Genomic DNA, 56,866 nt, shown 5'->3' with positions numbered 1-56,866 from the left:
ACATCAGGACGATAATTCTATATATCCAGGTATCGGTTTCTTTGGGATTTTTTACTTCAATACTATTGACAGCCTGAATAGGATTATCCCTAAATTCCTGCTGTAGTTTATTGTTGTTGCTTAGTGTCTGTTTGAAATCTTCAAAACTGTTGTTAATTGTAGTTTTCATGATGGTGAATTTTACTCTATCAAATTTCTCACTAAAAGAGATTAAAGTCAATTACACAAAAGGGTGATTATGTAATTCGCATGATGGTTAGATCTCTATTGTAAAAATCACAGCAGTTCCATCTTCTTTGGAAACAATTTCAAATTCTCCATTTAGTTCCTTCATCCTGCGTTTCATATTTCGAAGACCATTCCCTTCATTTTTTCCTTCAATCATCCCTATTCCATCATCCGAAATCTCCATACTAAATTCACGATCCCTTTGTGAAAACGAAATTGATATTTTATTTGCCTTGCTATGTTTATAGGCATTATTCAATGATTCTTTTAAGCACAAAAACATATTTCTTCTAATTTCAGCGGAAACCGGCATATTCTGAATGATCCCCCGATCTGTCACAATAAAATTGATGGATGTTTTTTTCAGGAAGCTTTCAGTATACATTTTTGAGTAACTTGTAAAGCTTCCAATCGTATCGTTTCCTGTATTCAAATTCCAAAGCATTTCCCTCATCGAAATATTCATTTCTTCAGATGTTTTTAGCAGCTCGTCAATATCATTTGTTAGATCACTATTCTCTGCTTTTTGTTTTAAAAATTCTGCCTGAAGTTTAAGAGCTGAAATTCCCGCTCCCAGATCATCGTGCATATCATGTGAGATCCGTTCCCGCTCCTGCTCAATCAGTTTTTGTTTTTCGAGCTCTTTTTGTAACAATTGATTTTGGTATTCTGCTTCTTTAAGTTGTTTTTCTTTTACAAACAAAAGCTGCTTCCTATTGTACATTAATACTACAAAGATGATAAATACCACAAAGAACAGCATAACAACTGTAATGATTGCATAGGTTAATTTTAGTTCATTAAGAGAAGTCATTATGTTTTTTTGTGTATTTGGATAAAGAAATTAAAAAAAGGAAATAAAAAATGATATTAACAATGAAAAAAAATGACTGTGACGCAATTAATACTTTATCATCAATTTTATCAAAAACGTACCGCGGTATAATTCTTAAAACAAAAAATACTCCCCAAAATAATAAACCACAGGAAATCCAGAACTTTGGATCCTGCATGATGCTCTTGGTATTTGGACGCTTTAATTTTCCATAGAACCAAATCAGACTGTAGAGTATGTATACTAACGAAAAAGCTATACCTATAGTCTGATTGACTTCTTTATAATTTTTTAAAATGAAACCAAGATAGATAATGAGAAAAAGAAAGAAAATTACATTATTGATTTTAACCAGGACGATATCCTGTCCCCGATTAAAATAAATGAGGAAAAATAATGTACAAAATAGAATATAAGCATTGTATAAGAAACCAAAGTTCGCGGTGGTCTTAAAATATATCTGGACAATGTACATTAAAAATTCAAGAATAAAAGTCAATCCGAGGTAGAGACACAAAAATTCCTGTTGCTTCTTTCCATTCCTTATACATAGGATCAACGAAAAAGAAGCAACAAGAAAAAGAATAATCAAATATGCTAATTGGAAATCAGAGTACATTACGGTTGCATATTACCTATATCATAGAATCCTTGATCTTCCTTTTGAAATGCTAATGATAATCTGCTTTGTTTTTTATTATCATTTAAAACTCTTGATACTGCAACATTTTGACTGTTAATATCACAATTTTTATGTATTGCAATTAACCTCACATTCACCTCCTTAAAGTTTCCGGACAAATCATTTCTAAAGGTTTCAAACATAACATTAGAAAAAGATATATATTCTGTAATTGCATTGTAAGTAGAGTTTTCTCTAATAGCCTTTCCAACTCCTCCCAAAAACTCTTTTCTCATTTCAGCATAAATTTCCTTTGGCAGTTCTATTGTTTTAGCCATTCCGGCACTATCTACTAAATAAGCATCGTAAGTGATGAAATCAAAAACATTCAGGTCTTCATGATCACACACAACAATTATATAGTATAAATTATGCTTATGACTTCCCGGTTGAATAGTGGGGAATCTCATCAAAGAGGTTTTATCCACAAAAATAAAGTGTATATATTTATATTTTATGGGAAGGTTTTTGAAAGATCCGGTTTCAATTTTAAAGTCTTCAAGAGTTTCCTTCAGTATTCTATTTGCTCCCTCGTTCATACATCCGGTTTGTTCTGCTGAAAGTTTCAAGTTCACAAGTGGACTCAGTGTAGAATAATCATTGATTACCTCGCAATCTAATTGTAAAATATCCCTTATTAAGTCCAATTTTTTTTCAGCACAATCTGTGCTTTCATTCTCTAAGTTTCTCATGGTTTTTTAGTTTTTAAAGTGGTTAAATTTATTGATAGCTTCTACTTTATTGCTTACATGCAATTTTCGATAGATATTTCCAACATGCTTTTTTACCGTATCCATGCTTATGCATTTTTGGTCTGCAATTTCTTTATACAACAAGCCTTGTGAAAGTAGTCCAAGAATTTCTTTTTCCCGATGCGTCAATTCATCAAATTCTTTTACATCGGTTGTCTTTTTTTCAAAATGATTTAGCACCCTTCGTGCTATAGAAAAGCTCATCGGTGCACCTCCATTGTATACATCACGAATAGAGGCGAGAATTTTGTCCATGCTTTCTCCTTTGATGAGATATCCCATTGCACCTGCTTTTAGAGAATTAAAGATCTTTTCATCATCTTCGAAGCTTGTACACATGATAAACTGGGTATCGGGCATATCTTTCCGTACTTTTTCAATGATTTCAATTCCAAGCATATCCTGAAGCTGGATATCCATCATCACAACGTCCGGAGAAATAAGAGGTAAATTATGCAGTGCATCGTTGCCGTCAAAGAACTGGGCAATGACTTTCATATCAGCCTGATAATTGATGACCTTCTTCAACGCATTGTTGTAGTTTTTTTCATCTTCTACTATGGCTATTGAAATACTCATGTCCTTTACTTATTTGAGACAAAAATCTACAGAAAACAAAGCAGAATCAATTACACTTTTGTGTAATCTTTAAATTTGAGTTGGTTTATTTAGTTTTTCTTCTTTTAAAGTTAATCAATTTCTTTCAGTTAACGACTGATATCATATCACTTAATTTAAAATAATATTTTTTTGATTATTTAATCAATTCATCTAGAACTGGTGTACTTACACTGTTAATTTCTGATATGTTTTTATCATTAATCTGCTCAAAAACCTGAATAGTATTTTCTCCTTTTTTCAACCATACACCAGGAACATACAATGTAAGCTGGGGACCTACCTTGCTCCAGTATCTCCCTACATTTTTTCCATTCACAAACACAATTCCTTTTCCGAAATTTCTCATATCAAGAAAAGTATCTCCTTTTTCTTTGAGTTGAAATTTTGCTTCTTTTATTACAGGGCTCCTTTCAGGAATATCTTTCGACTTATTTTTTAGTTCAGGTATCTTATCAAAAGGAAGCGAATACATTTTCCATAGACCTTTAACAGGATCTCCATTGATTTCAACAGGACTTATAATTCCCTTAAGGTTATGTACAATTTCAGCTCCGTAATTGATCCGTCCCATATTTTCAACAAGGATATCCAAAGTCTCCCCGGCCTTGATTGAGATATCAAGATCATATTTTTTATAGTATCTGTTCAATTCACCTTTCCAAATCTTATCAATATAAATATTTGCATAATCTCTCAACCCTTTTATTTCAAGTTTCCCTTTATGATCTTTATCAAATTTTATCCGGTAAAGAACGTAGCCGTTACCTTGATTCAGTTCTTCAAATGTATAGGGTCTTTCTGCTGATACAAATTTCTGTCCCTCTATTAAATCAAAAATAGAAAGAGTTTTAGAAAATTTTGCATGTGAGAATGTAATAACCTTTTTCCGGGCAGGCACTTCAGGAAGCTTTTTTGGATTCAGTTTTTGAAATATAGTACGTAGTGCTGTATATTTTGGAGTTTCCCATCCTGCTTCGCTTATCGGAGCGTCATAATCATAGCTTGTAATATCCGGTTGAATGTCGTGGTTCTTATCATAATTAGCACCACTCGTAAATCCGAAATTGGTTCCTCCATGAATCATATAATAATTAAATGACACCCCATTCTTGATGTATAACTCAGTTTGCTTTACTACATCTTCTACAGGAACTTTCACAAAAGGTTCGGCCCAGTGGTCAAGCCATCCCGGATAATATTCAGCTACCATATACGGTCCTTTATTTCCGTTATATGCATTCACTTTCTCTTTAAGGGTCTCAATATTATCTTCCCCGTTGGCCGTCGGTAATGCACCTTCTATCGCTCCGCCCTCAAAAAGGGAGCTTCCGTCCGAGGTAAAGAATGGGACAGAAATGCCCGATTTAACCAACATATTTTTAATTTCATGGCTGTATCTTCGGTGCTGCTCCAATGGTATATCTTTTCTTTGGGCAACATAGGAGCCAAACTCATTTTCTGCCTGAACCATTATAACAGGTCCGCCATTATTGATCTGCAAAGGAATGATCTGCTTTGCCAGCTGATTAATATATTTTTCGCACTCTTTCAAAAAGGGCTGGTTATAGGTCCTTATTTCTAAATTTTTATCCTTTTGCAACCACCATGGATATCCTCCAAATTCCCATTCTGCACACACGTAAGGTCCAGGACGAATAATCACGTACAATCCAACTTCCTGTGCTGTTTTTATAAATTTTTTCAGATCCTTTTCTCCGGAGAAATTCCACTTTCCAGGACCTTCTTCATGATAATTCCAAAATACATAGGTAGTAACCGTGTTTAGCCCCATTGCTTTCATCATCTGAAGACGGTGTTTCCAGTACTCTGATGGCACTCTAGGATAATGAAGTTCACCCGAATGGATAATAAACTCTTTTTCATTCAATAAAAAATGACCGTCTTTAATTTCAAATTGATCTCTTTTTATTTGAGAAAACATTGAATTAAAGGACATAATCAGAATGATCAGAAGAAAATATTTATAGTGAGATTTCATAGGGCAAGGCATGATTTTTGTAAAAATAAAGAATAAAATTAAAGACTTCATATTAAACTTTATCAATCATGAAAAAAACGATCATTTTACTCAACACTATATTTCTTTTAGCAGTAGTAGGCTGTAAAAAATCAACCGATGGCAATAAAAACATCATTAAAACTGATAGTTCAGTATCAGCAGTATCTGATCAAAATGGAAAGATAGATTCAGCTTCGGCAAGTTCATCCATTATAGACGTAAACGGTAAAAGAATTGAAAAAACAGATTTTGTATATAAGGCAACCGATGGATCCTTGGTAAAAGTAGTTTTCAAAAATGATCCAAAAGAGAGTACAGTAGCAATAACCAGTAACAAAAAGACGTTTACCCTTCCTAAAGAAGAAACTAAAGATGGGGAAACAGTCTATAAAAAAGATGACATGACTGCAAGGGTAAAAGGAGATAGCCTGCACCTTGAGCAAGGAAACAATGTGATCGAATTAGTAAGAACCAAAATATAAAAATAAAAAAACCGTTCAGAGTCCTGAACGGTTTTTATTTATATCTGAATGAATATTATTCTTCAGTCTTTTCCTCTGTAGAATCAGCTGCTTCAGCCTTAGGCTCTTCAACTTTTTCTTCTACTACAGGAGCATCAGCAACTACAGTTTCTGCCTTTTTAGCAGTTGTAGATCTTCTGCTTCTTCTTGTAGCTTTTTTCTCTTCAGCATTAGGATTGTAAAGCTCATTGAAGTCTACTAACTCGATAAGAGCCATATCAGCAGCATCACCTTGTCTGAAACCAGTCTTGATGATTCTTGTATAACCGCCATTTCTTTCAGCGATTTTAGGTGCTACAGTTCTGAACAATTCAGTAACAGCTTCTTTATTTTGAAGATATGAAAATACAGTTCTTCTATTATGTGTAGTATCTTCTTTTGCTTTTGTTAATAGGGGCTCAACATATACTCTTAAAGCTTTAGCTTTAGCTACAGTAGTGTTGATTCTTTTATGCTCAATTAGAGAACAAGCCATATTAGAAAGTAACGCACTTCTGTGAGAAGCTGTCCTTCCTAAGTGATTGAATTTTTTACCGTGTCTCATTATTAATTATTTATCAGCGTCTAACTTATATTTTGCAACGTCGAAACCGAAGTTAAGACCTTTTGAATGCACTAATTCTTCTAGTTCTGTCAAAGATTTTTTACCAAAATTTCTGAATTTCATCAAATCAGACTTACTGTAAGAAACTAATTCTCCTAACGTTTCAACTTCTGCAGCCTTCAAACAGTTCAGAGCTCTTACTGAAAGATCCATATCTGCTAGTTTAGATTTAAGAAGTTGTCTTGTGTGAAGAGTTTCTTCGTCATATTGGATAGATGCTTTTACAGCTTCTGTTTCAAGCGTGATTCTCTCATCAGAGAACAACATGAAGTGATAAATTAATATCTTAGAAGCTTCTGTCAAAGCATTTTGAGGACTGATGGAACCATCAGTTTCTATATCTAATACAAGTTTTTCGTAGTCTGTTTTTTGCTCTACACGATAATTTTCAATACTGTACTGCACTTTCTTAATTGGAGTGAAAATAGAGTCAATAGCAATAGTACCTACAGGTGCATTGTTTGACTTATTTTGTTCAGAAGGAACATACCCTCTACCCTTTTCTATATTGAAAGTAATTTCGAAAGTTACATCACTGTTCAGGTTGCAAATCACCAACTCAGGATTCAAGATCTCAAATCCGTTGATTGATTTACCTAAATCTCCAGCAGTAATAATCGTTTGACCAGAAACCTTAGCAACAACCTGCTCGTTGGACTGGTTTTCCGCTATAGATTTTAATCTTACCTGCTTAAGGTTAAGAATAATTTCGGTAACATCTTCGATTACTCCTGGAATAGTTGAAAATTCGTGCTCTACACCTTCTATTTTGATAGATGAAATAGCATATCCTTCCAGAGAAGAAAGCAACACTCTTCTCAAAGCATTACCTATTGTAAGCCCGAAACCTGGTTCTAAAGGTCTGAATTCAAATTGACCTTTAAATTCATCAGAGTTAAGTAAAATTACTTTATCGGGTTTTATGAATTGTAAAATTGCCATATTATTGGGTTGAGCAAAAATTTGATTAAAAAATTATTTAGAGTAAAGTTCGACGATAAGCTGTTCCTTGATCTCCTCCGGAATCTGGATTCTTTCAGGCGCAGATACGAAAGTACCTTCTTTCTTCTCATCGTTGAATTGTAACCACTCATAGTTTGCTTTATAAGCTAATGCATCAGTAACTACTTCAAGAGACTTAGACTTTTCTCTTACTGCAATTACATCACCAGCTTTAAGCAAATAAGATGGAATATTTACCAGTTCTCCATTCACAGTGATGTGTCTGTGAGAAACCAATTGTCTAGCACCAGCTCTGGTTTTAGCAAAACCTAATCTGTATACTACGTTATCCAATCTAGATTCGCAAAGTTGTAATAGAACTTCACCTGTTACACCTTTACTTCTGTGTGCTTTATCGAATAAGTTTGCAAACTGTCTTTCTAAAATACCATAAGTATATTTAGCTTTTTGTTTTTCAGCTAACTGAACTGCATATTCTGATTTCTTAGCACCTCTTCTTTTGTTAGGACCGTGTTGTCCTGGCGGTTGGTTTTTTCTTTTCTCGAAGTTTTTATCATCTCCGTAGATTGCAGCACCAAACTTTCTAGCAATCTTAGTTTTAGGTCCAATATATCTTGCCATAATGGGTAAATTCTAAAAATTAAACTCTTCTTCTTTTTGGTGGTCTACATCCATTGTGCGGCATTGGAGTCACATCAATGATTTCGCTAACTTCAATTCCTGAATTGTGAATAGTTCTGATTGCAGATTCTCTACCTGCCCCAGGACCTTTCACAAACACCTTTACTCTTCTTAATCCAGCTTCATGAGCAACATTAGAGCAATTTTCTGCTGCCATTTGAGCAGCAAATGGAGTATTCTTTTTAGAACCTCTGAATCCCATTTTACCGGCAGATGCCCAAGAGATAACTTCTCCGCTTTTATTTGTTAAAGAAATGATGATGTTATTGAAAGAAGCCTGAATATGCGCTTCACCAATAGCTTCAACTTTTACTTTTCTTTTCTTAACTACTTTAGTTTGTTTTGCCATAATTCCTAACGATTATTTACTAGCTTTTTTCTTGTTAGCAACAGTTTTTCTCTTTCCTTTACGGGTTCTAGAGTTGTTTTTCGTTCTCTGGCCTCTTAAAGGTAGTCCTAGTCTGTGACGTATTCCTCGTTGGCATCCTATGTCCATCAATCTCTTGATGTTCAATTGCACTTCAGAACGTAATTCTCCTTCTACTTTAATGTTTTCAGAGATATAAGTTCTAATTGCAGCCAATTCATCGTCATTCCATTCGTTGACTTTCTTGTCTTCGCTGATACCGGCAGCTTTAAGGATTTCAGAAGAAGTACTTCTTCCCACCCCATAAATATAAGTTAAACCGATAACGCCTCTTTTGTTTTTTGGTAAATCAATACCTGCAATTCTCGCCATAATTTAATATTAGCCTTGTCTTTGTTTAAATTTTGGGTTCTTCTTGTTGATCACAAAAAGTACACCTTTTCTGCGTACAATTTTGCAATCAGCGCTTCTTTTCTTAATTGATGCTCTAACTTTCATTTGATAGTATTTATTTTTTAACAATAGCCAAATGGAAACCCGAAGACTCCATTTGGCGTTTGTTTAATATCTAAAAGTAATTCTCCCTTTTGTCAAATCATAGGGAGACATTTCTAGTTTTACCTTATCTCCAGGTAAAAGTTTAATATAATGCATTCTCATTTTACCAGAAATATGAGCTATAAGTATATGCCCATTTTCTAGCTCTACACGGAACTGAGCGTTCGAAAGTGCTTCCGTTATTACGCCGTCTTGTTCAATATGTTTTTGTTTCGCCATAAATTAATATCCAGTCGTTCTTGATAATTTAGACTGCATTAAGCCATCATAATGATGGTTCAGCAGATATGTATTAATCTGTTGAACAGTATCTAAAATAACTCCAACCATAATCAATAGTGACGTTCCCCCGAAAAATAGGGCGAACGCATCTGTCTGAACTAAGCTTCCGTGTACAATTGCCGGAAGGATTGCAAAGATAGATAAAAATATTGCACCTGGCAAGGTAATTTTAGATAAAATATCATCTAAATAATCAGCCGTCTCTTTTCCTGGTCTTACTTTCGGTACCAAACCTCCGTTTCTCTTTAAATCATCGGCCATTTGGTTCACCGGAATTGTAATTGCAGTATAGAAAAATGAAAAGATTATAATCAGTAATGCAAACAATACATTGTACTGCCAGCTAAAAACATTCTTGAAACCTGCAAGAAAAGTATTGGATTCATCAAATTTAGTTAATAAACCTGGAACAAACATCAATGCCTGAGCAAAGATAATTGGCATAACTCCGGCAGCGTTAACTTTCAATGGGATCCACTGTCTTGCTCCCTGCATAAGATTTTTATTTACACCTCCTCTTGCTTGTGCTCTGCTTACATATTGAATTGGAATCTTTCTCACAGCAACAGATAACACTACTGCTAAAAGAACAACCAACATCCAGAATATCACCTCAATAAGGATCATAATAGATCCCATCCCTCCTTTTCCGTTCTGCACGGCCATTTCCTGAACAAATGCTTCTGGAAGTCTAGATAAGATACCTACCATAATAAGTATAGAAATACCATTTCCTATTCCTTTATCGGTAATTTTCTCACCTAGCCACATTGCAAATACTGAACCGGCAACCAAAATAACAATACTTGGTAACCAGAACATGATAGAATTTGGCTCTACATAGTATGCAGACTGGAACTGAGCATATGGTAAAAATAATTGAGTAATAGAAGTTAAATAAGAAGGTGCTTGTACTAAACACACACCGATTGTTAACCATCTTGTAATTTGATTCAATGTATTTCTACCTGACTCTCCATCTTTCTGAAGTTTCTGAAGATAAGGAATAGCCATCCCCATCAACTGAACAATAATAGAAGCTGAAATATAAGGCATTATACCAAGTGCCATAACAGAAGCGTGGCTGAAAGCCCCCCCTGTAAACGACGAAAGCAAGCCAAGGAGACCTGCTCCTTGCTTGTTACCGCCTTGACTTTTATAATGCTCTAAGAGATCTCCTACTTGTGCAAGGTTAATTGCAGGTAGAGAGATATAAGATGCGAATCTATACACAAGGATAATACCTAACGTAAAAAGAATTTTATCTCTTAATTCCTTTAGGCTCCAAATATTTTTGAGGGTTTGTATAAATTCTTTCATTAGTTACTATTATAATGTAATTGCTTTTCCACCTGCCTTAGCAATAAGCTCTTCAGCAGATTTAGTGAATTTGTCAGCAGAGATTGAAACCGCAGATTTCAATTCTCCTCTACCCATAATTTTCACTATTTCGTTTTTAGTAGCTAAACCGTTTGCTACCAAAACTTCTTTAGTAATATCTCCAGTGATAGATTTATTTTCTATTAAAGTTTGGATAGAGTCCAGGTTAATAGCTCTATATTCTTTTCTGTTTACATTTTTGAAACCAAATTTTGGTAATCTTCTCTGTAAAGGCATCTGTCCACCTTCGAAACCGATCTTCTGAGAATAACCAGCTCTAGATTTCTGACCTTTGTGTCCTTTTGTAGAAGTACCTCCTTTTCCACTACCTTGTCCTCTACCAATTCTTTTTGAATTAAAAGTAGAACCTGCAGCAGGTTTTATGTTGTTTAAATTCATTTTAATTTCTTTTTAAAATTATTTTTGAACTTCAAGTAAATGACTAACTGCAGCTATCATTCCTAAAATAGAAGGCGTAGCTTCGTGCTCTACAACTTGGTGAAGTTTCTTAAATCCTAATGCTTCAAGCGTTCTCTTTTGGGTTTTCGTTCTTCCAATAGCGCTTCTTACTTGCTTTACTTTAATTGTTGCCATTGTTTTTATATTAACCGTTAAACACTTTAGTTAAAGAAACTCCTCTCATTCTTGCAATTTCCTCAGGTCTTCTGATGTCTAACAATGCTTTGAAAGTAGCTTTCACCACGTTGTGAGGGTTAGAAGATCCTTTAGATTTTGAAAGGATATCGTGAATACCAGCAGATTCCAATACCGCTCTTACCGCACCACCGGCGATAAGTCCTGTACCGTGAGAAGCAGGTCTTAAGAAGATATCTGCACCACCGTATCTAGCAGTAGTTTGGTGAGGAATAGTGTGGTTCATTACAGGAACTTTCACAAGGTTTTTCTTAGCATCTTCAACTGCTTTAGCAATTGCAGAAGCAACTTCCTTAGATTTTCCTAAACCGTAACCAATAATTCCATCTTCATTTCCAACAACTACAATAGCAGAAAAGCCGAAAGCTCTACCCCCTTTAGTTACTTTTGTTACTCTGTTTACAGCTACGAGACGATCTTTTAATTCTAATCCTCCCGGTTTTACTCTTTCTATATTATCTAGTCCTAACATATTTTCCGAAATTTAATGATTAGAATTTAAGTCCACCTTCTCTCGCACCATCAGCTAGAGCTTTCACTCTTCCATGGTATACGAAACCGTTTCTATCAAACACAATATTTTCAATTCCTGCAGCGATAGCTTTAGCAGCGATAGCTTTACCAACAGCAGCAGAAACTTCAATTTTAGTTCCATTAGCGTCTACTCCTTTCTCTCTTGAAGAAGCAGCTACTAAAGTTTTACCATCTTTATCGTCGATTAACTGAGCGTAAATTTCCTTATTACTCTTATATACCGATAATCTTGGCAATTCAGAAGATCCAGAGATTTTTCCTCTTACTCTTCTTTTGATTCTTATTCTTTTTTCTAATTTACTTAATGCCATTTTCTTATAATTTATTAAGCAGATTTACCAGCTTTACGTCTAACATTTTCACCTACGAATCTTACACCTTTTCCTTTGTATGGTTCAGGTTTTCTGAATGAACGGATCTTCGCAGCCACCATTCCAAGAAGTTGCTTGTCGAAAGACGTTAAAGTAATAATTGGGTTTTTACCTTTTTCAGTCAATGTATCAATTTTAACTTCGCTAGGAAGCTCTAATGTAATACCGTGAGAGAATCCTAAAGCCAACTCAAGTTTTTGACCTGAGTGAGATGCTCTATATCCTACCCCTACAAGTTCTAGTTTCTTTTCGAAACCTGCAGATACACCAACAATCATGTTGTTGATTAACGCTCTGTATAAACCGTGAAGCGCTCTGTGTTGTTTAGAATCAGATGGTCTGTTTACATTCAGTTCTCCATCTTTTTGTTCTAAAGTAATTCCTTCTGTAAGTTCCTGAGTAAGTTCTCCTTTAGGACCTTTTACAGTTACTACACTGTTATTTTCAGTGATGGTAACTCCAGCAGGAATTGTTATAATTGCTTTACCAATTCTTGACATTTTCCTTTGATTAAAAATTAATAAACATAGCAGATTACTTCACCGCCTACTTTCTCTTCTCTAGCTTTCTTATCTGTCATTACTCCTCTTGAAGTAGAGATAATAGCTACACCCAAACCGTTCAATACTCTTGGAAGTTCAGCAGAACCTTTGTACTGTCTCAAACCTGGTCTTGAAGCTCTCTGGATAGATTTAATAGCTGGTTTGTTAGTTTGCTTGTCATACTTTAAAGCGATTTTGATAGTCCCTTGAACAGCGTTATCTTCAAACTTGAAGTTTAAGATATACCCTTGATCAAATAAGATTTTCGTAATCTCCTTTTTGATTTTCGATGCAGGAATTTCCACCACTTTGTGGCCTGCGCTTTGTGCGTTCCTTACTCTGGTTAGGAAATCTGAAATTGGATCTGTTACCATTTTTCTATTTTAAATTATTGGTTGAAGAACAATCAGTATTGAAAGGACTTGAAGAGTAAAATATCAGACTTCAGAAATCTTAGGTCTGATATTTTTTTCTTTAGTATCCAGACAACTTAATTGTCCCGATTATTGATTAATGATTACCAACTAGCCTTTTTAACTCCTGGGATAAGACCGTTGTTTGCCATTTCTCTGAAAGTTACTCTGGAAATTCCGAACGTTCTCATGTATCCTCTTGGTCTACCTGTTAGTTTACATCTGTTGTGTAATCTTACAGGAGAAGCATTTTTAGGTAATTTCTGAAGTGCTTCATAATCACCAGCTTCTTTTAAAGCTTTTCTTTTGTCAGCGTATTTAGCAACTAGTGCTTCTCTTTTGCGCTCACGCGCTTTCATTGATTCTTTAGCCATTTCTTAGTTCTTTTTAAATGGTAAACCGAAGTGAGTTAATAATGCTTTCGCTTCTTTATCTGTTTTCGCAGTTGTAACGAAAGTGATGTCCATCCCTTGGATTTTTTTCACTTTGTCGATTACGATCTCAGGGAAGATAATTTGCTCAGTAATACCTAAGTTATAATTACCTCTACCATCGAAACCATCAGCTTTGATACCAGAAAAATCTCTAATACGTGGTAAAGCAGAAGAAGTAAGTCTGTCTAAGAACTCATACATTTTATTCGCTCTTAAAGTAACTTTAGCTCCTACAGGCATTCCTTTTCTCAATTTGAAAGCAGCTTCGTCTTTCTTAGAGATAGTACCTACGGCCTTTTGACCAGTAATGTTTGTAAGTTCTTCTACAGCATAATCAATGATCTTTTTGTCTGCAGTAGCATCACCTAATCCTTGAGATAAGATGATTTTTTCCAATTTAGGCACCTGCATTACAGATTTGTACCCAAATTCTTCCATCATTGCAGGAACAATTGTTTCTTTATATGCTTTCTTGGGTCTTGCTATATATTCCATGTGTTATTTAAAATTATAAAGTTTCACCCGTTTTTTTGTTGATTCTTACCTTCTTATCTCCTTCAGTTTTGTAACCTACTTTTACAGCTTTACCGTCTTTACCAACTAAAGCTACATTTGAGATATGAATAGAAGCTTCTCTTTCAACGATTCCTCCTTGAGGATTTGAAGCTGAAGGCTTAACGTGTTTCTTAATGATGTTAAGTCCTGCAACAATTACTCTAGGGTCTCTACCTTCTTTTTTGATCACTTCAATAACTTCACCAGTCTTACCTTTGATATCTTTCTTACCAGTAGTAATGATTACGTTATCTCCTCTTTTTATTTTTAACTTTGACATTTTCTTTTAAAAATTTTAAAAATTAAAGTACTTCAGGAGCTAATGAAATGATTTTCATATATTCTTTGTCTCTCAACTCACGAGCCACAGGTCCGAAAACACGTGTTCCTCTCATTTCTCCTGCTGCGTTTAGTAATACACAAGCGTTATCTTCGAATTTGATGTATGATCCATCTTTTCTTCTAACTGCTTTTTTAGTTCTTACTACTACAGCTTTAGATACCTGACCTTTTTTAGCATTTCCTGATGGTGTAGAATCTTTGATCGTAACTACGATTTTATCACCAACTGAAGCATATCTTCTTCTGGTTCCTCCCAGAACTCTGATAACCAATACTTCTTTAGCACCTGTGTTATCAGCAACTTTTAATCTTGATTCTGTTTGTAACATTACTTAGCTTTTTCAATGATTCTTACTAATCTCCATCTTTTACTCTTGCTCATTGGTCTAGTTTCTTGGATAAGAACTGTATCTCCTTCTGTGCATTCGTTGTTTTCGTCGTGTGCAGTATATTTTTTCGTTTTTAATACGAATTTACCGTACATCGGGTGTTTCACTCTAGTAGTCTCACTTACAACAATGGTCTTTTCCATTTTATTGCTGGAAACTATTCCGATTCTTTCTTTTCTTAAGTTTCTTTCCATAATGTATGAAAATCTTATTGTTGTTTAGTGGTTAACTCTGTATTTAGTCTTGCGATTGTCTTTCTCAAATCTCTGATTTGAATTGGATTTTCAAGAGGACTGATTTTGTGAGCTAATTTCATTTTAGAGAACTCAGCTTTAGCTTCAGTCAATTTAGCTTGAATATCTTCTGCGCTTAGATTTTTAATTTCAGCTTTTTTCATTGTATTCAAAGATTATAGAGGTTTAACAAAATCGTTCGCAACTACAAATTTGGTCACTACCGGTAATTTCTGAGCAGCAAGTCTTAAAGCTTCCTTAGCGATTTCGTAAGGTACACCACCAACTTCAAACATAATTTTACCTGGTTTTACTACAGCTACCCAATATTCCACAGCACCTTTACCTTTACCCATCCTTACTTCAGCTGGTTTTTTAGTAATTGGCTTATCCGGGAAAATTTTGATCCATAGTTGACCTTCTCTCTTCATATATCTTGTCGCAGCGATACGCGCAGCTTCAATCTGTCTTGCAGTGATCCAAGCTCCTTCTGTAGCTTTGATTCCGAAAGTTCCGTAAGCAAGTTGATTACCTCTCTGAGCAATCCCCTTCATCTTCATCTTATGAACTCTACGGAATTTGGTTCTTTTTGGTTGTAACATAATTTCTTAAATTTTAGATTTTAGAATTTAGATTTTAAAAAAGTAACGGTCATTTAAAAACTATCCTCTAAAATTTTATTAATTATTTTTTTTATCTCTTGAAGGTCTTCTGTTATCTCTGTCTCCTCTGTTTCCTCCTCCTGAAGGTCCTTTTTTCTGTTGTCCTACTAAAGGAGAAAGTTCTCTTTTACCATAAACTTCACCTTTCATAATCCAAACTTTAACCCCAAGTCTACCATAAGTAGTATGAGCCTCTGCAATGTGGTAATCGATATCAGCTCTGAAAGTAGATAAAGGAATTCTTCCGTCTTTGAAAGATTCGCTTCTTGCCATTTCAGCTCCGTTCAATCTACCAGAGATCTGAACTTTGATACCTTCTGCACCCATTCTCATTGTGCTTGCAATAGCCATTTTAACAGCTCTTCTGTAAGAAATTCTGTTTTCAATTTGCTTAGCAATGCTATCAGCAACTAATACTGCATCAAGCTCAGGTCTTTTGATTTCGAAAATGTTGATCTGAATATCCTTACCAGTCAATTTCTTCAACTCTTCTTTCAATTTATCAACTTCCTGACCTCCTTTCCCGATGATAAGTCCCGGTCTAGCAGTAGTAATAGTAACTGTAACTAATTTTAATGTTCTTTCAATAAAGATTTTTGAAATTCCACCTTTAGATAATCTAGCTTCAAGGTATCTTCTGATTTTGTAGTCTTCAGCGATTCTGTCTCCATAATCGTTTCCACCAAACCAGTTAGAATCCCATCCTCTGATGATACCTAATCTGTTACCAATTGGATTTGTCTTCTGTCCCATACCTTGATTAATTTTCTTTATTACCTAAGATTAGTGTAACGTGGTTAGATCTTTTTCTGATTCTATGACCTCTACCTTGTGGAGCTGGTCTTAGTCTCTTCAATTGTCTTGCACTATCCACGAATATTTCTTTAATGATAAGGTTAGCTTCTTCTATATCCGAACCTTCGTTTTTCGTCTGCCAGTTTGCCATAGCAGAAAGAAGTAATTTCTCTAACTTGTTAGATGCTTCTTTTTTAGAATATTTAAGGATATAAAGAGCTTTATCTACCTGCTCTCCTCTGATGATATCAGCAACTAATCTCATTTTTCTTGGAGAAGACGGGCAATTGTTTAATGAAGCCTTTACAACGTCTTTGTTAGCTTCTTTTCTTGCGATTGAACTATCTTGTTTTCTTGATCCCATGATTATCTGCTTCCTTTGTTTTTGTTACCACCATGACCTCTGAAAGATCTTGTTGGAGAAAATTCGCCTAACTTGTGACCAACCATGTTTTCTGTAACATATACAGGGATAAAAGATTTCCCGTTATGTACAGCAATAGTTTGTCCTACGAAGTCCGGAGAGATCATCGATGCTCTAGACCAAGTTTTGATAACTGTCTTCTTACCAGACTCTATATTTGCCTGAACCTTCTTATCTAAAGTATGATGAATGAACGGTCCTTTTTTAAGTGATCTTGCCATAATTATTTTCTTTTAGATACGATGTAACGGTTAGACACTTTGTTTTTCTTTCTAGTTTTGTAACCTTTAGCCGGTTTACCGTTTCTAGATCTTGGGTGACCTCCTGAAGAACGTCCTTCACCACCACCCATTGGGTGATCTACCGGGTTCATTACAACCGCTCTTGTTCTTGGTCTTCTACCTAACCATCTGCTTCTACCAGCTTTTCCTGATACTGTTAATTGGTGATCAGAGTTAGAAACAGATCCAATCATTGCATAACATTCAGTAAGGATCATTCTAGATTCTCCTGAAGGCAATTTGATGATTGCATATTTTCCGTCTCTTGAAGTTAATTGAGCTGAAGAACCAGCACTTCTTGCTAAAATAGCACCTTGTCCAGGCTTCATTTCAACACAAGAAATAACAGTACCTAATGGAATATTTTTCAATTTCATTGCGTTACCGATATTTGGCTCTACGCTTTCTCCTGCAATCACCTTTTGATCAACTTTAATACCGTTTGGAGCGATGATATATCTCTTCTCTCCATCTGCGTACTCTAATAAAGCGATAAATGCAGTTCTGTTTGGATCGTATTCTACAGATTTTACCGTTGCTTCAACATCATGTTTGTTTCTTTTGAAGTCGATAATTCTGTATTTCTTTTTGTGTCCACCTCCGGTGTAACGCATGGTCATTTTACCTGTTTGGTTACGTCCACCTGACTTTTTAATACCAACTGTTAGAGATTTCTCTGGTTTGTTGGTAGTAATTTCCTCAAAATTATTTACAATTCTGAATCTCTGTCCCGGGGTGATAGGTTTTAATTTTCTAACAGACATTACTATTATTTATAATTAATAATTAATTTACAGCAAAAATATCGATAACCTCACCTTCAGCAAGTTTGATTACCGCTTTTTTCAATTTGTTTGTCTTTCCTACTTGAAGACCTTTTTTAGTGTATTTCGAAGAAACCTTCGGAGCATAAATCATTGTGTTAACGTCTGCTACTTTTACACCGTAAGCTGCTTCAACAGCTTTTTTGATCTGGATTTTATTCGCCTTAGTATCCACTAAGAAAGAATAAGAACCTCTTAAATCTGTAAGGTAATTAGCCTTTTCTGAAATAACTGGTTTAATAATAATAGACATGACTTATTTCTTTAAATTTTCTTGGAATTTCTCGATAGCACCTTCTAAGAATACGATCTCACCTGCATTGATTAGGTCATAAGAACTAATTTCGTTATAAGCAAGAACTTTAGTCTTAGGTAGGTTTCTTGAAGATAAATAAACATTTTTGTTTGCTTCATCTAAGATGTAAAGAGATTTTTTACCTTCGAATCCTAAAGCGTTATTGATGTTGATAAACTCTTTAGTTTTAGGAGTTTCGAAATTGAAAGCCTCTAATACTTTAATACTGTTATCTCTCAATTTCTGAGATAAAACAGATTTTTTTGCTAATCTCTTAAGAGCTTTGTTCAATTTGAATCTGTAGTCTCTCGGTTTTGGTCCGAATACTCTACCTCCACCTCTGAATGTTGGAGATTTAATATCACCATATCTAGCAGATCCAGATCCTTTTTGCTTCTTAAGCTTTTTAGTAGAAGCCGTAATTTCGCTTCTTTCTTTTGATTTATGAGTACCTTGTCTCTGAGCGGCAAGATATTGCTTAACTTCTAAGTAAACCGCGTGCTGATTTGGCTCAATTCCGAATACTGTTTCGTCTAGAGTTACTTTTCTTCCGGTCTCTTTTCCTGATGTATTTAATACTACTAGTTCCATTTTCTGATAATTACATAAGAATTTTTAGCTCCCGGAACAGCACCTTTTACTACTAAAAGATTTTGTTCTTGATCCACTTTTAATACTTGAAGGTTTTGAACAGTTACCTGCTTACCTCCCATTCTACCCGCCATTCTCATTCCTTTGAATACTCTCGAAGGATCCGATCCAGCACCGATAGAACCTGGAGCTCTAAGTCTGTTGTGCTGACCATGAGTAGCTTGCATTACACCTCCAAATCCGTGTCTTTTAACAACACCTTGGAAACCTTTACCTTTAGAAGTACCTGTTACGTCAACATATTCACCTTCAGCGAATAAATCAACTTTTACTTCTTCTCCTACTTTTACTTCATCAACGAATTCTCTGTAGAATTCTACCAATTTAGCTTTAGGAGCAGAACCAGCCTTTTTAAAATGGCCAGCTAACGCTTTACCAACGTTCTTTTCACTCTTGTCATCGAAACCTAATTGAACTGACTTGTATCCGTCCTTTTCAATGGTTCTGACCTGTAAAACCGAGCACGGACCAGCTTGAATAACTGTACAAGGAATGTTTTTTCCTTCTTCGTTAAACAAAGACGTCATACCGATTTTTTTACCAATAATACCTGACATTGTTTATGTTATAATAAAATTTATCCTTTATTTATCCTCATTTTCAGCAAGCTAAAGTAATTTCCACGTTTGAGATGGGCATACTTTTCCCCTAAAATGAGTGTGCAAATTTATGGATAATTTTTAGATTGACAAATTTTTACAGCAAAATATTTTGATTTTTAGTCGTTTACAAAATAAATTACTTTTCAAGCCCGAATCTAACCAGAGCATAGAACATAGCATGACTACTTCGTGATAACACTCAGACCTATTTCTTCGAGCCTCTTTTTATCCTCTTCCAGTATGCCATCATCGGTAATCAGATAATCTATTTTATCTAAAGAAGAAATCTTACCGAAGCCTTTTTTGTTTAGTTTGGATGAGTCCGCCAATATCATCACTTTATCGGAACATTCTATCATTAATTGATTGAGGTGTGCTTCAGCTGCATTGGAAGTACTGATTCCAAAATCCATATCAATGCCGTCTACCCCCAGGAATAATTTATTGCATGAAAACTGAGCAAGAATTGTTTCGGATATAGAACCCACGATCGATGTAGAACTTTTACGAACCTCACCCCCCAATTGTATAATATTTATATTAGGATTATTACATAACTCCAGTGCCACTCTCAGCGATGACGTAAGCACAGTAAGACGACCGAAATTCACCAGCATCCTTGCCAGATAATGCATTGTAGTTCCTGAAGCCAGAATAATACAATCGTTTTCTTCTATAAGTTTCACTGCCGCCTTGGCAATATTCTGCTTAGCCTCTACATTAATATTCTCCTTTTCATCTACGTTCTTTTCGTACGCATACCTCACATGCTTGCTTGCACCTCCATGATTTCGAAAAAGAAGACCCAAGCTTTCTAAATAGTTCAGATCCTTTCGAATGGTAACGGAAGAAACATTATACTTTTCGCATAATTCCTGCACGAGAACATAATCTTTCTTTTCCAGCTCCTGCAGTATCTCAGTATGCCTTGGTATTAATTTTTCCATTCTTTTTCTTTCCCCAAAGTTATTGTTTTTTTCCAAGAACATAAAATTTCATTTATTTTCTTTTTACTTTCATTTTTAATTACTAGCTTTGAATTCGAAACTTAACGAAACATTATGAAACGAAATGAAGAACTCAGCAAATTAACCACCGTAAAAGAATGGGACTTTTTAGTCATTGGTGGAGGAGCAAGCGGTTTAGGTTCGGCATTGGACGCAGTAAGCAGAGGGTTTAAAACATTACTGCTGGAATCTCACGATTTCGCGAAAGCTACTTCCAGCAGAAGTACAAAGCTGGTACACGGCGGCGTAAGATATTTGGCACAGGGAGATATCGGTTTGGTAAAAGAGGCATTGAAGGAAAGGGGATTATTGGCAAAAAATGCAGCCCATGTGGTAAAAAATCAATCATTTATTATTCCTAATTATACATGGTGGGGAGGAATTTATTACAAAATAGGACTTTCGATTTACGATTTTCTGGCAGGGAAATTAAGCTTAGGTAAAACAAAATATATCAGCAAATCAAAAACAGTTGAAAAACTTCCGACGATTGAACAGAAAAATCTGGCAAGCGGGGTTGTATATCAGGACGGGCAGTTTGATGACGCGAGATTGGCGGTTAATTTAACCCAGACCATTATTGAAAAAGGAGGCACAGCAGTTAATTATGTTAAAGTAATTAACCTGATAAAAAACAGTTCCAATAAAGTAATCGGTGTAATCGCTGAAGATCAGTTTACCAAGCAGCAATTTGAAATCCACGCAAAAGTAGTCATCAATGCGACAGGAGTTTTCACGAATGATATTCTGAATATGAACAACCCGAAACATGGAAAATTCGTTGTTCCAAGCCAGGGTATTCATTTGGTACTGGATAAATCCTTCTTGAAAAGTGACGACGCCATTATGATTCCGAAAACTTCTGACGGAAGAGTCTTGTTTGTCGTTCCATGGCACGACAGAGCGCTTGTAGGAACAACCGATACATTGTTGGAAAGTGAAAGTTTTGAGCCACGAGCATTGGAAGAAGAAATTAAGTTTGTTTTAAACACAGCAAGACAATATTTAGCAAAAAAACCTACTCGGGAAGATGTAAAATCTGTTTTTGCAGGACTTCGGCCGCTTGCCGCACCAAAGGATGGAAGCAAAAGCACAAAAGAAGTTTCGAGAAGCCATAAAGTAGTAACATCCGATACAGGATTGGTTTCCATCATCGGAGGAAAATGGACCACCTATCGAAAAATGGCAGAAGATACTATCGATGAAGCGATGAAAGTTCACCATCTGGGAACAACTACATCCAAAACAGAACATCTTTCGATTCATGGAAATGTAAAACCTGAAACGGTAGACAGAAGCAATCATTTGTATGTTTACGGATCAGACATTCCGGAAATCAAAAAACTACAGCAGAGCAATCCTGAATTTTCAGAAAAAATACATCCTGATCATCCATTCACAGTTGCTGAAGCAATTTGGGCAATCCGTCAGGAAATGGCAGAAACCATTGAGGACATCCTGGCCCGAAGAGTCCGTCTTTTATTTTTAGATGCAAGAGCAGCAATCGACAGTGCACATAAGATTGCTTCTATTATCGCAAAAGAAAACGGACATTCAGAGGAATGGGCTAATGAGCAGGAAAGAGAATTTATCGAATTGGCAAAGGGATACCTGTTAACTCCTTATTCGCCAAGATCCATTTAACCTAAATCAACGTCACAACATGAGTGAAAAGTTAATTCTCGCTCTGGACCAAGGCACAACTTCGTCAAGAGCCATTTTATTCAATCACAGCGGAGAAATAGAATTTGTTTCTCAGAAAAGTTTTGAACAGATATTTCCTACCCCGGGTTGGGTAGAGCATGACCCTAATGAAATCTGGTCTTCCCAGGTATCGGTAGCAGCAGAAGTTATCGCTAAAGCAGGTATCTCAGGGCTTGAGGTTGCAGCGATAGGGATTACAAACCAGCGCGAAACAACGATCGTTTGGGACAGAGAAACAGGTGAACCCGTTTATAATGCTATCGTATGGCAGGACAGGAGAACATCAAAATACTGTGACTCGCTAAAAGAACAAGGGTATACAGACATGATCAAAGAAAAAACAGGTTTGGTTCTTGATGCTTATTTTTCAGCAACCAAAGTAAAGTGGATCCTTGATAATGTAGATGGAGCAAGAGAGCAGGCAGAAGCAGGAAAATTGTGTTTTGGAACTGTTGATACATGGCTGGTATGGAAGCTAACTCGTGGAAAAATGTTTATCACAGATGTTTCGAACGCAAGCAGAACAATGCTCCTAAACATCCAATCTTTGGAATGGGATGAAGATCTTTTAAAGTTATTTAATATTCCAAAAGCGATCCTTCCTGAAGTGAAACAAAGCAGTGAAGTTTATGGAGAAACCGCTACCACTTTATTCTCAACAAAAATCCCAATTGCAGGTATTGCCGGAGACCAGCAGGCAGCTTTGTTCGGACAAATGTGTACAACACCGGGAATGGTAAAAAATACATACGGTACAGGATGCTTTCTTTTGATGAACACAGGGAAAGAGGCCGTTCACTCTAAGAACAACTTGCTGACAACCGTTGCATGGAAGATAAACGGAGAAGTTAATTATGCACTGGAAGGCAGTGTTTTTGTGGGAGGGGCTGCAATTCAATGGGTAAGAGACGGGCTCAAATTAATTAACTCAGCTGACGAAATTAACAGTCTGGCCAAAACCGTCGAAGATAATGGAGGGGTTTATTTTGTACCGGCACTTACAGGTCTGGGAGCTCCATATTGGGATCAGTATGCAAGGGGAACTATTGTTGGAGTGACAAGAGGAACCACTAACGGACATATTGCCAGAGCTACTCTAGAAGGTATAGCATTCCAGGTATATGATATTGTAAAAGCGATGGAGGCAGATTCCGGAACTGGTAGTTTAGAGCTAAGAGTTGATGGTGGTGCTTCCAATAGTGACTTATTAATGCAAATCCAGTCTGATCTATTCGGTTTCAAGATTACACGCCCAAGAACTTTAGAAACAACAGCCCTGGGTGCTGCCTATCTTGCCGGACTTGCTGTAGGTTATTGGAAAAATATTGACGAAATTCAATCTCAATGGATCGTGGATAAAGATTTCCACCCTCAGCTTGAGAAAGAAAAAGCCGACAAGATGATCCACTTCTGGCACAAAGCAGTAAAGCGTTCCCAAGATTGGATTGAAGATTAATTTCCACTAAATAAAAATAAACTATGACTCCATTTATAGCAGAAATTATCGGAACAATGCTTATGATCCTACTCGGAAACGGTGTAGTGGCCAACGTTGTTTTAAAGGATACAAAAGGAAACAATTCCGGTTGGATTGTAATTACCACAGCCTGGGCACTTGCAGTTTTCGTTGGGGTAACGGTTGCAGGGCCAGTGAGTGGCGCTCATCTGAACCCTGCCGTAACGTTAGGCCTGGCTATCGCGGGAAAATTTTCATGGGATCTGGTTCCCACATATATCGCCGGAGAAATGATTGGCGCCATGTTAGGTGCTTTTCTTGTCTGGTTATTTAATAAGGATCACTTTGCAATTACCGAAGATGAAGGGGCAAAATTAGCATGTTTCAGCACAGGTCCGGCAATAAGAAAGCCGGTTTCGAATCTTATCAGTGAAATTATAGGAACGTTTGTGCTTGTTTTTGTGATCTTCCATTTTGCCGATCCAAGCCTCACTTTGGGTAATGATCCGACCGCTAAGATCGGACTGGGGACTGTTGGTGCTCTACCTGTTACCTTACTTGTTTGGGCTATTGGCTTATCATTAGGAGGAACTACAGGTTATGCCATTAATCCTGCCCGTGACCTTGGACCAAGGATCATGCACGCTATTCTTCCGGTAAAAGGAAGCAGTGATTGGGGATATGCATGGATTCCTATTGCAGGACCAGTGCTAGGAGCAACCCTTGCGGCTTTATTGCATCTCGCTTTAAGTTAATCAAAGAAAGTTTACAGTATGAAAAAACTACTTTTTATATGCCTGATTATTTTAGGTACAGGGAGTCTCTTTGCCCAGGATGACACAGAAGTCAAGGATGACGGTCGCCTGGATTTCACTGCTAATATCCAGAATAACCACTTGTGGAGAGGCTTGATCATTACAGATAAGCCCGTGGTAATGGGAAACCTTTCTTACGCTTTGGATAAAGAAAAAAAATGGAAAGTGGGAATATGGGGAGCTTCTGCTTTAACCGACGACAAGGATGGCACCCATTATAAAGAGATCAATTATTATGTTCAGTATTCTGACGGACGGCTTTATATTGGGTTATGGGACTTATTTAACTCCAGAAACATCAATACTACAGTAGCTTCGGATGATATCTTTAATTATTCAAACAGAAGAACCGCCCATATTATTGATCTGAGAACAAATTACACCTTCGGTCCTTCGTTCCCTTTAAACATTGAAGCAGACATCATGCTTTATGGAGGTGCTAACGCGGGAGAAGTTGTTTTGAAACCGGACGGGAGCTATAAAAAGAATAAATATTCCACGTATGTTCAGGTAAGCTATCCTGTTATTGCCCATCAAAAAGTAAATCTGGATGCATTTGTTGGTGGAGGCTTTGCCATCAATGACAGCACATTTTTATATGGTAATGGAAAAAACAGTTTTGATATCGTAAATGTAGGTATCAAAGCCAGCAAAGCTTTAAAGATAACGGAACATTATACCCTTCCCGTATCAATGATGGCCATGTGGAATCCATCGAATAAATATGCAAGGATTCAGCTGGCAGCGACCGTATTTTAAAAAAATCAACATTATAAGAGGTCTATTCCGGTTTTGACCGGAATGGGCTTTTTTACATATGTCATTGACATCCTTAAGACAAAGTAAATACCGTGTTTTTACGGTGTAATTCTTGCATAAATCTTTTTACATTTGATCAAAAAAATGAAAAAGATATTCTGCGTGCTTATCCTCTGCATCGCAACCCTTTCCTTTTCACAATCTAAAGTTCCGTTTACTGGAAAAAGATCTTTCAATATAATAGAAGGATACAGCGGAACCGGCACACCAGCCTATTATCTTGATGTAAAAAAGAACGGCGATGTTTATTTTGGCTATGTACAGGTAAATCAGGCTAGCGGAGAAGAAACCAGTGAAGAAATAAATGCAGGGAAATACACCCCTCAGGTTATGAAGGTCCAGTTCAAAAAGTACAATGAAACTTTTTATGTAAAGTTTGATAAAGAAAAAATATACCTTACTGATGAAAAGGGAAATATTCAGAAATCTGAGGATTGCTGTTCTGCGATGGAAAGTGATAAAGAAAGTTGTACCTGTGAAAGCGCTTTTTACCAATAATGAAAATAATTAAGTTTTTAGTCATTCTTATTTTGCTTGTTTCATGCAGCGAAAGAGAGAAACATCCGTACACGTTTTATTACTGGAAAACAAAATTGTCTTTAGACAATGAAGAGAAAAAAGCATTAGATAAAACAACCGTCCCTATTCTTTACACAAGGTTCTTTGACATCAATAAAGTAAACGGCAGATTTCAGCCTTTAGCCGTCATCACCAAAGACGAAAGTTTCGAGACAGACAAACAAATTGTCCCTACCGTATTTATCACCAACCAGACTTTTGTTAATATTTCAGGGGAGGAAATACACTTCCTTGCAGAAAGCATACATCATTTAATTGACAAAAAGAGTAAAGAATATAAGCTGAAGACCAATCATGAAATTCAGATTGATTGTGACTGGACAGCCGGAACACGTGACGATTATTTCGCGTTTTTAAAAGAACTTCACAAAATTTCCGGGAAAGACATTGACTGTACGCTTCGGCTTCATCAGGTAAAAGATAAAGCAATAATGGGAATCCCTCCTGTAAAAAAAGTATTCCTGATGTGCTACTCCACCTCTTCTCCTTTGGAAACATCTGATAAGAATTCAATTCTGGATGTTAATATCCTTAAAAGCTATCTTTCAAAATTGGAAGATTATCCAATCAAGGAAATTGAAGTGGCTTTACCTATTTACTCGTGGGGAATTGTTACCAATCATTTAGGAAGACACAAGCTCATCAATGCTTTATCACAAAATGACCTGAAAAATCCTAATTTTAAAAAGATTTCAGATCATGAAATTGAAATTCAAAAAGATGGATTTTACTTTGGAAATTACCTGAATAAAGGATTTACCATAAAAGTTGAGGAAATTACAAACGACCAGCTCAGAGATGTCATTGCTTTTTTAGATAAAAAAATACCGTTGTTTAATATCGTTTATTATCAATTAGATACTAAATTTGTTGTGAACCAAAATTTCAAACTGATGTCTAAATTCCAGAGTGATTTTTAACATCATAGAATACAATAAAACACAACGCAAAAAATACTACATACCCATGAAAAAGTATATTCTCACAATTGCAGTCTTTTCACTTTTTTATACAAAATCAGAAGCTTGCGCCTGGTCAGATCCGGATTATGAGTATTTTAATCTTTTTACCCAAAGTATTATCAAGGATAAATCATATCTGCCATTTCTGCACAGTTATTCAACAAGATTTTATACTGACTTTAAACCAGGTCAGATTCCGGATGAAAATATTGGGACATGGAGGAAATTCTTTGGCAATCAGCTGAGCTATCAGGAAACCAATTATCTGGTAAATAATATAAGCCTTAATGAGCTTAATGAGCTCAAAAAAGGAAATCCGGGTAATCAACTATTGAAAAAACTGGGAACAGGTTTCTATCAGAAATATCGCGAAGGAATTGATTACTTAATTGAAGCTAAATATCTTGAGCCTTATATGAGGATCAATTTTATTGAAAATCCTGATTCTTATTTTTACAACGGCCCTCAAAGTGATAAAAATGCAACCAACCTTGATTATAACAAAACTATTTCAGCATTAACTTCTTTATATAATGCTGCAAAAAATCCTGAGATAAAACAGCGATACGGTTACCAACTGGTCCGTTTCAATCATTATACCAGAAATTATGACGCTGCACTTCAGGCTTTCAGAACCTATATTGAGCCGATCAAGTTAAAAGGAGTTCCTTACTTTATGGCTCTTGACCAATTAGCCGGCGCACAAAGAGGTATGAAGATGAACAGTGATGCCAACTGGAACTTCTTTCAGGTTTTCATGAATAGTGATAGCCGTAAAGAGTCTGCTTTTGTTTCTATGAAACTTTCTGATACCGCATCTTTTAATAACATTTTAAAAAGAGCAGGTACTCCGAATGAAAAGAATATGGCTTATTTTCTTTTGGGATATGAAGATTTCACCAATCCTATTCCTATAATGGAGAAGATGTACGATATTGATCCTAATTCGGAAATTCTGAAAGTAATGGCGGTAAGAAGTATCAATGAACTGGAAAGAGCTTATCTTCCTACTTATTATTATTCTGACGACACAGATAACGCAACCGTTCAAAAAGAAAACTCAAGTACATCTGCTGATTCTCAGAAAAAAGAATCTCCGGAAGTAAAAGAAAAAAAACTTTCATTCTGGCAGAAGATTATCCGGTTCTTTAAAAACCTGTTCGGAGGGTCTAAATCGGATAAGACAGCTGACGGAAAAGCAGATCAAAGTGATGATGAGCTATTAGATAATCCTAATCGAATTCCTTTCCACACAAAAAATCAAAGTTTTTGGTATGGAGATAGCAAGCAGATAGATTATCTTAATGATCTTGAAAAATTTACCTCAAAAACCAAAGAGAAATCTAAGGATGAATATTGGCAGATTGCAGATGCATACCTTAAATTCTTAAAAAAAGACTACAAAGCAAGTACTGAAATTCTGGAAGATATTAAAACAACCAATCCTGAATATCTTGAAGAGATCAAAAGGATGAAGGTCTTAAATGATATTGTTTCCCAACCGAAGATTACTTCCGATTACGAAGATCATCTAATGAAAGATTATCCGGAATATTTCATCGAAAAAGAAGTGAAGTCAGACAGTACAAATTCTGATTATGACAATTATTACGGTCCTGTTCCATCTACTGCATCATTCCTTAAGGACGTTTTAGCTAACCGATATTTCCTTCAGGGAGAGGATGGGAAATCATTCCTAATGAGCAATAAGCTTTCTGATCTCCAATATAATCCTAATTCAAGTTTGGTTAAAAGTGTAGAGGACTTTTACAGGAAGCCTAATAAAAATCAATTCGAGCAGCAGATCATTGCCAAAAATATGGACGATGTAGGAAATATTGAGGCATTCTTCAGTGTAATTTATGGCGACCGGGCGATGAGAGTTGCCGATTTTGAAAAAGCAAAATCATATTATCAGAAAGCGCAGGACTTTGTAGGAATTCCTAGGATCAATTATGACTGGGTTTCCAGTGAACAACCAAAAGTTCCTCATCAATATGCTAAAGACGAATACAATGGTTTCAGAAATATCCCGGATTATGTTTTTGGCCATAATGTATGGGAAAGCTTCGAAAGTGATGCAGCCACCAGCATGGAAAACGAAGACTACACTCAATTTCCTTTCATAAAGACCATGATGAATAAGCTTGAATTAGCAGATGCTGCTATAGAGCTTAAGAAAATTGGTAACGGAAAAGATGAAAAAGCTGCTAAAGCGAGCCAGCTTATTGGTAATTTATTGTATAATACTTCTATTCTTGGTTATTACCGACAGCTGTTCGTAATGGATGTAAATAATAGTAATGGTGGCAAATATGATTTCTGGAATACAGATAAGAAAACACCATATCAATATTATTATAAAAATTTCCTTGACAGATCTTACATTGAACCGGATAATTTTGATCTGGCTATCAATTATTATAAAAAAGCACTGGCCCTTTCAGTGAATAAGGAAGAAAAAGCGAGAATCTTATTCCAGATGGCTAGTGCAGAGCAAGGAAAATACTATCAATACGAAGCAAAAAATCCATCAAAGATAAGCTACTCCGATCCTCAATATTCTGAGAAAAGCGATGCCTATCAAAAGCAACTGGACAATATAAAGAATGAAAAGTTCCGAACCTATTTTGCTTTATTAAAAACCCAGTATTCTGATACGGAAACTACCAAAAATCTAATGGGAAGCTGTTCTTATTTTAGTTACTTCATGAAATAGAACAATCGCTTTCGGTCTGAAATAAAAAAAGGAATCACTATGATTCCTTTTTTTGTTTTTCCAACCATTCCTCATGTTTCTTTTTAAACAGATCATGCTTGTAGCTTTGATTTCTTTTAGCCGCATCAATAGAATGAGAAGTATGGATATCCACATCATCTTGAGCAAAGTCAGCTAATTTCTCATAATAGGTATGCAGCTGATCCAATTCTTTTTCGGATAAGTCTTCTATATCTACAATCCGGTTACTCGCTTTTTCATGGGCTGCGATCAGCTCATTTAGTTTAATCTGTATAGCTTTAGAATCTTTATTCTGGGATTTCTGAATAAGAAATACCATCAAAAAAGTAATAATCGTTGTTCCTGTATTGATCACCAGCTGCCAGGTTTCAGAATAATGAAATACAGGTCCGGAAAGAGCCCAGATTACAACAATAGCAGTAGCTCCAATAAAAGCATGGGAACTTCCTGTAAATTTGGTTGCCCAATCTGAAAACTTTTCAAAAAAATTATTATCCTTATGACTCATAGTGATTATTGTTTTAAATAATAAATGTATTAAATAATATTATTTTTTAAGCAAAAAAACTTAAAACAATAAACATAGTGATGTGTCTAAAGTTCCACAGATCAATTAGAATTTATAATTTACTTGCACTGCAAAATTCCGGGGTTGGATCTGATCAATATATCCACCTCTGAAATACGAATTGTAGCCTACAGTATCAAAAATATTATTGAGAAAGACTCTTAATCCCAATCCTCTTTTAAATGAATATCCTATCTGCGCATCAACTGTTGTATACTGAGGCATATTAAAAGGCTTTTCACCAAGCTGAGTCCCATTGATATGACCATTTGCAGCATTAGAATATTTTTGTTTATAATCATCTACAGGTCTTGTACCAACGTAATAAATCCCAGCGCCCACGTCAAGACCTTCCAGGGCTCCGGTATTAAATTTATAATTCAACCATGCGTTGGCCGAATTCTTTGGAGTATTAATAGGGGCAGAACCATTCACAAATGAAGGGCTGTCCCTGTATTGTGCATCTACATAAGCCCAACCCGTCATAACCTGAAGATTAGGAAGGATTTTACCTATTAATTCAACTTCGATTCCTTTTCTTTTTAGCTCTCCTGCCAATGCATAGGTCCCAGTTCTGTTTCCATCAGTTAAAATTTCATATGAGAGGTTGTCTGTATTAATATTGAACAATGTAACATTGAACCTTAACCTTTCACTAAGCCAGTCGGATTTGATCCCTGCTTCCCATTGTTTGGTTGTGGATGCTCCTACTGTCCCACCTCCGATCAGTACATTATTTGCAGTTCTTAAAGAAGTTGTACTAGTATATGAACCAAAAATATTCATATTTTCGACAGGCGAAATCATTAACCCTAATGATGGATTCCATGCATAGCCCGGATTTTTATCCGATCCATTTAATCGGCTATAACGAATACCTAAATGAGCTTTGATGTATTTATTGAATGTGATAACATCCTGGGCCATTAATCCTAATGTCGGAGTAACAGTATTGATGATAGCATCTTTCTTTGCCAGTTCAAAATTGTTGACATCAATAGAAGCGGGAAGAATATTATTAATTTCATTAAGAACATTGATCCGGTCAACATCTTTACTCTGATAAGAGGTCGTTGTAACATTCGATTCTTTCCAATCAAAACCTACCTGGAAAGTATGTTTCATAAATCCTGTCATTACATCAGATCCGATAAAATCAAACTGAAAAACCTTGTTTAGATCCTCTCTTCCTGATTTCGTTAAACTTCTATCTCTTATTTCATTTGGGTTCTTTGAATCGACAGGAGATAAAGCTGCACCTACAATGTCCGACTGATAAGAAGAGCTCATTAATGCAGCTCTTACTTTCAATTTGTTGGTCAGTTTTCTAGTAGCCGTTGTAGAAAAGTTGAATGTTTCCATCTTTGCATTATCTGTAGAAAACCCAAGAAATTTTCTACCCGGCATTCTGTATATAGCTTCAACATCACCTTTTGCAAGATTTACGGTCCCTCTATCCGGCGTAGTATTGTTATACATATAATCCATTTCTACCACGATTTCCGTTTTATCATCAGGTCGAATAGCTATGGATGGATTTACATAGATCCGATCCGTATGAATAAATCTTCTGAAACTATTATTATCCTGATATGCTGCATTTAATCTTACGGCAATCCTACCATCAGAATCCAATACCCTTTGAAAATCTATTGTTGGTCTGTAAAAATCCCAGCTACCATACCTAAACCCTATATTTGTTTCATCAATAAATTTAGGAACTTTAGTAACCACATTGATCACACCTCCTGCGGAACCTAACCCATCGCCAATTCCATGAGTAACTGCTGCTGAGCCTTTGATCACCTGAATACTCTCTACTCCCTGCATATCCGTAAGCATTGCTCCGGTCCTGAAATCTGAATCCATCTGAACACCATTCTTTAAAACAGGAACTCCTCTGTATCCTCTAATTGACATACTTTCTCTCGTTCCCCCATAACTTCCAAACTGGGTTACCCCCGGTATATTCTTTGCAACATCCGTCACCGTAAGCCCTCCCAGGTTTTCTATCACTTTATAAGATATAACAGAAATACTTTGGATCTGATCCCTCGTTTTTAAGGGTAATCTTGTTATGACTTCTAAGCCTTCCGGTTGTTTTTTTCTTTCTCCGAATAATTCTACTTCTTCGATTGTGTTTTCTTTTCTAATGCTATCATTTACTTTTTGTCCACTGACAAAACCAATCCCTAACACTACTAAAGAAAAAGATACTGTTCTTTTCATCTCTTATTTTTTGCAAAAATATTATTTTTATTAATTCTAAATAAATTAATACTGGTGATATATGTCATTGCAAAGAATTACTCTTTGTAATTTTATTACCTCTCAGTTTAATTCGCAAAAAATTCTACAAACATAAAGTTCAATATTTACCAAATAAAAAAAAGGTCAATCGTTCTCAACAGACTCCTCTACTTCTTACGGTTCCTCATCCAAATACCATTGAAATCTTTCTTATTGATACATAAAAAAATCCGCCCCTTTTACAGGGGCGGATTCTATAATCATTGCAAAGTATGCAATTATCACACTTTAATTTCTACGTCAACACCGCTTGGTAACTCTAATTTCATTAGAGCATCAACAGTTTTAGAAGAAGAAGAGTAGATATCCATCAATCTCTTGTGAGCTGATAATTGGAACTGCTCTCTTGCTTTTTTGTTAACGTGTGGAGATCTCAACACCGTGAAGATTCTCTTGTTAGTTGGTAATGGAATAGGTCCGTTTACAACAGCCCCGGTAGCCTTTACCGTTTTTACGATTTTCTCAGCAGACTTGTCTACCAAGTTGTAATCGTAAGATTTTAGTTTTATTCTGATTCTTTGTGACATTTCTTTAATTTAAAAATTAACCTTTTGCTTTAGCAATGATTTCTTCAGCAACGTTTTGTGGAGTCTGAGCGTATTTCTCTAATTCCATAGAAGATGTAGCTCTTCCTGATGAAAGTGTTCTTAGAGTTGTTACATATCCAAACATTTCAGAAAGTGGAACAGAACCTTTGATAACAACAGCACCGTTCTTTTCTTCCTGACCACTGATCGTACCTCTTCTCTTGTTAAGGTCACCAATAATGTTACCCATATATTCTTCCGGAGTTACAACTTCCAGTTTCATAATAGGCTCCATAATTACCGGCTTAGCAGCTTTACCAGCTTCCTTAAATCCTAATTTAGCAGCTAATTCGAAAGAAAGAGCATCAGAATCCACCGCGTGGAAAGATCCATCTTTAAGAGTAACTTTAATACCTTCAACTTCGAAACCAGCCAATGGACCGTTCTTCATTGCAGCTTTAAATCCTTTTTCAATTGCAGGAACGAATTCTCTAGGAACGTTACCACCTTTGATCTCATTGATGAATTCTAAACCAACTTTACCTTCGTCAGCAGGTCCTAGTTCAAATACAATATCAGCAAATTTACCTTTACCACCTGATTGTTTTTTGTAAACTTCTCTATGGCTGGCAACTTTTGTTAAGTTTTCTTTGTACTCTACCTGAGGTTGTCCTTGGTTTACTTCAACTTTGAACTCTCTCTTCATACGATCTACAATGATATCCAAGTGAAGCTCACCCATACCAGAGATAATCGTTTGTCCAGAAGCTTCGTCAGTTCTAACAGTAAACGTTGGATCTTCTTCAGCCAATTTTGCTAATGCGTTACCCATTTTATCCTGGTCCGCTTTAGTTTTAGGCTCAACAGCGATACCGATTACCGGATCAGGGAAAACCATCGATTCAAGAACGATTGGGTTTTTCTCATCACACATCGTATCACCAGTTTTGATAGATTTGAATCCTACTGCTGCACCAATATCTCCTGCTTCAATATATTCTACAGGATTTTGCTTGTTAGCGTGCATCTGATAGATTCTTGAGATTCTTTCTTTATCTCCAGAACGAGTGTTCAGGATATAAGAACCTGCATCTAATCTTCCAGAGTATGCTCTGAAGAATGCTAATCTTCCCACGAATGGGTCAGTAGCAATCTTAAATGCTAAAGCCGCGAAAGGCTCATTTACGTCTGGTTTTCTTGTAATTTCAGCGTCTGTTCTTGGATCAGTACCTTTGATATCATCTTTATCCAATGGAGAAGGCAAGTATTTACATACTGCATCCAACATGAACTGTACTCCTTTATTTTTGAATGAAGAACCACAAGTCATTGGGATAATAGATAAATCAATAGTAGCTTTTCTAAGAGCTTCGTTGATTTCTTCTTCAGAGATTGAATCCGGATCTTCGAAGAATTTCTCCATCAAAGTCTCATCATAGTCAGCTACAGCTTCAACTAATTTCTCTCTATATTCGTGAACCTCAGCTTTCATGTCTTCAGGAATTGGCACTACTTCAAAAGTAGCTCCTTGTCCTGCTTCATCCCAGATGATAGCTCTGTTTTTAATTAAGTCTACAACACCTTTAAAGTCTTCTTCAGCACCGATTGGTAAAACGATTGGAACTGCATTAGATCCTAACATTTCTTTAACTTGTTTTACAACGTTAAGGAAGTCAGCACCTTGTCTGTCCATTTTGTTTACGAATCCCATTCTAGCAACTTTGTAGTTGTCAGCAAGTCTCCAGTTTGTTTCAGACTGAGGCTCTACTCCATCTACAGCAGAGAATAAGAATACCAAACCATCCAATACTCTCAAAGATCTGTTTACTTCTACTGTGAAGTCAACGTGTCCCGGTGTATCGATGATGTTGAAGTGGTAAGGTTTAGTGTCGGCTACAGGTTTTCCTTGATCTGTTGGAAAGTTCCAAGAACAAGTAGTTGCAGCAGAAGTAATGGTAATACCTCTTTCTGCTTCCTGCTCCATCCAGTCCATTGTAGAAGCACCATCGTGAACCTCTCCAATTTTGTGGTTTACACCAGTATAGAATAAAATCCTTTCTGTAGTGGTAGTCTTACCTGCATCAATGTGAGCAGCGATACCAATATTTCTTGTAAATTTAAGATCTCTTCCCATTTCAGATTAGAATTTAAAGTGTGAGAAAGCTTTGTTAGCTTCCGCCATTTTATGAGTGTCACTTTTCTTTTTATAAGCAGCACCTTCTTCTCTAGAAGCAGCAACAATTTCGTTAGCTAATTTCAAAGCCATAGACTTATCATTTCTAGCTTTAGAATATTTAATTAACCATTTCATCGCCATAGAAATTTTTCTATCAGCTCTGATTGGCATTGGGATTTGGAAGTTAGCACCACCTACTCTTCTTGAACGTACTTCTACGTGAGGCATTACGTTAGTAAGGGCATCTTTCCAGATCTCAAGAGAAGTCTTTTCAGTTTCTCCTTTTTTAGTTTCTACAACGTCTAATGCATCATAGAAAATTTTGAATGCGATAGACTTTTTACCGTCTAGCATTAGGTTATTTACAAATCTAGTTACCAATTGATCATTAAATTTTGGATCTGGTAACAACGGTCTTTTTTTCGCTTTTGTCTTTCTCATTGTTTTGTACCTTATTTAATGATTATTTTTTCTTTCCTTTAGCTGGTGCAGCAGCTGCCTGACCTGGTTTAGGTCTCTTAGCTCCGTACTTAGATCTTCTCTGTGTTCTTCCATTTACACCTGCAGTGTCTAATGCACCTCTTACGATGTGGTAACGTACTCCCGGTAGGTCTTTCACCCTTCCGCCTCTTACCAATACTATCGAGTGCTCTTGAAGATTATGTCCTTCGCCCGGGATGTAGGCGTTGACTTCTTTACCGTTTGAAAGTCTTACCCTTGCTACTTTTCTAAGTGCAGAGTTAGGTTTCTTAGGAGTGGTAGTATATACTCTCGTACATACACCTCGTCTTTGTGGACAAGAATCAAGGGCAGCCGATTTGCTCTTCTTGGCAAGCGTGGCTCTTCCTTTTCTTACTAATTGTTGAATAGTAGGCATTTAATTGCTTTTTATTTTAAGCTGCAAAAATAGTAATATTTTTTTAATTGACAAGTAGTTATATATTTTTTATATACTTGAAACTAAAATATTTATTTGAATACTTCTTTGATTACTTTTCCTTTAGCGTACTGTAAAGGAACTCCTAAAAGTTCGGCAATAGTACTTGCTATATCAATCTGTTCATAATTTCCGGTACTAATCGTAGTATTCTTTTTAAAATCCGGCCCAAGAGCAAAGAACTCAATATGTCTACATCCTTCACAATCATCACCATGATTTCTAAATCCACCTTTGCTGTCCAGATGTCTTCCATGATCATTAGAAACAATTAGTGTGGTCTTATCTTTATAAGCGGGCAGAGACTGAATATAATTCCAAATATCCTTAATAGAAGCATCCGTAGTTTTTATTGCCTGAATGTATTCATTATATTTATTATCATGTCCATATGAATCTACGTCTTTAAGATTGATAACAATCATATTAGGATTATACTTTTTCATGATCTCTTTTGTATTGGCCATCGTAACGGCATCCGCTCTATATCCAGATCCATTTCCGCTCACTCCGCAATCTACACTTGGCTGGAATTTGCCTTTCCAATCTGCCAATTTACAATCGTTCAAAACTTCCAGTTTATCTTTAGAGGCAATAACCCATGCTTTTGTTTTATCTGCTCCTGTGAATTTAAGCCATTGCTGCATTACAGACGGAAAGCCTGGTAATTCTGTCCCATCATTCTTAATATTTTCATATACTCCAGAACACATGGCGCTATGCCCGGGGTTGGTGCTTGTAGTTCCATTGTTTTTAAAATTACTGATAAATACTCCTTGACTCAAAAGGCTCACTCTATTAGGAATATTCTTTTTTGTTGATTCTTCCCAGGTCTCAGAAATACGGGGACCATCTACAACCAATAAAACAACATTCTTGGTTTCGTATTTTTTTTCAGTAGGCGCCTGTCCGTCTTTATCTCTATCTGAACATGAAAAAATAAAAAGAAGGAATGCTAAAAGTAAAATAGTCTTTTTCATAATTTGTAGAATTTTGGTTCTAAAATTAGGAAAATACATCATCGAGTAACATTAATTAATTGTTATACATTTTTAAAATTAATCATAACAACAGTATGTAATAGAAATCACGAAACTGAAATTAATAAAAAGCTTTCTTCATCTACTAGTCCACAATACGAACTTCAACGTTCTTATTCCACTTAAAATCCCGGATATTTCTTCTTAATATCTCCTGGTTAGTTTGTTCAAGCGCATAAATGGAAACCTCATCTTTTGATACAGCAATCATATTTTTAATCTTCAAAACGGCAATTTTTTTCCAATTTCGTGGAATATGCCCCTGAAACCATTCATCATATATTACTGCGATTTCATATTTGTTATTAGCAGTATATTGAATTAGAAAATTCTCAAATTCCTCATTTAAATTTCTTTTATCAGCGGTAAAAGGAATCATTTCTACAGATCCAAGCCCCACAATATCCAGCAAATGGATATCTGTATAGTAACTTATAGCACCAATATCATTCGCTACCACTTTAGATGTATTATAATAGGTATGTAAAAATCTTGCGGATTGTATTTGTTGTTCATAAATATTTTTTCCGCCATTCTCAAGAATACGATCTGCGAACCAACTTTTATAAAAAAGAAGCAGGATATTCATAATTACCAGGATAGTAATAAGTTTTTCTCCTTTGATGTAACTTTTATAGTCAGAAAACAGAGCAGATATTCTGGGAATAATTGCCATACAAAACCCTGTCAATATATAGGCTTCGTACCTGAACATCCCTTTAAGATCAGCAAACATGGTATGGCAAATCATTAAGAGGGAAAAAACAATTAGGAAAAAGTTCTTTATAATGATTTCTTTTAAAGACTTATTCCTGATAGTATCTCTGCATATGAAAACAATACTTATTAAAATTGGAAAAATACCTATTTTATAAAAGCTTTTATTAAGGAATAAATGATCAAGAAAGATCGTTTTAAGCCGCACAAACATTTCAGGTCCTAAAGTCAATTGAGTTCCTTTTACCACAACTGAATTGGGAAAAAAATAACCATCCTGCTGATAATTGAAATAACAGAATAATAATACAGGGACAAAACCTGCAATTAAAACACCTAAGGCATTTTTCCATTTTTTAACCGTAATAAGAACACCAGCGAGGATCACAAAATAAAACATACTTTCGAAGCGGACCAGCCCCATCAATATAAGGGAAAGATAAAATGCCGGAACTGCCATCCTGCTCTTATTCCAATTGCTGAAGGAATACATATTGACGATAAAAAGAAATACCTGAAAAACATGTTCCATACCGGAGAGTACCTGCAAATGCAAAACAGCAAAAAACAAAGTAACCAACGTTGCTAAAACAGTATTTCTTACATTCCTGAAAGTTTCTCCATAATACATGGAAAGGAAATAAAGAATTCCTAACGCGAAGGTTATATTAAAATACAGAGGGATCTGATCATGATTACCGAATACCTGGATTAAAAAACTGATCATAAAAGTAAACAAGGGAGAGGAAGAGGTAGAGGAAAACCCATACCTTGTAATCCCCCATACATCATGTAAAGCAAAATTCTTAGCGATAGCGAGATGAATATAAGCGTCGTCAAGAGGATATACATATTGTCCATCTGTTTTTGAAATACTAACTATATAATAAAATATACAGATACCAAAAAATACAAAAAGAGATAAAAAGAAACTCTGCAAACCTATATTTCGCGATGACGACATTTTATGATAAATTATAAGAATACCAAAGATAAGTATCATCAATCAGGAACCCACTATTTCGGCACAATATTTACTGCATTTATAGCATAAAAAAATAAACGTATGAAAAATGCCAGTATTATCGGTCTTAAAGAAACCGATTGTAAAAACATTTCGGAAAAGCTTAATGTACTATTAGCCAATTATTCAGTATTCTATCAAAACACAAGAGGTTCTCACTGGAACATCAAAGGTGACCAGTTTTTCACACTACATCCGAAATTTGAAGAATTATATAATAGCCTTGTATTAAAGATCGACGAAATTGCTGAAAGAATCCTGACCTTAGGAGCAACTCCCGGACATAATTATTCAGACTATTTAAAAATATCTACAATTAAAGAAAGTAAGGAAGTAAGTGACGGAACGAAAAGTGTAGAAATCATTTTAAATTCTTTCAAAGTAGTTTTGGATCTTCAGAGAGAGCTTCTTGATATTACCGAGAAAGCAGGAGATGAGGGAACAAATTCACAAATGAGCGACTATATTACGGAGCAGGAAAAAGAAGTATGGATGTATAACTCTTATCTGGGTAAATAACCCACAAAGATCATCGATATATAAAAAAAATCGTCTTACATTTAGACGATTTTTATTTTTAATTATTAAATTTGCGTTAAAATTACACAATATGCACGACGTACGATTGAATTCCATTCTAGATAATGATTTCTATAAAATAACCATGCAGAATGCCGTGGTCAAATTATTTCCAAGCTCCATCGTTAAATATGAATTTATCAACAGAGGAAAACATCAGTTTCCGGAAGGTTTTGATATTGCCCTAAGAGAAGCTGTAAACAAAATGGCCGAACTTAAGCTCACCAAAGATGAGAAAAAGTTTATGGCGAGAACCTGCCCTTACATCGACCTTCCCTACCTTGATTTTTTGGAAGGGTATCATTATGATCCTTCCGAAGTAAAGATCCATCAGGATGCCGGTGATCTTTCGGTAACTGTTGAGGGGCTTTGGTACAGAACTATCTTGTGGGAAGTTCCTTTATTAGCACTGATCAGCGAGCTGCATTACGAAATGAACCATATGGAAAGGGATTCCAATGAAATCGTTATGCATAGAACCATAGAAAAAGCAGATTCATTAGGAAGGCTTGGTGTTACTTTCGCAGAATTCGGAACCAGAAGAAGACATTCTTACAAAGTTCAGAACCTGGTGATGGAAGCACTGACCCAAAAAAAAGACTCCACTTTCATAGGAAGTTCAAATGTTCATTTCGCCATGAAATATGGGGTAAAGCCTATCGGAACCCATGCACATGAATGGTTCATGTTTCATGCGGCCGAATATGGCTTCAAAATGGCCAACGAACTGGCCTTGGAACATTGGGTAGATGTGTACAGAGGTGACCTTGGGGTTGCTCTTTCAGACACATATACCACTGATGTGTTTTTCCAGCAGTTTGATAAAAAGTTTGCAAAGTTGTTTGACGGAGTACGCCATGATAGTGGTGATGCACTGGAATTTGCTGATAAGACGATCGCTCATTACAAGAACAATGGAATCAATCCACTCTTTAAATACATCATTTTCTCTGATGCATTGAATCTTGAAAAAGTAGAAGAAATCACTAAATACTGTAAAGGTAAAATCGGTGTTTCATTCGGAATCGGAACCAATCTTACCAATGATGTCGGTTTGAAACCGATGAATATAGTTATGAAATTAATTGGTGTACAGGCTCCAAATAAAGAATGGATCCCAACTGTAAAATTATCTGATGAACATGGAAAATATACAGGTGATCCAAAAATGATCGAATTAGCAAAAGAGTTTCTTAGAATAAAAGATTAAGTAGATGCTAGATGTCAGATCTCAGACTTATAACTAAATAACCACTGTATCATGAAATTTAAAATTTATTTTTCTCTTAGTTTCCTGATAGCAACTTTATCTGTCGCTCAAGAGAAAAAAGAGGTAAAACCGAAATTCAACCAGGAACTGGCTACTTCGCTGGGAGCAGATCAATATGGAATGAAGGCTTATACTATTGTTATGCTTACAACAGGACCCGCAAAGATTGAAGACAAAGCTAAAATGAGTGAGATAATGAAAGGACATATGACTAATATTGGAAAATTAGCTGACGAGGGAAAGATTATAGTAGCCGGACCTTTTTTAGAAAAGAATAAGGAAAATTATCGTGGAATGTTTATTTTCAATACCAAGTCTAAAGAAGAAGCCGAACAATGGGTAAAAACAGACCCTGCAGTAAAGGCCGGAGTCTTCAGCTATGAACTTCTTCCCTGGTATGGATCAGCTGCCTTGCCTCTGTATGTAAAGCATCACCAAGAGATCACTAAGGAAAATCCATAAACAGGCTTTTATCCTCTTTATATATTTAATTAAACAGGATAAATTACCTGAAAAACAAGAGACAATCTGGCTGTATTTGTTACAACTGTCCTTAATTGCTTTTGTTTTATATTATTTATTTCCAATTAAAATAATAATTATATCTTCACCCATAACAAAATAACAACAATGAAAATAAGACTATTTGTTTTGATATTTTTAGTATCAGCAAAACTACTCTTCGGGCAAAATACTCCAAAAGAATATACGGAGAAAGTAAAAAAGGCCGAAGGATTTTATAAAGCCAAGGATTTTAAAAACTCTGCTAATAATTATTCCGAAGCATTTAGGTCTAATGGGTGGAAAGCCTCTCTTAATGACAGATATAATGCAGCATGCTCATGGGCAATGGCATCCGTAACGGATAGCGCATTTTCTCAGCTGGAAAAAATTGCTACTCAATTTAGTAATTATAACCATATAACAGGAGATACGGATCTGAACTCTTTGCATGCAGATGTTCGATGGAAGCCATTGCTTGAAAAAATTAAACTCAACAAGGAGAAAGCAGATGCCAAATTGAATAAACCTCTGGTTGAAAAGCTTGGAAGCATTTATAATGAAGATCAAAACGGTAGACGCGAGATTGGAGAAATTGAAAAAAAATACGGCCGGGATTCAAAGGAAATGCAAGAGCATTGGAGAACTATAATTAAAAAGGATTCTTTAAATTTAATAGAAGTAAAAGCTATTCTTGATAAATATGGTTGGTTAGGCCCTGATGTAGTAGGTAACCAAGGAAACACTACCTTATTTCTTGTTATACAACATGCTGATTTGGAGACGCAGGTAAAATATTTGCCCATGATGAGGGAAGCTGTAAAAAATGGAAAAGCCCAAAGCGGTAGCTTAGCTCTTTTAGAGGATAGAATTGCTTTAAGACAAGGTAAAAAGCAAATTTATGGAAGCCAGATTGGACAAGATCCTGAAACTCACGCATTTTATGTATCACCTTTAGAAGATCCTGACCATGTAGATAAAAGACGGGCAGAAGTTGGACTTCCTCCATTAGCAGAATATGTAACCCATTGGAATATGAAGTGGGACCCGGAACAATATAAAAAAGATCTACCGAATCTCGAAGCCAAAGAAAAACGCAAATAGAATAAAATTATTTTCAGATAGTTCTATTCTCATGGAATAATTTACTACTTTAGTGTATCTAACTCATTCTTATTTACTTAATTATAAAAAAGTAATAAAAAATCACTAAACAAAAAAAATTAAACCATGAAAAAATCTAATTCAAAAAAACTTTCAAGAACAGAATTAAAAGATGTAATGGGAGGAACATTGTATCCGGCACAATGCCCGGGAGGATGCCCTGGTGAGGCCTTGATCAGATGTCCTGACGGCTCTACCACGATGACTAATTTTATATGTATGGGTGGAAGATGCGAACCGGCCGCAATGTGCAAGCCATTGGTTCTTGAGCCGTTCCCGGATCCGATTATCATCACGCCATAATCTGACCAAAGACAATATACAAAGTGAGCTTTCCGGCTCACTTTTTTTATTCATAAATCAAAAAAATGCCGGAATCCTCACATTCCGGCAAACAAAACTAACATGTAATAAAATTGAAAGAATTATAATGTTGCTTTGTATTTTTTCTGATATGCATAATAGAAAATAACAGGCAATACGGTAAAAGACAATATCATGCATATAATCAATCCTCCCACGATCATAATGGCTAAAGGCTTTTGAATCTCAGACCCCATTCCATTGGACATTGCTGCGGGAAAAAGCCCCATTGATCCCATCAAGGCAATCATTATCACCGGTCTGATTCTGCTTTGAACTCCCTGGCTGATTGCTTCTTTCAGGGACATTTTATTCTGAAGATTTTCTTTCATAACCCCTATTAATACAATTCCGTCAATTGTTGCAACACCAAACAGGATAATAAACCCTATTCCCGCTGAAATTCCAAAAATAGTTCCGGTAAACCAAAGTGATAAAAACCCGCCAATAAATGCAAAAGCCAATGTTACAGATGAAATCAGTGTATCTTTAATGTTACCGAAGTTAAAGTAAAGCAACATCAGGATAAGCAAGAGCGAAATCGGAACAACCATTGCCAACTGTTTGGCAGCCCTCTCTTTACTTTCGAATTCCCCTGCCCAGGTCATTTTATGGTTTTTAGGAATATGTACATCTTTTGCTACTTTTGCTTTTGCATCTTTAATCGTACTTCCAAGATCTCGTCCCTCAATATTAAATCCGACACCAATATATCGGCTATTACCTTCGCGATAAATAAAGGATGGCCCGGTATGGTAGTCAATCGTTGCAATTTCCTTCAACGGCACCTTCTTATTATCCTGTGTCGGAATCAGAATATTTCCTATTTTCTCCGGATTATCACGATATTGTTTTTCAAATCTTAGCATCACGTCAAACATCCTTTCATCTTCATAGAATTTTGTTGCTGCCTGCCCTCCGATAGTCATTTCAATCACCGCCTGTGCATCAGCAGTTGAGACACCGTATTTTGCCATTTTGGAATCATGAAGCTGGATCCTTAATTCCGGTAAGCCTATATTTTTAAAAACATTCACATCGGAAATTCCGGGTACGGTTCTAATGGAATTCGCAACCTGATTGGCATAGTTTTCAAGCTGGAAAAGGTCATTACCAAAAATCTTGATCACCAGAGGAGCCTTTACCCCTGCCACATATTCTTCCACATTATCCTGAATAGGCTGGCTGAACCCAAAATTAATGCCGGGATATTTTTCCAGCGAAACCCTCATTTCCTCCAGAAGTTCTTCTTTGGAAATCTTTTTCTTCCATTCATTTTCAGGTTTCAACTGAATATTAAATTCAATATTAAAAAACCCCGTCGGGTCTGTTCCGTCATTCGGACGACCGGTTTGCGTCATTACAAATTCCACTTCATCATATCTGGAAAGTAATTGTTTCATTTCTTTAGTAAGCCTCACGGATTCATCGAGATTTACACTATTGGGAAGGGTGGCACGAACATAAATTGCCCCTTCATTAAGCTTTGGTAAAAATTCCGATCCATAATTGGAAAACCTCCATCCACAAATAACCAAAAGAACCCCAAATCCTATAATAAAAGTTTTTTTGTAGCGTGCGCTTAACGCGTAAAGCTTATAAATGTTCACCCTGAAAAATTTCGAAATAAAATTCTCCTTTTCTTCTATATCCTTCGTGAGCAAAAGTTTACACATTGCAGGAACATAAGTTAAACTCAGAATCAAAGACCCCAGCAAAGCATACCCTAGGGTAAATGCCAATGGAGAAAACATTTTGCCTTCTACTTTCTGGAAGGAGAAAATAGGCATTAACGCTACAATAAGAATTAAAAGGGCAAAGAAAATATACCCTGCAACACTTCCCGCACTTTTCTTGATAATGCCCAGTTTCGACATTTTATTGAATCGCCGTAAGCCTACCTTTTTGGCCTTTTGTTCGAGAGCTACAAAAACATGCTCTACAATAACGAGTGTACCCTCCAGAAGCAGACCAAAGTCAAGGGCTCCCATTGAAATAAGATTAGCCGGCAATCCCTGGATCCTCAGCATAATGATCGCAAATAAAAATGCCAAAGGAATAACCGACGCCACAATAAATGTTGTTCGCCAATTGTATAAAAATATAAATACAATAATAGATACCAGAATCACCCCTTCCACCAAATTTTTGGATACGGTATGCACAGTGGTATTTACAAGTTCTGTACGATCGATGATAGGAACGATCTTTACATCGCCTGGCAATTCTCCTCCGTTCAATTCACCGATTCTTTCTTTAAGACGTCCAATCACCTCACTCGGATTCTCCCCACGAAGCATGATCACAATTCCTTCTACAACATCATTTTCTTTATTGTACCCCACCTGCCCTAACCTTGGCTTGGCAGAAACTTTTACTTCGGCCACATGCTTCACCAGAATCGGGGTGGATCCTTTAACCTCAATTTGTATGTTTTCAATATCTTCTTTACTTTCCAGAAGCCCTATACCACGAACCACATATGCCTGATCTCCTTTTGAAACCACATCTCCCCCTACATTAATATTACTTTTGGAAACAGCTTCATAAACATCCAATGGCGAAAGATCATAATTATGTAATTCAGTTGGATTGATCTTTATTTCATAAATCTTTTCTTCTCCCCCGAAACTTACAACATCCGCAACCCCCGGGACCGCACGAAGCTCTCTTTCAATCACCCAATCCTGAATAGAGGTAACCTCTTTAATAGGCAATTTACTTTTAATGATGTATCTGTAAATTTCTCCGGTAGCACCTGAAGGTGGTTCTATACTGTAATTTGCTCCATTAGGAAGTTCAACATTCCCCAATCGGTTCGAAGCATATTGCTGGGCATAAAAATCATCCACATGATCATCAAAAATAACCGTCACCACAGATAAACCAAATAAAGAAATAGACCGTACTGAGGTTTTATTCGGTATTGTGCTCATTTCTTTTGAAATTGGAAGCGTGACAAATTTTTCTATCTCTTCAGCACTTCGTCCCGGCCATTGTGTAATTACCCTCACCCTGGTGTTTGTAACATCCGGAAACGCTTCTATTGGAGTATGCATGTAAGAATAAATTCCACCAGCAAGCAAAAGCAGAGTACCCAGAAGTACAATCAAAGAATTTTTTAACGAGAAAGAAACTATACTTTGTACAAATTTTCGCATTACTTCGTAGAATTATTGGATTGATTTTTCATGTTTTCGTAGATAAGCAATCCATTGGAAGCAATAACCATCTCCCCTTCTTTAAGGTCTCCTTCTACATAAATGTACTGACTGTTGGATGCCACTTCGGTAACAGCTCTCATTTCTATGGCACAATCTTTTTTATAGACCACAACATAACTTTGGTTATTATCAAAGATCAGAGCTTTGGCAGGAATTGCCAATGCTGTTCTGTTTTGTGCATTAATAGGTAAAACAATATCTGCAGACATTCCCGGTCTAAGTTTCATATTATTATTGTCCATAATAATTTTAGCTTTCAACACTCTTTCATTTTCATTAAAAACCTGGGAGATGACATTAATCTTTCCGGAAAAACTATCATCCGGATAGGCAAGCGTTTTTACTACTACAGGCTGATTCACGTACACATGTCTCATATTGGTAGCATACACATTAGCCATTACCCACACCTTATCAAGATTAGAAATGGTAAAAAGCTGTTCACCTCCGGCAGTTACAGGCATACCGGTAGAAATATTTTTAGCAATTACGTAACCATCTGCAGGAGCTTTAACCTGCATATTTGTACTGCCTGCAGAATACAGCTGCATATTCTTTTTGGTTTTGGAAATATTGGACTGTATGATCTGAACTTCAGACCTTGCTTCCTGCAAATCTTTTTGTGAGGCAATATCATCTTTATACATTGCCTCCACAGAAGAGAGCTTTCTTTTAGCAACAGCCAACTGAGCCTGTAAAGTTTGGGTATCATCCTGCATTTCGTTTAGGGATACACTTTTTATACTGGCAAGGACTTGTCCTTTTTTTACATAATCACCCAGGGAAAAATAAGTATCCGTAACCACTCCATCCACTAAACTTACAAAAGGAACTGTTTTATCAGAATTGCTTTCAACTTCTCCGGTAAGAGTAATACTTTCTTCCACAGAGCGCATTTCTACTTTTGCCAGCTTAAGATCTTTTTTTAGCTCTTTGCTAATGCAGTAGTTTTTGGATCCGGTATTTTCATTGAGCTTTTTCTCTGTGCAACCGGTCAGGACAACAAGTGCTAAAAAATAGCCAGCTGCCATATATTTTGTGCTATTCATTTTCATATTTATAAGTCTTGCCCTACAACGTACTGTAGGTTTTCATAATATTGATTAAGTTCTTTTTTCGTATCGAGTATGATCATTTTATTTCCGATGTAGGTTTCCAGGAAATCCATATATTCCAGCATGCTGATATTTCTCAATCTGAAGTTTTTCTCATGACTGGCCAATAAACCATCCAAAGTACTTTCATACGGTCCATCAAGTTCCTCAGAAATCTTTTGCGTTCGGGTATAATTCTGAAATACGGAAACGATTTCATTTTCCGATTTAAGGATGTTTTTGCGGGTCTCAAAATTGGATTTGGTAACCTCCAGTTTAGCCTCCTGGATATTTCCTTTATTTCTGTCGAAAACCGGAAGATCAAATGAAATACCCAACCCTACAAAATCCTTCATGATATTTCCACCCCGGTCATATCCCACGGAGAGCGCTATGTCAGGAGTTCTGAGAGCTCGTTGTAATTCAAGATTTTTTTGTGCGTATTTCTCTTTATTTTTTGTAATCCGGATGTCCGGACGATTTTCTTTGGCAATATTCAGCCAGTTGGATAATTCCAACTCAGAAAGCTCCTTTTCAGGAATTGACAAATGATCTGTAATAACAAGATAAGATGTAGCCGGAAGAATGAGTAAAGCTTTTAACTCGACCTGTTGTTCCGCAATTTCCTGTTGTAATGAAATTAATTTCTTTTTGAATTCAATTTCCTGGGCCTTCAGCCTCACATATTCGGATTTGCTTATGTTTCCAAGGTTTAACTGATTCTGATAGGATTTTGTTAGTTTTTCTATAGAGGAAATCTGACCGCGATACAGTTTCTGCTGTTCCTGATTGTAGATAACCTCTGTCAGAGTATTTCGTAATAACTTTTTCAGCTCACGCAATACTTCCTGCAATTCATACTTTTCTCCATCTACTTCAATTTTCTGTAGTTCTATATTTTTCCTCCTTTTTCTTGCAGTCTGGATTACCTGCTCTATCTCAGCAGAGAATTGGGTATTCTTTCCCCAATTCCCTATTAAAGCTGGCTGCTGTTCGATATCGTAAGTACGCCAAAGATTAACTTCATTGACAGTCAGCTTAGGATTAGGCCAGAATTTCGCCTGAACGACACGGGCTTCCGCCTGGGAAATTTCCAGTTTTTGCGCAATAATATCAAGGTTATTCGCAAGAAATAATGTTTCCGCTTCTTTTCTTCCAATCTGCAACGTGTCCGCAATTTGTGCCGAAAAGAACCCGAAAAAATGAATATAGAATAGTGTAAAAATGATTTTCTTCAAGGTCTTCTGTTTAAGACCACAAAGCTATTTTGTAAACATTAAAGCCAATTCCAAATACCATTAAGATTCGGTTAGTCCAAAATTAGAATTCGATTAGAAAACTATTTTGTAACCGGAAATATGAGCGATACCTGGGTTCCTGAGCCCACAACAGAATTAATTTTCATCTGAATATGATGATGATCGAATATGCTTTTAGATAAGGATAGGCCAATGCCACTTCCTTTTATATTATCTACATTTTTTCCGCGATAAAAAGTTTCCGTGATCTTTTGAAGATCATCCTCCGAAATACCTCTGCCCTGGTCCTTAACTTCAATCAATAAATGTCTATCCTGTTCTTCAGACAACACAATCTCTACAGAATGATGCCCGGAATATTTAATAGCATTTTCAACAATATTGTACAATGCCAGATAAAGCAAAGTTTCATTACCCGGAAATTCCAGTAAATCAGGAGTGTTTACCAGAAGATTGATTTTAATAGAAGAGTTATTTTCCTGGGCTTTAGGATTTAGCTTTTCATATATCTTCCAGATCAGCTCGTCAATTCTTACCTGCTGGTGAGAATTTTCAAGCTTCGTAAGACCTGACATCAACAGCAGGTTATTAAGGATACTTTCAATTTCATATACATTATCCAATGATTCTTTCACCACTTTACGGTATTCTTCAGGCGTCCGGTCCTTTTGAGCAAAAACCTCAAGATTGCCCGAGATAGCGGCTAATGGTGTTTTAAATTCATGAGACACATAGTTGATAAAATTCTGCTGAAGCAAAATACTTTCAGAAATTCTTCCAAACAATTTATTATAGGACTTGATCAGGTCATCTATTTCATCATGAGTATGGGTAGATGTAATTGCGCTGGAAATATTGGTATAATCTACATTATTGATCCTATCCACAACATTGGATAGAGGTTTATACACGATTTTGGAAAGATACCTGCTCAGGAAATAAATAACAAGTAATCCTAAAATCAGTACTGCCAGCATAATTATGGAAAGCCTTACCATTTGTGATTTAAAAGAATCATTCGGGGCTTTGACAAAAACGACAAAGTCACCCTGATTATCCGGATAGAATATGCCGTAATAAAAATTATTCCCGGCCATAAACTGTACCATCTTATTATTTCTTGCAGACTTCAGATGAAGTGCTTTGATATTCTTATCATTCAGGTTCTGCCCAAAAGTAACTTCATTGTATTTATTGTAAACGGCTACTTTTTTATTCTCTATCAAATGATTGTATTCCGTTTTTATCTGGGCATGCCTGCTTTTTGGCAATTCATCTTTTTCCAGATAATAAATGGCAGAAATAAGGGCCGTATTTCTTAATCTTTCAAAATAAGAGATTCTGGTACTGTCATAATAAGCAAAAAACACCACCGCAAAAGCGATGATGGTAACAATACCGAATGAAAGACTCGAAATTATGGTAAACCTGTTTCTTAACGTCATCTTTAATCTTTAATCAGATATCCTGTTCCTTTAATTGTGTGGATAATCTTTTGATCCGTTTCATCAATTTTATTCCGCACATAAGAAATGTACACATCAACAACATTCGTCGTACTGTCAAAATCAATTCCCCATACATTATGTAAGATCTGAGTCCTGCTCAGAACTTTGTTTTTATTTTCTAAAAGGAAAGTCAAAAGTTTATATTCTGTAGGGGAAAGTTCAATTTCTTTATTATCCTGAACCACTTTGTGGAGATCTGTATCAATTGTAAGGTTACCACAACGTAAAAGCTGCGATCCTTCCTGATAGCTTAATTTATTTCTTCTGGTCAATGCTTTGATTCTCGAAATCAATTCTTCAAAATGGAATGGCTTTGATAAATAATCATCGGCTCCCAGATCAAGCATTTTTATTTTATCATCAGGACTATTCAAAGCGCTAAGAACCAGAATCGGAGTATAATTTTTTTTGAAGCGGATGATCTGCGTCAGCTGCATTCCATCCAGCCCTGGCAACATAATATCCATGAGAATAATATCAAAGTCATAGGTACTGATTAGATCACGGGCTTTCTCTCCGGAATCTGCGAGAACCATTTGATATCCGGCCTCGCCCAAGCCTTTGACAAGAAATTTACTGATTCGCTCATCATCCTCTACTAACAAAATGTTCATAAACACTTAAATTTCCTATAAATATAAGTATTCTTATTCAGAAAGGAGATTGTGGAAAGAAAGCTGGGAGCAATTGAAATCTTACAAAAAGTCACTAAGTATTTTATTTTTATCTATTTAAAAAACTTAAACTATTTAACGGAAAACAACAGGTTCCTGATCTCACTTCCAGCTTCCAGCGTTTTTTCATAATTTTGAAGAATGGAGATGACATATTTAATCGTAGGTTTTATAACCGGTGCCTTATTAGGTGCCGTTATTTTATATTTTATGCTGAAATCTTCAATGGTTTCAAGGGCTTCTTATGACGAGGTAAACAATTTATATATAAGAAAGAATTCTGATCTGGAAAATATCAATCAAAAAATCCAGGAATTATATCAGGACATCAATCATGAAAAAGATCAGAATCAGCAACAATCAGATCTTCTCAATGATCTTAAAAATGAATATGCAAAAATTTCCGCGGAATATTCATCTTTAAATAGTCAGTTTCAGGAACAGAAACAAATTATTTCCAAACAAGCCTCGCAGCTTGAAAGCCTTCTTACGGAAAAGCAGCATTTATATGCGCGTAACTCTGAACTTTCGGCAGTGAATGAAAATTTACAGAAATCACTTCAAACCCAGAAAGAAGAAATTATTAAGATCCAGGAAGATTCAAAGGTTCAGTTTGAAAATTTAGCCAATAAAATCCTCGAGGAAAAAGCTGAAAAATTTACTACTCTGAATCAAAATAACCTTAAAACTATTCTTGAGCCTTTTCAGGAAAAGATCACTGATTTGAAAAACAGGGTAAATGAAGCTTATGAAAAAGAAAATAAGGAGCGTTTTTCGCTGGCTGAAAAAGTAAAAGAACTGGCGGAGCTCAATCAGCAGATTTCCGAAGATGCAAAAAAACTGACCCGGGCCTTAAAAGGAGAAAGTAAAACACAGGGAAACTGGGGAGAAATGATTCTTGAAAGCATTCTTGAAAAATCAGGACTGGTTAAAGGAAGGGAATATTTTCTAGAACATGAGCTGCGTGATGAGGATAATAAGGCGTTATTTTCAGAGTTTTCAGGAAAAAAAATGCGCCCGGATGCGGTAGTAAAGTATCCTGATGAAAGAAATGTTATTGTGGACTCCAAGGTTTCCCTCACTGCCTTTACAGAATTAGTAGACGAAACCGATCCTGAAATCTACGCCATCAAATTAAATCAGCATCTATCGTCCGTAAAAAATCATATCTCTCAATTAAGCCAGAAGGCTTATGATGATTATGGCAAATCTTTAGATTTTGTGATGATGTTCATTCCAAGTGAACCGGCCTATATTGCAGCAATGCAGGCCGATCAGAATTTATGGAATTTTGCTTATGACAAAAGGATCCTGCTTTTAAATCCAAGCAACCTGATTACTTCCTTAAAACTCATTGCAGATCTCTGGAAACGAGAATATCAGAACAGAAATTCTATGGAGATTGCAGACCGGGGGGCCAGATTATATGATAAGTTTGTAGGTTTTGTAGAAAACCTTGAAAAAGTAGGTAAAAATCTAGATCAGGCCAAAAATGTTTTTAATGATGCTTATAAACAGTTATCTACCGGAAATGACAACCTGATTATCCAAACACAAAAACTTAAATCCCTGGGAATAAAAAATAAAAAAGAGCTTCCTCAAAGCCTTATTGATAATAGTGAAAATATAACCAGCATAGAATAATGATCAAATGAAAAAAACACAAATTATTTTTGCAATAAGCCTTGTTATATTCTTGATTTCTTTAACACAAGTAGCTGTTTACACGCAAGGGCGTGAAACCGATGCTTCTAACTGCTTTCTTTTAGGATGGCTTGAGCTAGAAAATAACATTGCCTGGCTAGCCAATCCTTTATTATTCATTTCCTGGCTTGCCCTACTTTTAAAACAGGTTAAAGTATCTGTTATTTCCAGTCTGATCGCTTTCTGTCTGTCATTATTTTATTTTTCATCAAAAACGATAATTATTGATGAAGCAGGTAACGAGTCTGCCATCATTTCTTTTGGTGCAGGATATTACCTGTGGGTTACCAGCTGTTTGTGTATGGTAGTTGGAAGCAGTATTCTTTTAAACTCATCTAATAAAGGAAAACATGGTAAGCTTTTCTAAATACAGCTACTAAATTTTAATATTTCTCTTTCTCATCTTTTTTCAGTTCTTAGGAAACAAAAACCGATCAATAATTTCCATAATTTTGCAGCATGTTAATAGAAAGTTTTCAAAACGATAAAATCAAGAATATTACTAAGCTTCTTACAGATAACAGATTTCGTAAAAAATCTAAAATCTTTGTAGTAGAAGGCCAACAGGAAAATGAAAGGGCTCAGAAATTTGATTTTGAACCGGTCGAATTTTATATCTGCGAAAAAATTTTCAAAGGAGAAACCCCTCTTGGGAAGGTATTTTATGTCAGTGAAAAAGTATATGAAAAAATTGCATATAGAGGCACTTCGGAAGGGATCATTGGAATTTATAAAGCCAAAGAAGCTGACCTTTCCTCTTTTAAACCTAAAAAGGATGCAACTGTAATTATTGTTGAAGGAATTGAAAAACCAGGAAACCTTGGTGCTATTTTAAGAAGTTGCGAGGCCTTTGGAATAGATGCACTGATTATTACAGATGCAAAAGCTGATTTCTATAATCCTAACGTGATCCGATCAAGTGTCGGATGTCTTTTCGGAATGGAAGTATTCCAGGCCGGGAATGAAGAAACCCTTGATTTTCTGAAAAAGAATCAGTTCGGTATTTATACAACCATTATGGACAAAGACTCTGAAGATCTCTACAAAAGGGATCTGACCCAAAAGTCTGCAATCTTATTCGGAACCGAGCATTCGGGTTTAAGTGATTTCTGGATTGGAAAAGGGGAAAATACATTAATTCCTATGGCAGGAAGTATAGATTCTTTAAATCTTAGTAATGCCGTAGCCATTACGTGTTACGAATCCCTGAGACAGAAAAAGGAATAAGGAAGATAATATATATAATAAAAAAAACCGCTTCGCTGAGCGAAACGGTTCTTTTATTTAGTAACATACTAGAATTATTTCTTAGCAGCGTCTTTAACTTCTTTAGCAGCTTCTTTAGTTGCATCTTTAGCAGCATCAGCAGCTCCTTTAGCAGCATCAGCAGCTCCAGCAGCAGCACCTTTAGCAGCGTCAGCAGCAGCAGCAGTAGTTGCAGCAGCAGCACCTTTAGCAGCGTCTACAGTAGCAGTAGCAGCAGAATCAACAACTTGAGCAGCAGAATCAGCTACAACAGCAGCAGAATCAGTAGCAGCAACAGCAGCAGAATCAGCAGCACCTTCAGTAGAAGTAGCTTCAGTTTTTTTACAAGCAACTAGAGAGATTGCAGCGATAGCAGCTACGAATAACGACTTTTTCATAATAAATTAAATTTAATTTTGTTAATATTGTTTTATAAAATTTTCTTTCGTTCTGTTATTTGAACAAGACAAAGGTAGAGCAGATAGAAAGTTTGTCTATGAAAAATAATTGTAATACCTTTGTAAAACAATTTTACAAATAAGTACAACTGATAATCAATAACTTAATCACTTTATATAAACTTGACAGATTTAGATCTATTACACTTTGAGCAGCTGAAAAGGGATGTACAGGCTCAATATTTAGAAGAATACACTCCTTCCTATGATGATATTTCTAAATGGAAAGGGATTGATATTATCTATTTTCAGGAGGATCTTCGGAAAAAGGCGAAGGGAAACATCAGCGAAAAATCATTTTACACCTATTTCAAGAACTCACCGGTAACAAAATTGCCTAGGATAGACATGCTCAATTTATTGAGTATTTATGCGGGATACGACTCATGGTACGAGTTTAAAAAGCAACATCTTTTTGCAGGAGAATTATTACAGGATGAGAAAGATCTCAGCGATGAAGAACTGCAGGAATTGGAAGAAACGATCAATCAGCTACCTTCAACTCCAAAAAATGATGATCAACCACAAAAAACGCCTATAAAAGGGCTAGAAAATGTTGATTTACAAAAATCAAATACTGAAAATCAAACAGTTAACCAAAATCAAAATTTCAACACTTTATCCGATACAGTTTCCCCTGAACCGGAAAAAAAGTTCATGAAAAAGAATGCCTGGGCCATGATAACCTCTATTTTAATTATCATTACCGGAGTTTTAGGCTTTAAGGATGAAATTTTCTCCAAAGAGTATAAATATTGTTTCACAGATGCAGACAGAGGGGTTGCGGTAATCAATACCTTAGAAATAAAAGTATTTAAAGAAAACGAATCCCCAATCCTGTTTAAAATTAACCCGGGAGAATGTTTCAGGTACTCTACTAAGGATAAAATTCTGAAAATGCAGATCACAGCACCTTTCTACGAACCTCTAACTGTTAACAGAAGCCTGGAAAACGCCCCTGAGGAGGAAATGATCGAAATGAAGCCGGATGATTATAAAATGGCGGCTTATTACTTCTCTATTAAGGATGTAAAGGGAGGAAATCCGGAAGAACAATTTGCCCTGATCAAACAAAAAAGAAAACAGTTAGAAAATTTAATCAGCAACAGTGCCGTAATTTATCAGGTATATGATAACGATACGTATGGTATAGAAACTTTAGACAAACAAAAATATATTACCCTCGTGACGACTCCTACAACATCCCTGAAAAATCTAAAGGTGATTGAAATGAAAAAGGATGATAAGGGAAAAATAATATCTATTAAATTTAAAATTGCAAATACTGATGAAAAGAATAAATAAATTTTTAATTGCCTTATTACTGATAACAGCTTTTATTTCCTGTAACAATAAGAAAAGCGAGGTAAGTGATCTGGATAAATTGAGGAACAGCAATAATACAAAAACCTATCCGGCAGTTCAGATGGACAGTATGCAGGCTATTAATTCTATCACCAAGCAGAAGGTGCAGGAGCTTTTAGACTTATCTACATTATACCTGTCAGGAAAAAGAAATACGGAAATTGATACGGTAATTTACTCCCAGATGGAAAGCTATTTTCACAAACCGGACAGCCTTACGTTCAAAAATCTTTTCAGGGAACTAGACAGCTTAAAGGTGAAGTCCGTGAAAGTAAATAACCTGGAAGTACATAAGGACTTTTATAAAAAAGACACTTTGGATTATGCAAAATTCAATGTAGAGTATTTCGACGATAAGAACAGATCACTTGGAACTTTTGAGAAAAACGCTCAATACACCCTTATGTCAAAACCAATAAAATTCAAAAAAGAATTCAAATTTTACTTTTTAAAATTCTATTCCTCTCCTGTAAAGAAAGACAGTACCTCAGTAGGAGTAACCAAATAATCTAAAGGAATATCATTTTCCCAGATATCATCTATAATCTCATCGGGATTGAAGTAATTCACCCCGATTTTTTTTGGTTTTCCGTAAAGTTCCTGAAAAAAGCTGTCATAAAAACCTTTTCCATATCCTACCCTATTTCCTAAACCATCGCAGTAGAGAACAGGGGTTATCACAAGGTCAAATTCCTTTATGCCGGAATCCTGATTGGAAACAGGCTCTGAAATCCCCCAGGAACTGGTTTCAAACAGGGAGTCTTTACATATTTCAATTGAAATAAGCTTCTGATCAACAACTTTCGGGACGAAAACACGAATGCCATTGTTTAAGAAATACTCAACAAAAATCTGAGTATTGATCTCATTAAACTTTGCAATAGGAAGAAAAATATGCACCTTCTGACCTGGGAATGGCTTAAAAAAATTAACAAAATTTTTGAAAATCGCTTCAGATAACAAGAAAACCTCATCAGATGACAAGGTTTTTCTTTTTTGCATATATTCTTTTCTAAGTTCGGACTTCAGCATTTGTACTTCTATTCTTATTATACACCTTCCGAAGGTTGTCCGATCTTATATAATTTATCTGACAAACGAATTCTAAAAGGAATTTCAAAAGTAATCTGATCTCCTTTTTTTGCCGTTTCATTTGAGCTTCCATTCACATAAATCTCAGTAATCGTCAATTCCTTTTCACCTGTTGTGGGTCCTGAAATCAATACTTTGTCACCCACGGTAAGTTCTTTATTTTCAATCAGGAATTGTCCGATCTTTGATTTTGAATAATAATGTTCTGCTTTCCCAATCAATACTTTTTTAACCGCTATTTTTTTTTGGATATCTTTGGTTTCGGCTTTTGCTAAAGGTTTAGCAGGTAAATCACCGGAATTCTTAAATTTCAAAGCATCGGATTTACCTTTTCTGAAAACTTTGTTTCCTACCTGTAATCCTTTCCTTAATTTCACCTGTTCTTCCATTGGCAAATGTATGATATCCAAACACTCTGTAGAGCAGCAGTTTTCCATTGCCGCTTTACATTCATCACATTGGATAAAGAGTAGATGACACGCATCATTGG

General features: G+C 35.9%; 68 protein-coding genes (2 of these 68 only partly in view). 18 read left to right on the top strand and 50 right to left on the bottom strand.

Annotated elements, in window-relative coordinates:
* From AC0INN_RS13280 to AC0INN_RS13260, 5 genes are all read right to left on the bottom strand, one after another.
* Positions 1-169 carry the 5' portion of a hypothetical protein gene (locus AC0INN_RS13280; protein ID WP_273650552.1) on the bottom strand. 158 nt of this gene lie to the left of the window's left edge, so 169 of the gene's 327 nt are visible here — the first part of the coding sequence; its start codon is at positions 167-169; its stop codon lies beyond the left edge, outside the window.
* A gap of 87 nt (positions 170-256) precedes the next feature.
* Positions 257-1,042 (bottom strand): sensor histidine kinase, encoded by a 786-nt coding sequence (locus tag AC0INN_RS13275; protein WP_273650551.1) that lies wholly within the window; start codon positions 1,040-1,042, stop codon positions 257-259.
* A gap of 639 nt (positions 1,043-1,681) precedes the next feature.
* Positions 1,682-2,437: a hypothetical protein gene (locus AC0INN_RS13270; protein WP_273650550.1), complete on the bottom strand. Its 756-nt coding sequence runs from the start codon at positions 2,435-2,437 to the stop codon at positions 1,682-1,684.
* A gap of 6 nt (positions 2,438-2,443) precedes the next feature.
* The gene (locus AC0INN_RS13265; RefSeq protein ID WP_273650549.1) at positions 2,444-3,076 is read right to left on the bottom strand and encodes a response regulator transcription factor; all 633 of its coding nucleotides are present in this window, start codon (positions 3,074-3,076) and stop codon (positions 2,444-2,446) included.
* A 175-nt stretch (positions 3,077-3,251) separates the two neighbouring features.
* On the bottom strand, positions 3,252-5,117 hold the full coding sequence (locus tag AC0INN_RS13260; protein WP_306613529.1) for a glycoside hydrolase family 35 protein: 1,866 nt from the start codon (positions 5,115-5,117) through the stop codon (positions 3,252-3,254).
* A 68-nt stretch (positions 5,118-5,185) separates the two neighbouring features.
* On the opposite strand from AC0INN_RS13260, the gene AC0INN_RS13255 reads away from it, so the two are divergent.
* On the top strand, positions 5,186-5,620 hold the full coding sequence (locus AC0INN_RS13255) for a hypothetical protein (RefSeq protein ID WP_273650547.1): 435 nt from the start codon (positions 5,186-5,188) through the stop codon (positions 5,618-5,620).
* Between the two features lie 55 nt (positions 5,621-5,675).
* On the opposite strand, the gene rplQ is transcribed toward AC0INN_RS13255, so the two are convergent.
* From rplQ to AC0INN_RS13110, 29 genes are all read right to left on the bottom strand, one after another.
* Positions 5,676-6,203: a 50S ribosomal protein L17 gene (gene rplQ, locus AC0INN_RS13250; protein ID WP_172284505.1), complete on the bottom strand. Its 528-nt coding sequence runs from the start codon at positions 6,201-6,203 to the stop codon at positions 5,676-5,678.
* 6 nt (positions 6,204-6,209) lie between these two features.
* Entirely contained in the window at positions 6,210-7,205 is a 996-nt protein-coding gene (locus AC0INN_RS13245) for a DNA-directed RNA polymerase subunit alpha (protein ID WP_172284507.1), read from the bottom strand.
* Between the two features lie 33 nt (positions 7,206-7,238).
* Positions 7,239-7,847: a 30S ribosomal protein S4 gene (gene rpsD, locus AC0INN_RS13240; RefSeq protein WP_172284517.1), complete on the bottom strand. Its 609-nt coding sequence runs from the start codon at positions 7,845-7,847 to the stop codon at positions 7,239-7,241.
* A gap of 19 nt (positions 7,848-7,866) precedes the next feature.
* Entirely contained in the window at positions 7,867-8,256 is a 390-nt protein-coding gene (gene rpsK, locus AC0INN_RS13235; RefSeq protein ID WP_089028777.1) for a 30S ribosomal protein S11, read from the bottom strand.
* Positions 8,257-8,268: 12 nt separating this feature from the next.
* Entirely contained in the window at positions 8,269-8,646 is a 378-nt protein-coding gene (gene rpsM / locus AC0INN_RS13230; protein WP_040993540.1) for a 30S ribosomal protein S13, read from the bottom strand.
* Positions 8,647-8,655: 9 nt separating this feature from the next.
* On the bottom strand, positions 8,656-8,772 hold the full coding sequence (rpmJ, locus tag AC0INN_RS13225; RefSeq protein WP_007839480.1) for a 50S ribosomal protein L36: 117 nt from the start codon (positions 8,770-8,772) through the stop codon (positions 8,656-8,658).
* Positions 8,773-8,835: 63 nt separating this feature from the next.
* Entirely contained in the window at positions 8,836-9,051 is a 216-nt protein-coding gene (gene infA / locus AC0INN_RS13220) for a translation initiation factor IF-1 (protein WP_034684855.1), read from the bottom strand.
* 3 nt (positions 9,052-9,054) lie between these two features.
* Entirely contained in the window at positions 9,055-10,434 is a 1,380-nt protein-coding gene (gene secY / locus AC0INN_RS13215; protein WP_172284519.1) for a preprotein translocase subunit SecY, read from the bottom strand.
* A 9-nt stretch (positions 10,435-10,443) separates the two neighbouring features.
* Positions 10,444-10,893 carry a 50S ribosomal protein L15 gene (gene rplO, locus AC0INN_RS13210; protein ID WP_172284521.1) on the bottom strand — a complete coding sequence of 150 codons (450 nt, stop codon included), beginning with the start codon at positions 10,891-10,893 and terminating at the stop codon, positions 10,444-10,446.
* An 18-nt stretch (positions 10,894-10,911) separates the two neighbouring features.
* Positions 10,912-11,088: a 50S ribosomal protein L30 gene (gene rpmD, locus AC0INN_RS13205; protein ID WP_007839493.1), complete on the bottom strand. Its 177-nt coding sequence runs from the start codon at positions 11,086-11,088 to the stop codon at positions 10,912-10,914.
* A gap of 10 nt (positions 11,089-11,098) precedes the next feature.
* Complete coding sequence (rpsE, locus tag AC0INN_RS13200) at positions 11,099-11,620, bottom strand: 30S ribosomal protein S5 (RefSeq protein ID WP_172284523.1); 522 nt, start codon at positions 11,618-11,620, stop codon at positions 11,099-11,101.
* 19 nt (positions 11,621-11,639) lie between these two features.
* Positions 11,640-11,993 (bottom strand): 50S ribosomal protein L18, encoded by a 354-nt coding sequence (gene rplR / locus AC0INN_RS13195; protein ID WP_172284525.1) that lies wholly within the window; start codon positions 11,991-11,993, stop codon positions 11,640-11,642.
* 14 nt (positions 11,994-12,007) lie between these two features.
* Positions 12,008-12,553: a 50S ribosomal protein L6 gene (rplF, locus tag AC0INN_RS13190; protein ID WP_172284527.1), complete on the bottom strand. Its 546-nt coding sequence runs from the start codon at positions 12,551-12,553 to the stop codon at positions 12,008-12,010.
* A 17-nt stretch (positions 12,554-12,570) separates the two neighbouring features.
* Positions 12,571-12,969, bottom strand: coding sequence for a 30S ribosomal protein S8 (gene rpsH / locus AC0INN_RS13185; RefSeq protein WP_172284529.1), 399 nt, complete (start codon positions 12,967-12,969; stop codon positions 12,571-12,573).
* Between the two features lie 143 nt (positions 12,970-13,112).
* Positions 13,113-13,382 (bottom strand): 30S ribosomal protein S14, encoded by a 270-nt coding sequence (gene rpsN / locus AC0INN_RS13180; protein WP_007839501.1) that lies wholly within the window; start codon positions 13,380-13,382, stop codon positions 13,113-13,115.
* Positions 13,383-13,385: 3 nt separating this feature from the next.
* Positions 13,386-13,937, bottom strand: a complete 552-nt coding sequence (rplE, locus tag AC0INN_RS13175; RefSeq protein ID WP_039364081.1) for a 50S ribosomal protein L5 — start codon at positions 13,935-13,937, stop codon at positions 13,386-13,388.
* A gap of 13 nt (positions 13,938-13,950) precedes the next feature.
* Entirely contained in the window at positions 13,951-14,277 is a 327-nt protein-coding gene (gene rplX / locus AC0INN_RS13170; protein WP_172284531.1) for a 50S ribosomal protein L24, read from the bottom strand.
* Between the two features lie 22 nt (positions 14,278-14,299).
* Positions 14,300-14,668 carry a 50S ribosomal protein L14 gene (gene rplN, locus AC0INN_RS13165; RefSeq protein ID WP_007839504.1) on the bottom strand — a complete coding sequence of 123 codons (369 nt, stop codon included), beginning with the start codon at positions 14,666-14,668 and terminating at the stop codon, positions 14,300-14,302.
* On the bottom strand, positions 14,668-14,925 hold the full coding sequence (gene rpsQ / locus AC0INN_RS13160) for a 30S ribosomal protein S17 (RefSeq protein WP_052186088.1): 258 nt from the start codon (positions 14,923-14,925) through the stop codon (positions 14,668-14,670). Before rpsQ ends, rplN begins: the two co-directional genes overlap by 1 nt.
* 11 nt (positions 14,926-14,936) lie before the next feature.
* Positions 14,937-15,125, bottom strand: coding sequence for a 50S ribosomal protein L29 (gene rpmC / locus AC0INN_RS13155; RefSeq protein ID WP_172284533.1), 189 nt, complete (start codon positions 15,123-15,125; stop codon positions 14,937-14,939).
* 12 nt (positions 15,126-15,137) lie between these two features.
* A complete protein-coding gene (rplP, locus tag AC0INN_RS13150; protein ID WP_172284535.1) occupies positions 15,138-15,563 on the bottom strand; it encodes a 50S ribosomal protein L16 in 426 nt (141 codons plus the stop codon).
* 78 nt (positions 15,564-15,641) lie between these two features.
* A complete protein-coding gene (gene rpsC / locus AC0INN_RS13145; RefSeq protein ID WP_172284536.1) occupies positions 15,642-16,376 on the bottom strand; it encodes a 30S ribosomal protein S3 in 735 nt (244 codons plus the stop codon).
* A gap of 7 nt (positions 16,377-16,383) precedes the next feature.
* Positions 16,384-16,782 (bottom strand): 50S ribosomal protein L22, encoded by a 399-nt coding sequence (gene rplV / locus AC0INN_RS13140; protein ID WP_172284538.1) that lies wholly within the window; start codon positions 16,780-16,782, stop codon positions 16,384-16,386.
* Positions 16,783-16,784: 2 nt separating this feature from the next.
* Positions 16,785-17,063: a 30S ribosomal protein S19 gene (gene rpsS, locus AC0INN_RS13135; RefSeq protein ID WP_002983209.1), complete on the bottom strand. Its 279-nt coding sequence runs from the start codon at positions 17,061-17,063 to the stop codon at positions 16,785-16,787.
* Positions 17,064-17,065: 2 nt separating this feature from the next.
* On the bottom strand, positions 17,066-17,887 hold the full coding sequence (rplB, locus tag AC0INN_RS13130; protein ID WP_172284540.1) for a 50S ribosomal protein L2: 822 nt from the start codon (positions 17,885-17,887) through the stop codon (positions 17,066-17,068).
* Positions 17,888-17,909: 22 nt separating this feature from the next.
* A complete protein-coding gene (gene rplW, locus AC0INN_RS13125; protein WP_042720941.1) occupies positions 17,910-18,200 on the bottom strand; it encodes a 50S ribosomal protein L23 in 291 nt (96 codons plus the stop codon).
* 3 nt (positions 18,201-18,203) lie between these two features.
* Positions 18,204-18,833, bottom strand: coding sequence for a 50S ribosomal protein L4 (gene rplD, locus AC0INN_RS13120; protein WP_172284542.1), 630 nt, complete (start codon positions 18,831-18,833; stop codon positions 18,204-18,206).
* Entirely contained in the window at positions 18,824-19,450 is a 627-nt protein-coding gene (gene rplC, locus AC0INN_RS13115; protein ID WP_007839520.1) for a 50S ribosomal protein L3, read from the bottom strand. The genes rplD and rplC overlap by 10 nt, the downstream gene beginning before the upstream one ends.
* Before the next feature lie 227 nt (positions 19,451-19,677).
* The gene (locus AC0INN_RS13110) at positions 19,678-20,442 is read right to left on the bottom strand and encodes a DeoR/GlpR family DNA-binding transcription regulator (RefSeq protein ID WP_172284544.1); all 765 of its coding nucleotides are present in this window, start codon (positions 20,440-20,442) and stop codon (positions 19,678-19,680) included.
* 114 nt (positions 20,443-20,556) lie between these two features.
* Between AC0INN_RS13110 and AC0INN_RS13105 the strand changes: the two genes are divergently transcribed.
* From AC0INN_RS13105 to AC0INN_RS13075, 7 genes are all read left to right on the top strand, one after another.
* Entirely contained in the window at positions 20,557-22,146 is a 1,590-nt protein-coding gene (locus AC0INN_RS13105; protein ID WP_273650546.1) for a glycerol-3-phosphate dehydrogenase/oxidase, read from the top strand.
* Between the two features lie 19 nt (positions 22,147-22,165).
* Complete coding sequence (glpK, locus tag AC0INN_RS13100) at positions 22,166-23,662, top strand: glycerol kinase GlpK (protein ID WP_172284548.1); 1,497 nt, start codon at positions 22,166-22,168, stop codon at positions 23,660-23,662.
* Positions 23,663-23,685: 23 nt separating this feature from the next.
* On the top strand, positions 23,686-24,417 hold the full coding sequence (locus tag AC0INN_RS13095) for an MIP/aquaporin family protein (RefSeq protein WP_273650545.1): 732 nt from the start codon (positions 23,686-23,688) through the stop codon (positions 24,415-24,417).
* Positions 24,418-24,435: 18 nt separating this feature from the next.
* Positions 24,436-25,236 carry a hypothetical protein gene (locus tag AC0INN_RS13090; RefSeq protein WP_273650544.1) on the top strand — a complete coding sequence of 267 codons (801 nt, stop codon included), beginning with the start codon at positions 24,436-24,438 and terminating at the stop codon, positions 25,234-25,236.
* A gap of 144 nt (positions 25,237-25,380) precedes the next feature.
* Positions 25,381-25,794, top strand: a complete 414-nt coding sequence (locus tag AC0INN_RS13085) for a hypothetical protein (RefSeq protein ID WP_273650543.1) — start codon at positions 25,381-25,383, stop codon at positions 25,792-25,794.
* Positions 25,794-26,795: a hypothetical protein gene (locus AC0INN_RS13080; protein ID WP_273650542.1), complete on the top strand. Its 1,002-nt coding sequence runs from the start codon at positions 25,794-25,796 to the stop codon at positions 26,793-26,795. The genes AC0INN_RS13085 and AC0INN_RS13080 overlap by 1 nt, the downstream gene beginning before the upstream one ends.
* A 46-nt stretch (positions 26,796-26,841) precedes the next feature.
* The gene (locus tag AC0INN_RS13075; protein ID WP_273650541.1) at positions 26,842-29,556 is read left to right on the top strand and encodes a hypothetical protein; all 2,715 of its coding nucleotides are present in this window, start codon (positions 26,842-26,844) and stop codon (positions 29,554-29,556) included.
* 37 nt (positions 29,557-29,593) lie between these two features.
* Here AC0INN_RS13075 and AC0INN_RS13070 read toward each other — a convergent pair whose 3' ends face one another.
* The 8 genes from AC0INN_RS13070 to AC0INN_RS13035 all read right to left on the bottom strand — a co-directional run bounded on the left by AC0INN_RS13070 (position 29,594) and on the right by AC0INN_RS13035 (position 38,816).
* Positions 29,594-30,085 carry a low affinity iron permease family protein gene (locus AC0INN_RS13070; RefSeq protein WP_172284560.1) on the bottom strand — a complete coding sequence of 164 codons (492 nt, stop codon included), beginning with the start codon at positions 30,083-30,085 and terminating at the stop codon, positions 29,594-29,596.
* A 105-nt stretch (positions 30,086-30,190) separates the two neighbouring features.
* A complete protein-coding gene (locus AC0INN_RS13065) occupies positions 30,191-32,374 on the bottom strand; it encodes a TonB-dependent siderophore receptor (RefSeq protein ID WP_306613508.1) in 2,184 nt (727 codons plus the stop codon).
* A gap of 302 nt (positions 32,375-32,676) precedes the next feature.
* Positions 32,677-32,982 (bottom strand): 30S ribosomal protein S10, encoded by a 306-nt coding sequence (gene rpsJ, locus AC0INN_RS13060; protein WP_002661363.1) that lies wholly within the window; start codon positions 32,980-32,982, stop codon positions 32,677-32,679.
* A 16-nt stretch (positions 32,983-32,998) separates the two neighbouring features.
* A complete protein-coding gene (gene fusA, locus AC0INN_RS13055; RefSeq protein ID WP_172284564.1) occupies positions 32,999-35,116 on the bottom strand; it encodes an elongation factor G in 2,118 nt (705 codons plus the stop codon).
* Positions 35,117-35,122: 6 nt separating this feature from the next.
* Complete coding sequence (gene rpsG, locus AC0INN_RS13050) at positions 35,123-35,599, bottom strand: 30S ribosomal protein S7 (RefSeq protein WP_172284566.1); 477 nt, start codon at positions 35,597-35,599, stop codon at positions 35,123-35,125.
* A 22-nt stretch (positions 35,600-35,621) separates the two neighbouring features.
* Entirely contained in the window at positions 35,622-36,035 is a 414-nt protein-coding gene (gene rpsL / locus AC0INN_RS13045) for a 30S ribosomal protein S12 (RefSeq protein WP_002983146.1), read from the bottom strand.
* A 92-nt stretch (positions 36,036-36,127) separates the two neighbouring features.
* Entirely contained in the window at positions 36,128-37,075 is a 948-nt protein-coding gene (locus tag AC0INN_RS13040; protein WP_273650539.1) for a sulfatase-like hydrolase/transferase, read from the bottom strand.
* A 145-nt stretch (positions 37,076-37,220) separates the two neighbouring features.
* Positions 37,221-38,816, bottom strand: coding sequence for a hypothetical protein (locus AC0INN_RS13035; RefSeq protein ID WP_273650538.1), 1,596 nt, complete (start codon positions 38,814-38,816; stop codon positions 37,221-37,223).
* 102 nt (positions 38,817-38,918) lie between these two features.
* Here AC0INN_RS13035 and AC0INN_RS13030 point away from each other — a divergent pair, with 102 nt between their 5' ends.
* The 5 genes from AC0INN_RS13030 (at position 38,919) to AC0INN_RS13010 (ending at position 42,693) form a co-directional block, all read left to right on the top strand.
* A complete protein-coding gene (locus tag AC0INN_RS13030; RefSeq protein ID WP_172284572.1) occupies positions 38,919-39,395 on the top strand; it encodes a Dps family protein in 477 nt (158 codons plus the stop codon).
* A 91-nt stretch (positions 39,396-39,486) separates the two neighbouring features.
* Positions 39,487-40,665 carry a nicotinate phosphoribosyltransferase gene (gene pncB, locus AC0INN_RS13025; protein ID WP_273650537.1) on the top strand — a complete coding sequence of 393 codons (1,179 nt, stop codon included), beginning with the start codon at positions 39,487-39,489 and terminating at the stop codon, positions 40,663-40,665.
* 51 nt (positions 40,666-40,716) lie between these two features.
* Positions 40,717-41,187, top strand: a complete 471-nt coding sequence (locus tag AC0INN_RS13020) for a YciI family protein (protein ID WP_273650536.1) — start codon at positions 40,717-40,719, stop codon at positions 41,185-41,187.
* Positions 41,188-41,355: 168 nt separating this feature from the next.
* On the top strand, positions 41,356-42,330 hold the full coding sequence (locus AC0INN_RS13015) for a DUF6624 domain-containing protein (protein ID WP_273650535.1): 975 nt from the start codon (positions 41,356-41,358) through the stop codon (positions 42,328-42,330).
* A gap of 126 nt (positions 42,331-42,456) precedes the next feature.
* Entirely contained in the window at positions 42,457-42,693 is a 237-nt protein-coding gene (locus AC0INN_RS13010) for a hypothetical protein (RefSeq protein WP_172284580.1), read from the top strand.
* Positions 42,694-42,815: 122 nt separating this feature from the next.
* Here the strand turns inward: AC0INN_RS13010 and AC0INN_RS13005 are convergent, their stop codons facing one another.
* From AC0INN_RS13005 to AC0INN_RS12985, 5 genes are all read right to left on the bottom strand, one after another.
* Positions 42,816-45,914: an efflux RND transporter permease subunit gene (locus AC0INN_RS13005; RefSeq protein WP_273650534.1), complete on the bottom strand. Its 3,099-nt coding sequence runs from the start codon at positions 45,912-45,914 to the stop codon at positions 42,816-42,818.
* Positions 45,914-47,026 carry an efflux RND transporter periplasmic adaptor subunit gene (locus AC0INN_RS13000; RefSeq protein WP_273650533.1) on the bottom strand — a complete coding sequence of 371 codons (1,113 nt, stop codon included), beginning with the start codon at positions 47,024-47,026 and terminating at the stop codon, positions 45,914-45,916. Before AC0INN_RS13000 ends, AC0INN_RS13005 begins: the two co-directional genes overlap by 1 nt.
* Before the next feature lie 8 nt (positions 47,027-47,034).
* Positions 47,035-48,309, bottom strand: a complete 1,275-nt coding sequence (locus AC0INN_RS12995; RefSeq protein ID WP_273650532.1) for a TolC family protein — start codon at positions 48,307-48,309, stop codon at positions 47,035-47,037.
* Between the two features lie 101 nt (positions 48,310-48,410).
* Positions 48,411-49,775 carry a sensor histidine kinase gene (locus tag AC0INN_RS12990; protein WP_273650531.1) on the bottom strand — a complete coding sequence of 455 codons (1,365 nt, stop codon included), beginning with the start codon at positions 49,773-49,775 and terminating at the stop codon, positions 48,411-48,413.
* 2 nt (positions 49,776-49,777) lie between these two features.
* Positions 49,778-50,452 carry a response regulator transcription factor gene (locus AC0INN_RS12985; RefSeq protein WP_172284590.1) on the bottom strand — a complete coding sequence of 225 codons (675 nt, stop codon included), beginning with the start codon at positions 50,450-50,452 and terminating at the stop codon, positions 49,778-49,780.
* Between the two features lie 201 nt (positions 50,453-50,653).
* Here AC0INN_RS12985 and AC0INN_RS12980 point away from each other — a divergent pair, with 201 nt between their 5' ends.
* The 3 genes from AC0INN_RS12980 to AC0INN_RS12970 all read left to right on the top strand — a co-directional run bounded on the left by AC0INN_RS12980 (position 50,654) and on the right by AC0INN_RS12970 (position 53,443).
* Positions 50,654-52,156: a DNA recombination protein RmuC gene (locus tag AC0INN_RS12980; protein ID WP_373428016.1), complete on the top strand. Its 1,503-nt coding sequence runs from the start codon at positions 50,654-50,656 to the stop codon at positions 52,154-52,156.
* Between the two features lie 7 nt (positions 52,157-52,163).
* Entirely contained in the window at positions 52,164-52,583 is a 420-nt protein-coding gene (locus AC0INN_RS12975; protein ID WP_306613500.1) for a hypothetical protein, read from the top strand.
* Between the two features lie 92 nt (positions 52,584-52,675).
* A complete protein-coding gene (locus AC0INN_RS12970) occupies positions 52,676-53,443 on the top strand; it encodes a TrmH family RNA methyltransferase (protein ID WP_306613497.1) in 768 nt (255 codons plus the stop codon).
* 74 nt (positions 53,444-53,517) lie between these two features.
* On the opposite strand, the gene AC0INN_RS12965 is transcribed toward AC0INN_RS12970, so the two are convergent.
* Positions 53,518-53,859 carry a hypothetical protein gene (locus tag AC0INN_RS12965; RefSeq protein WP_172284597.1) on the bottom strand — a complete coding sequence of 114 codons (342 nt, stop codon included), beginning with the start codon at positions 53,857-53,859 and terminating at the stop codon, positions 53,518-53,520.
* Positions 53,860-54,042: 183 nt separating this feature from the next.
* Here AC0INN_RS12965 and AC0INN_RS12960 point away from each other — a divergent pair, with 183 nt between their 5' ends.
* Both AC0INN_RS12960 and AC0INN_RS12955 read left to right on the top strand, forming a co-directional pair.
* Positions 54,043-55,224, top strand: coding sequence for a hypothetical protein (locus tag AC0INN_RS12960; RefSeq protein ID WP_306613494.1), 1,182 nt, complete (start codon positions 54,043-54,045; stop codon positions 55,222-55,224).
* A complete protein-coding gene (locus tag AC0INN_RS12955; RefSeq protein WP_172284601.1) occupies positions 55,208-55,792 on the top strand; it encodes a hypothetical protein in 585 nt (194 codons plus the stop codon). The genes AC0INN_RS12960 and AC0INN_RS12955 overlap by 17 nt, the downstream gene beginning before the upstream one ends.
* Here AC0INN_RS12955 and AC0INN_RS12950 read toward each other — a convergent pair.
* Positions 55,741-56,286: a 5-formyltetrahydrofolate cyclo-ligase gene (locus AC0INN_RS12950; RefSeq protein ID WP_306613492.1), complete on the bottom strand. Its 546-nt coding sequence runs from the start codon at positions 56,284-56,286 to the stop codon at positions 55,741-55,743. The two genes, AC0INN_RS12955 and AC0INN_RS12950, sit on opposite strands and share 52 nt — an antisense overlap.
* A 47-nt stretch (positions 56,287-56,333) precedes the next feature.
* Positions 56,334-56,866, bottom strand: partial view of an oxygen-dependent tRNA uridine(34) hydroxylase TrhO gene (gene trhO, locus AC0INN_RS12945; protein WP_306613490.1) — the end only. The gene runs 838 nt beyond the window's last position; 533 of the gene's 1,371 nt are visible here — the last part of the coding sequence; the start codon falls outside the window, past its right edge; its stop codon occupies positions 56,334-56,336.

The organism is Chryseobacterium subflavum, assembly GCF_055762745.1.
This window is presented reverse-complemented; position numbering and strand designations above follow the sequence as displayed.

Coding starts and splice junctions, on each gene's coding strand:
- glpK (WP_172284548.1), top strand. CDS start 22,166: ATGAGTGAAAAGTTAATTCTCGCTCTGGACCAAGGCACAACTTCGTCA.
- rplQ (WP_172284505.1), bottom strand. CDS start 6,203: ATGAGACACGGTAAAAAATTCAATCACTTAGGAAGGACAGCTTCTCAC.
- AC0INN_RS12950 (WP_306613492.1), bottom strand. CDS start 56,286: ATGCAAAAAAGAAAAACCTTGTCATCTGATGAGGTTTTCTTGTTATCT.
- rpsE (WP_172284523.1), bottom strand. CDS start 11,620: ATGTTAGGACTAGATAATATAGAAAGAGTAAAACCGGGAGGATTAGAA.
- AC0INN_RS12980 (WP_373428016.1), top strand. CDS start 50,654: ATGGAGATGACATATTTAATCGTAGGTTTTATAACCGGTGCCTTATTA.
- AC0INN_RS13040 (WP_273650539.1), bottom strand. CDS start 37,075: ATGAAAAAGACTATTTTACTTTTAGCATTCCTTCTTTTTATTTTTTCA.
- rplE (WP_039364081.1), bottom strand. CDS start 13,937: ATGGAATATATAGCAAGACCCAAGAAAGCATATAAAGAAACAATTGTT.
- AC0INN_RS13255 (WP_273650547.1), top strand. CDS start 5,186: ATGAAAAAAACGATCATTTTACTCAACACTATATTTCTTTTAGCAGTA.
- AC0INN_RS13260 (WP_306613529.1), bottom strand. CDS start 5,117: ATGAAATCTCACTATAAATATTTTCTTCTGATCATTCTGATTATGTCC.
- AC0INN_RS13270 (WP_273650550.1), bottom strand. CDS start 2,437: ATGAGAAACTTAGAGAATGAAAGCACAGATTGTGCTGAAAAAAAATTG.
- rplW (WP_042720941.1), bottom strand. CDS start 18,200: ATGTCTATTATTATTAAACCAGTTATTTCAGAAAAGGCTAATTACCTT.
- AC0INN_RS13110 (WP_172284544.1), bottom strand. CDS start 20,442: ATGGAAAAATTAATACCAAGGCATACTGAGATACTGCAGGAGCTGGAA.
- AC0INN_RS13020 (WP_273650536.1), top strand. CDS start 40,717: ATGAAATTTAAAATTTATTTTTCTCTTAGTTTCCTGATAGCAACTTTA.
- rpsD (WP_172284517.1), bottom strand. CDS start 7,847: ATGGCAAGATATATTGGACCTAAAACTAAGATTGCTAGAAAGTTTGGT.
- AC0INN_RS12955 (WP_172284601.1), top strand. CDS start 55,208: ATGAAAAGAATAAATAAATTTTTAATTGCCTTATTACTGATAACAGCT.
- AC0INN_RS13035 (WP_273650538.1), bottom strand. CDS start 38,816: ATGTCGTCATCGCGAAATATAGGTTTGCAGAGTTTCTTTTTATCTCTT.
- rpsG (WP_172284566.1), bottom strand. CDS start 35,599: ATGAGAAAGACAAAAGCGAAAAAAAGACCGTTGTTACCAGATCCAAAA.
- pncB (WP_273650537.1), top strand. CDS start 39,487: ATGCACGACGTACGATTGAATTCCATTCTAGATAATGATTTCTATAAA.
- AC0INN_RS13090 (WP_273650544.1), top strand. CDS start 24,436: ATGAAAAAACTACTTTTTATATGCCTGATTATTTTAGGTACAGGGAGT.
- rplX (WP_172284531.1), bottom strand. CDS start 14,277: ATGTCAAAGTTAAAAATAAAAAGAGGAGATAACGTAATCATTACTACT.
- AC0INN_RS13095 (WP_273650545.1), top strand. CDS start 23,686: ATGACTCCATTTATAGCAGAAATTATCGGAACAATGCTTATGATCCTA.
- AC0INN_RS13030 (WP_172284572.1), top strand. CDS start 38,919: ATGAAAAATGCCAGTATTATCGGTCTTAAAGAAACCGATTGTAAAAAC.
- AC0INN_RS13000 (WP_273650533.1), bottom strand. CDS start 47,026: ATGAATAGCACAAAATATATGGCAGCTGGCTATTTTTTAGCACTTGTT.
- rplF (WP_172284527.1), bottom strand. CDS start 12,553: ATGTCAAGAATTGGTAAAGCAATTATAACAATTCCTGCTGGAGTTACC.
- AC0INN_RS12970 (WP_306613497.1), top strand. CDS start 52,676: ATGTTAATAGAAAGTTTTCAAAACGATAAAATCAAGAATATTACTAAG.
- rpmD (WP_007839493.1), bottom strand. CDS start 11,088: ATGGCAACAATTAAAGTAAAGCAAGTAAGAAGCGCTATTGGAAGAACG.
- AC0INN_RS13085 (WP_273650543.1), top strand. CDS start 25,381: ATGAAAAAGATATTCTGCGTGCTTATCCTCTGCATCGCAACCCTTTCC.
- rpsL (WP_002983146.1), bottom strand. CDS start 36,035: ATGCCTACTATTCAACAATTAGTAAGAAAAGGAAGAGCCACGCTTGCC.
- infA (WP_034684855.1), bottom strand. CDS start 9,051: ATGGCGAAACAAAAACATATTGAACAAGACGGCGTAATAACGGAAGCA.
- rplN (WP_007839504.1), bottom strand. CDS start 14,668: ATGTTACAAACAGAATCAAGATTAAAAGTTGCTGATAACACAGGTGCT.
- rpsH (WP_172284529.1), bottom strand. CDS start 12,969: ATGGTAACAGATCCAATTTCAGATTTCCTAACCAGAGTAAGGAACGCA.
- AC0INN_RS13245 (WP_172284507.1), bottom strand. CDS start 7,205: ATGGCAATTTTACAATTCATAAAACCCGATAAAGTAATTTTACTTAAC.
- rpmJ (WP_007839480.1), bottom strand. CDS start 8,772: ATGAAAGTTAGAGCATCAATTAAGAAAAGAAGCGCTGATTGCAAAATT.
- AC0INN_RS13080 (WP_273650542.1), top strand. CDS start 25,794: ATGAAAATAATTAAGTTTTTAGTCATTCTTATTTTGCTTGTTTCATGC.
- AC0INN_RS12965 (WP_172284597.1), bottom strand. CDS start 53,859: ATGAAAAAGTCGTTATTCGTAGCTGCTATCGCTGCAATCTCTCTAGTT.
- AC0INN_RS13005 (WP_273650534.1), bottom strand. CDS start 45,914: ATGCGAAAATTTGTACAAAGTATAGTTTCTTTCTCGTTAAAAAATTCT.
- rpsC (WP_172284536.1), bottom strand. CDS start 16,376: ATGGGACAGAAGACAAATCCAATTGGTAACAGATTAGGTATCATCAGA.
- rpsS (WP_002983209.1), bottom strand. CDS start 17,063: ATGGCAAGATCACTTAAAAAAGGACCGTTCATTCATCATACTTTAGAT.
- rplR (WP_172284525.1), bottom strand. CDS start 11,993: ATGGCATTAAGTAAATTAGAAAAAAGAATAAGAATCAAAAGAAGAGTA.
- rpsK (WP_089028777.1), bottom strand. CDS start 8,256: ATGGCAAAACAAACTAAAGTAGTTAAGAAAAGAAAAGTAAAAGTTGAA.
- AC0INN_RS13105 (WP_273650546.1), top strand. CDS start 20,557: ATGAAACGAAATGAAGAACTCAGCAAATTAACCACCGTAAAAGAATGG.
- AC0INN_RS13010 (WP_172284580.1), top strand. CDS start 42,457: ATGAAAAAATCTAATTCAAAAAAACTTTCAAGAACAGAATTAAAAGAT.
- AC0INN_RS13075 (WP_273650541.1), top strand. CDS start 26,842: ATGAAAAAGTATATTCTCACAATTGCAGTCTTTTCACTTTTTTATACA.
- AC0INN_RS13065 (WP_306613508.1), bottom strand. CDS start 32,374: ATGAAAAGAACAGTATCTTTTTCTTTAGTAGTGTTAGGGATTGGTTTT.
- rpmC (WP_172284533.1), bottom strand. CDS start 15,125: ATGAAAAAAGCTGAAATTAAAAATCTAAGCGCAGAAGATATTCAAGCT.
- AC0INN_RS12985 (WP_172284590.1), bottom strand. CDS start 50,452: ATGAACATTTTGTTAGTAGAGGATGATGAGCGAATCAGTAAATTTCTT.
- rpsM (WP_040993540.1), bottom strand. CDS start 8,646: ATGGCGAGAATTGCAGGTATTGATTTACCAAAAAACAAAAGAGGCGTT.
- AC0INN_RS13275 (WP_273650551.1), bottom strand. CDS start 1,042: ATGACTTCTCTTAATGAACTAAAATTAACCTATGCAATCATTACAGTT.
- AC0INN_RS13015 (WP_273650535.1), top strand. CDS start 41,356: ATGAAAATAAGACTATTTGTTTTGATATTTTTAGTATCAGCAAAACTA.
- AC0INN_RS13070 (WP_172284560.1), bottom strand. CDS start 30,085: ATGAGTCATAAGGATAATAATTTTTTTGAAAAGTTTTCAGATTGGGCA.
- fusA (WP_172284564.1), bottom strand. CDS start 35,116: ATGGGAAGAGATCTTAAATTTACAAGAAATATTGGTATCGCTGCTCAC.
- AC0INN_RS13265 (WP_273650549.1), bottom strand. CDS start 3,076: ATGAGTATTTCAATAGCCATAGTAGAAGATGAAAAAAACTACAACAAT.
- rplO (WP_172284521.1), bottom strand. CDS start 10,893: ATGAATTTAAACAACATAAAACCTGCTGCAGGTTCTACTTTTAATTCA.
- rpsJ (WP_002661363.1), bottom strand. CDS start 32,982: ATGTCACAAAGAATCAGAATAAAACTAAAATCTTACGATTACAACTTG.
- AC0INN_RS12975 (WP_306613500.1), top strand. CDS start 52,164: ATGAAAAAAACACAAATTATTTTTGCAATAAGCCTTGTTATATTCTTG.
- AC0INN_RS12990 (WP_273650531.1), bottom strand. CDS start 49,775: ATGACGTTAAGAAACAGGTTTACCATAATTTCGAGTCTTTCATTCGGT.
- rpsN (WP_007839501.1), bottom strand. CDS start 13,382: ATGGCTAAAGAATCAATGAAAGCGCGTGAGCGCAAAAGAGAAGCACTA.
- rplC (WP_007839520.1), bottom strand. CDS start 19,450: ATGTCAGGTATTATTGGTAAAAAAATCGGTATGACGTCTTTGTTTAAC.
- rplB (WP_172284540.1), bottom strand. CDS start 17,887: ATGTCTGTTAGAAAATTAAAACCTATCACCCCGGGACAGAGATTCAGA.
- secY (WP_172284519.1), bottom strand. CDS start 10,434: ATGAAAGAATTTATACAAACCCTCAAAAATATTTGGAGCCTAAAGGAA.
- rplP (WP_172284535.1), bottom strand. CDS start 15,563: ATGTTACAACCAAAAAGAACCAAATTCCGTAGAGTTCATAAGATGAAG.
- rplD (WP_172284542.1), bottom strand. CDS start 18,833: ATGGAACTAGTAGTATTAAATACATCAGGAAAAGAGACCGGAAGAAAA.
- rplV (WP_172284538.1), bottom strand. CDS start 16,782: ATGGGATCAAGAAAACAAGATAGTTCAATCGCAAGAAAAGAAGCTAAC.